Origin of the sequence: Pseudomonas alloputida, from assembly GCF_021283545.2 — a bacterium.
In the GTDB taxonomy this organism is placed as follows: Bacteria; Pseudomonadota; Gammaproteobacteria; order Pseudomonadales; family Pseudomonadaceae; genus Aquipseudomonas; species Aquipseudomonas alloputida.
The window spans coordinates 5,777,541-5,835,211 of the sequence record NZ_CP128540.1 but is presented as its reverse complement, the minus strand read 5'-3'; the positions used below and the strand labels follow the sequence as shown (position 1 = coordinate 5,835,211).

41 protein-coding genes (1 of these 41 only partly in view) are annotated in these 57,671 nt (G+C 62.0%); 26 read left to right on the top strand and 15 right to left on the bottom strand.

The features are described 5' to 3' along the window. The 5 genes from LU682_RS27030 to LU682_RS27010 form a co-directional block, all read left to right on the top strand. Positions 1 to 154: the final stretch of an MliC family protein gene (locus LU682_RS27030; RefSeq protein WP_004576614.1), read on the top strand. The gene continues 176 nt to the left of window position 1, outside the view; the window shows 154 of its 330 coding nt (coding positions 177–330); its start codon lies off the left edge, out of view; it ends in the stop codon at positions 152 to 154. A 100-nt stretch (positions 155 to 254) separates the two neighbouring features. Then, on the top strand, positions 255 to 1,319 hold the full coding sequence (gene fba / locus LU682_RS27025; RefSeq protein WP_010955535.1) for a class II fructose-bisphosphate aldolase: 1,065 nt from the start codon (positions 255 to 257) through the stop codon (positions 1,317 to 1,319). A 212-nt stretch (positions 1,320 to 1,531) separates the two neighbouring features. Continuing rightward, positions 1,532 to 3,658, top strand: coding sequence for a putative bifunctional diguanylate cyclase/phosphodiesterase (locus LU682_RS27020; RefSeq protein WP_010955534.1), 2,127 nt, complete (start codon positions 1,532 to 1,534; stop codon positions 3,656 to 3,658). Positions 3,659 to 3,697: 39 nt separating this feature from the next. After that, on the top strand, positions 3,698 to 4,198 hold the full coding sequence (locus tag LU682_RS27015) for a M48 metallopeptidase family protein (RefSeq protein WP_003249394.1): 501 nt from the start codon (positions 3,698 to 3,700) through the stop codon (positions 4,196 to 4,198). A gap of 12 nt (positions 4,199 to 4,210) precedes the next feature. After that, positions 4,211 to 4,507 carry a winged helix-turn-helix domain-containing protein gene (locus LU682_RS27010; RefSeq protein ID WP_010955532.1) on the top strand — a complete coding sequence of 99 codons (297 nt, stop codon included), beginning with the start codon at positions 4,211 to 4,213 and terminating at the stop codon, positions 4,505 to 4,507. 23 nt (positions 4,508 to 4,530) lie between these two features. On the opposite strand, the gene LU682_RS27005 is transcribed toward LU682_RS27010, so the two are convergent. Continuing rightward, positions 4,531 to 4,983 carry a GNAT family N-acetyltransferase gene (locus LU682_RS27005; RefSeq protein WP_010955531.1) on the bottom strand — a complete coding sequence of 151 codons (453 nt, stop codon included), beginning with the start codon at positions 4,981 to 4,983 and terminating at the stop codon, positions 4,531 to 4,533. 153 nt (positions 4,984 to 5,136) lie between these two features. Between LU682_RS27005 and LU682_RS27000 the strand changes: the two genes are divergently transcribed. Further along, entirely contained in the window at positions 5,137 to 5,874 is a 738-nt protein-coding gene (locus LU682_RS27000; protein WP_010955530.1) for a substrate-binding periplasmic protein, read from the top strand. 18 nt (positions 5,875 to 5,892) lie between these two features. On the opposite strand, the gene yccS is transcribed toward LU682_RS27000, so the two are convergent. The 7 genes from yccS to LU682_RS26965 all read right to left on the bottom strand — a co-directional run bounded on the left by yccS (position 5,893) and on the right by LU682_RS26965 (position 17,091). Next, positions 5,893 to 8,076 (bottom strand): YccS family putative transporter, encoded by a 2,184-nt coding sequence (gene yccS / locus LU682_RS26995; RefSeq protein WP_010955529.1) that lies wholly within the window; start codon positions 8,074 to 8,076, stop codon positions 5,893 to 5,895. A gap of 128 nt (positions 8,077 to 8,204) precedes the next feature. Further along, positions 8,205 to 9,386: a BaiN/RdsA family NAD(P)/FAD-dependent oxidoreductase gene (locus tag LU682_RS26990; protein WP_020190675.1), complete on the bottom strand. Its 1,182-nt coding sequence runs from the start codon at positions 9,384 to 9,386 to the stop codon at positions 8,205 to 8,207. 122 nt (positions 9,387 to 9,508) lie between these two features. Beyond that, on the bottom strand, positions 9,509 to 10,846 hold the full coding sequence (dbpA, locus tag LU682_RS26985) for an ATP-dependent RNA helicase DbpA (protein WP_232014161.1): 1,338 nt from the start codon (positions 10,844 to 10,846) through the stop codon (positions 9,509 to 9,511). A 112-nt stretch (positions 10,847 to 10,958) separates the two neighbouring features. Then, positions 10,959 to 12,386, bottom strand: a complete 1,428-nt coding sequence (gene mdtD / locus LU682_RS26980) for a multidrug transporter subunit MdtD (RefSeq protein WP_003249408.1) — start codon at positions 12,384 to 12,386, stop codon at positions 10,959 to 10,961. A 109-nt stretch (positions 12,387 to 12,495) separates the two neighbouring features. After that, positions 12,496 to 13,815 (bottom strand): TldD/PmbA family protein, encoded by a 1,320-nt coding sequence (locus LU682_RS26975; RefSeq protein ID WP_010955526.1) that lies wholly within the window; start codon positions 13,813 to 13,815, stop codon positions 12,496 to 12,498. Further along, positions 13,815 to 15,257, bottom strand: coding sequence for a TldD/PmbA family protein (locus LU682_RS26970; protein ID WP_049587479.1), 1,443 nt, complete (start codon positions 15,255 to 15,257; stop codon positions 13,815 to 13,817). Before LU682_RS26970 ends, LU682_RS26975 begins: the two co-directional genes overlap by 1 nt. A gap of 31 nt (positions 15,258 to 15,288) precedes the next feature. Further along, positions 15,289 to 17,091: an acyl-CoA dehydrogenase gene (locus tag LU682_RS26965; protein WP_010955524.1), complete on the bottom strand. Its 1,803-nt coding sequence runs from the start codon at positions 17,089 to 17,091 to the stop codon at positions 15,289 to 15,291. A 142-nt stretch (positions 17,092 to 17,233) separates the two neighbouring features. Here LU682_RS26965 and LU682_RS26960 point away from each other — a divergent pair, with 142 nt between their 5' ends. Beyond that, a complete protein-coding gene (locus tag LU682_RS26960; RefSeq protein WP_049587477.1) occupies positions 17,234 to 17,917 on the top strand; it encodes a hypothetical protein in 684 nt (227 codons plus the stop codon). A gap of 302 nt (positions 17,918 to 18,219) precedes the next feature. Further along, complete coding sequence (locus LU682_RS26955) at positions 18,220 to 19,467, top strand: IS256 family transposase (protein ID WP_060489951.1); 1,248 nt, start codon at positions 18,220 to 18,222, stop codon at positions 19,465 to 19,467. A 202-nt stretch (positions 19,468 to 19,669) separates the two neighbouring features. Here LU682_RS26955 and putA read toward each other — a convergent pair whose 3' ends face one another. Continuing rightward, the gene (gene putA, locus LU682_RS26950) at positions 19,670 to 23,623 is read right to left on the bottom strand and encodes a trifunctional transcriptional regulator/proline dehydrogenase/L-glutamate gamma-semialdehyde dehydrogenase (protein ID WP_060488924.1); all 3,954 of its coding nucleotides are present in this window, start codon (positions 23,621 to 23,623) and stop codon (positions 19,670 to 19,672) included. A gap of 355 nt (positions 23,624 to 23,978) precedes the next feature. On the opposite strand from putA, the gene putP reads away from it, so the two are divergent. The 9 genes from putP to LU682_RS26905 all read left to right on the top strand — a co-directional run bounded on the left by putP (position 23,979) and on the right by LU682_RS26905 (position 34,733). Next, a complete protein-coding gene (putP, locus tag LU682_RS26945) occupies positions 23,979 to 25,457 on the top strand; it encodes a sodium/proline symporter PutP (protein WP_010955522.1) in 1,479 nt (492 codons plus the stop codon). Between the two features lie 106 nt (positions 25,458 to 25,563). Next, on the top strand, positions 25,564 to 26,400 hold the full coding sequence (locus LU682_RS26940; protein WP_010955521.1) for a 23S rRNA (adenine(2030)-N(6))-methyltransferase RlmJ: 837 nt from the start codon (positions 25,564 to 25,566) through the stop codon (positions 26,398 to 26,400). A gap of 192 nt (positions 26,401 to 26,592) precedes the next feature. After that, entirely contained in the window at positions 26,593 to 28,350 is a 1,758-nt protein-coding gene (locus tag LU682_RS26935) for a carbamoyltransferase family protein (RefSeq protein ID WP_003249431.1), read from the top strand. Then, positions 28,334 to 29,464: a glycosyltransferase gene (locus LU682_RS26930; protein ID WP_010955520.1), complete on the top strand. Its 1,131-nt coding sequence runs from the start codon at positions 28,334 to 28,336 to the stop codon at positions 29,462 to 29,464. The genes LU682_RS26935 and LU682_RS26930 overlap by 17 nt, the downstream gene beginning before the upstream one ends. Beyond that, a complete protein-coding gene (locus LU682_RS26925) occupies positions 29,464 to 30,360 on the top strand; it encodes an antimicrobial resistance protein Mig-14 (RefSeq protein WP_010955519.1) in 897 nt (298 codons plus the stop codon). Before LU682_RS26930 ends, LU682_RS26925 begins: the two co-directional genes overlap by 1 nt. Further along, positions 30,357 to 31,760, top strand: coding sequence for a PIG-L deacetylase family protein (locus LU682_RS26920; RefSeq protein ID WP_010955518.1), 1,404 nt, complete (start codon positions 30,357 to 30,359; stop codon positions 31,758 to 31,760). Before LU682_RS26925 ends, LU682_RS26920 begins: the two co-directional genes overlap by 4 nt. 48 nt (positions 31,761 to 31,808) lie before the next feature. Further along, positions 31,809 to 32,765, top strand: a complete 957-nt coding sequence (locus tag LU682_RS26915; protein WP_003249439.1) for a glycosyltransferase family protein — start codon at positions 31,809 to 31,811, stop codon at positions 32,763 to 32,765. 65 nt (positions 32,766 to 32,830) lie between these two features. After that, positions 32,831 to 33,604: a glycosyltransferase family 2 protein gene (locus LU682_RS26910; RefSeq protein WP_010955517.1), complete on the top strand. Its 774-nt coding sequence runs from the start codon at positions 32,831 to 32,833 to the stop codon at positions 33,602 to 33,604. A 37-nt stretch (positions 33,605 to 33,641) separates the two neighbouring features. Next, positions 33,642 to 34,733, top strand: a complete 1,092-nt coding sequence (locus tag LU682_RS26905) for a glycosyltransferase (protein WP_020191476.1) — start codon at positions 33,642 to 33,644, stop codon at positions 34,731 to 34,733. Positions 34,734 to 34,736: 3 nt separating this feature from the next. On the opposite strand, the gene LU682_RS26900 is transcribed toward LU682_RS26905, so the two are convergent. Further along, entirely contained in the window at positions 34,737 to 35,342 is a 606-nt protein-coding gene (locus LU682_RS26900; RefSeq protein ID WP_003249444.1) for a serine/threonine-protein kinase, read from the bottom strand. Positions 35,343 to 35,442: 100 nt separating this feature from the next. Here LU682_RS26900 and LU682_RS26895 point away from each other — a divergent pair, with 100 nt between their 5' ends. The 3 genes from LU682_RS26895 to hldE all read left to right on the top strand — a co-directional run bounded on the left by LU682_RS26895 (position 35,443) and on the right by hldE (position 39,994). Next, the gene (locus tag LU682_RS26895; RefSeq protein ID WP_010955514.1) at positions 35,443 to 36,618 is read left to right on the top strand and encodes an O-antigen ligase family protein; all 1,176 of its coding nucleotides are present in this window, start codon (positions 35,443 to 35,445) and stop codon (positions 36,616 to 36,618) included. A 15-nt stretch (positions 36,619 to 36,633) separates the two neighbouring features. After that, positions 36,634 to 38,442 (top strand): lipid A export permease/ATP-binding protein MsbA, encoded by a 1,809-nt coding sequence (msbA, locus tag LU682_RS26890; RefSeq protein ID WP_010955513.1) that lies wholly within the window; start codon positions 36,634 to 36,636, stop codon positions 38,440 to 38,442. Between the two features lie 130 nt (positions 38,443 to 38,572). Further along, a complete protein-coding gene (gene hldE / locus LU682_RS26885) occupies positions 38,573 to 39,994 on the top strand; it encodes a bifunctional D-glycero-beta-D-manno-heptose-7-phosphate kinase/D-glycero-beta-D-manno-heptose 1-phosphate adenylyltransferase HldE (RefSeq protein WP_003249449.1) in 1,422 nt (473 codons plus the stop codon). Positions 39,995 to 40,075: 81 nt separating this feature from the next. On the opposite strand, the gene LU682_RS26880 is transcribed toward hldE, so the two are convergent. The 4 genes from LU682_RS26880 to LU682_RS26865 all read right to left on the bottom strand — a co-directional run bounded on the left by LU682_RS26880 (position 40,076) and on the right by LU682_RS26865 (position 43,508). Next, positions 40,076 to 41,044 (bottom strand): hypothetical protein, encoded by a 969-nt coding sequence (locus tag LU682_RS26880; protein ID WP_010955512.1) that lies wholly within the window; start codon positions 41,042 to 41,044, stop codon positions 40,076 to 40,078. 58 nt (positions 41,045 to 41,102) lie between these two features. Next, the gene (locus LU682_RS26875; RefSeq protein ID WP_010955511.1) at positions 41,103 to 41,915 is read right to left on the bottom strand and encodes an aldo/keto reductase; all 813 of its coding nucleotides are present in this window, start codon (positions 41,913 to 41,915) and stop codon (positions 41,103 to 41,105) included. Continuing rightward, on the bottom strand, positions 41,912 to 43,087 hold the full coding sequence (locus LU682_RS26870; protein ID WP_010955510.1) for an NAD(P)/FAD-dependent oxidoreductase: 1,176 nt from the start codon (positions 43,085 to 43,087) through the stop codon (positions 41,912 to 41,914). The genes LU682_RS26875 and LU682_RS26870 overlap by 4 nt, the downstream gene beginning before the upstream one ends. 88 nt (positions 43,088 to 43,175) lie before the next feature. Further along, positions 43,176 to 43,508 (bottom strand): DMT family transporter, encoded by a 333-nt coding sequence (locus tag LU682_RS26865; RefSeq protein ID WP_004577390.1) that lies wholly within the window; start codon positions 43,506 to 43,508, stop codon positions 43,176 to 43,178. Between the two features lie 86 nt (positions 43,509 to 43,594). On the opposite strand from LU682_RS26865, the gene LU682_RS26860 reads away from it, so the two are divergent. From LU682_RS26860 to LU682_RS26835, 6 genes are all read left to right on the top strand, one after another. Next, the gene (locus LU682_RS26860; protein ID WP_003249460.1) at positions 43,595 to 44,485 is read left to right on the top strand and encodes a LysR family transcriptional regulator; all 891 of its coding nucleotides are present in this window, start codon (positions 43,595 to 43,597) and stop codon (positions 44,483 to 44,485) included. 11 nt (positions 44,486 to 44,496) lie between these two features. Then, positions 44,497 to 45,768, top strand: a complete 1,272-nt coding sequence (gene waaA / locus LU682_RS26855; protein WP_010955508.1) for a lipid IV(A) 3-deoxy-D-manno-octulosonic acid transferase — start codon at positions 44,497 to 44,499, stop codon at positions 45,766 to 45,768. A 238-nt stretch (positions 45,769 to 46,006) separates the two neighbouring features. Beyond that, entirely contained in the window at positions 46,007 to 48,151 is a 2,145-nt protein-coding gene (locus LU682_RS26850) for a type I secretion system permease/ATPase (RefSeq protein ID WP_049587476.1), read from the top strand. After that, a complete protein-coding gene (locus tag LU682_RS26845; protein WP_010955506.1) occupies positions 48,148 to 49,566 on the top strand; it encodes an HlyD family type I secretion periplasmic adaptor subunit in 1,419 nt (472 codons plus the stop codon). The genes LU682_RS26850 and LU682_RS26845 overlap by 4 nt, the downstream gene beginning before the upstream one ends. Before the next feature lie 243 nt (positions 49,567 to 49,809). After that, positions 49,810 to 50,616, top strand: a complete 807-nt coding sequence (locus LU682_RS26840; RefSeq protein WP_232856800.1) for a hypothetical protein — start codon at positions 49,810 to 49,812, stop codon at positions 50,614 to 50,616. Then, positions 50,613 to 56,030 (top strand): SPM autocatalytic domain-containing protein, encoded by a 5,418-nt coding sequence (locus tag LU682_RS26835; RefSeq protein ID WP_232885712.1) that lies wholly within the window; start codon positions 50,613 to 50,615, stop codon positions 56,028 to 56,030. Before LU682_RS26840 ends, LU682_RS26835 begins: the two co-directional genes overlap by 4 nt. A 130-nt stretch (positions 56,031 to 56,160) precedes the next feature. Here LU682_RS26835 and LU682_RS26830 read toward each other — a convergent pair whose 3' ends face one another. Next, entirely contained in the window at positions 56,161 to 57,594 is a 1,434-nt protein-coding gene (locus LU682_RS26830) for a TolC family outer membrane protein (RefSeq protein ID WP_010955503.1), read from the bottom strand. Positions 57,595 to 57,671: the final 77 nt, after the last annotated feature.

Genomic DNA, 57,671 nt, shown 5'->3' with positions numbered 1-57,671 from the left:
CGGCGACCAGGTGTACCGGCTCAAGGCTGAACCGGGTGCCTCGGGTGCGCTGTACAGCGATGGCATGCTGGCCTTCCACACCAAGGGCGAAGAAGGCCTGGTGTACTGGGTGGCAACCAACGATCTGATTGGGCGGGGCTGCAAGGCACCGTGACTGGCCGGGCCGCGAGGGTGGCCCACACTACTTGAACAGCAACCGCCCCTGCGGCAGGCTTGCACGAAACAAACGACGCTTGTCGGGAGAGAGATACACAATGGCACTCATTAGCATGCGCCAGATGCTGGACCACGCCGCCGAGTTCGGCTACGGCGTACCAGCTTTCAACGTCAACAACCTCGAGCAGATGCGCGCCATCATGGAAGCGGCCGACAAGACCGACTCCCCGGTGATCGTTCAGGCTTCGGCCGGTGCCCGCAAATACGCGGGTGCGCCATTCCTGCGCCACCTGATCCTGGCTGCCATCGAAGAGTTCCCGCACATCCCGGTGTGCATGCACCAGGACCACGGTACCAGCCCTGACGTCTGCCAGCGCTCGATCCAGCTGGGCTTCAGCTCGGTCATGATGGACGGTTCGCTGGGTGAAGACGGCAAGACCCCGACCGACTACGAGTACAACGTCCGCGTTACCCAGCAGACCGTTGCCATGGCTCACGCCTGCGGCGTTTCGGTTGAAGGCGAACTGGGCTGCCTGGGCTCCCTGGAAACCGGCATGGCCGGTGAAGAAGACGGGATCGGCGCCGAAGGCGTGCTGGATCACAGCCAGATGCTGACCGACCCGGAAGAAGCCGCCGACTTCGTCAAGAAGACCCAGGTCGACGCCCTGGCGATCGCCATCGGTACCAGCCACGGTGCCTACAAGTTCACCAAGCCACCAACCGGTGACGTGCTGGCCATCGATCGTATCAAGGAAATCCACAAGCGCATCCCCAACACCCACCTGGTGATGCACGGTTCGTCCTCGGTACCGCAAGAGTGGCTGGCGATCATCAACCAGTACGGCGGCGACATCAAAGAAACCTACGGTGTACCGGTTGAAGAAATCGTTGAAGGCATCAAGCACGGCGTGCGCAAGGTCAACATCGATACCGACCTGCGTCTGGCCTCTACCGGTGCCATGCGCCGTCTGATGGCGCAGAACCCGAGCGAGTTCGACCCACGCAAGTTCTTCGGTGAAACCATCAAGGCCATGCGCGACGTGTGCATCGCGCGTTACGAAGCCTTCGGCACCGCGGGCAATGCCTCGAAGATCAAGCCGATCTCTCTGGAAGGCATGTACCAGCGCTACCTGAAAGGTGAACTGGCCGCCAAGGTCAACTGATCGACAGGTAACCCTGAAAAACCCGCAGCGATGCGGGTTTTTTTATGGGAGATGGAAACCTGTACATAATTCCGGCAGACCGACCGTTAGTCGGCTACCGTACAGTTTGATCATTGATAGCGTTCTGATTGCATTGCGTGTTGCAGCCTCAGGTCTAGAGTACTAATGGATCCAACCGTATTTTGAAGTCGGTCACATAACAGAGAAGCAGCATGGATGGCGCTTACCCTCAACAGCAGCCACTGGATGGCAGCTCAGTTCTTCTGGTGGTAGACGACTACCCCGAGAACCTCATCAGCATGCGGGCCTTGCTGGCCCGGCAGGATTGGCAAGTATTGACGGCAAGCTCTGGGATAGAAGCCTTGAGCGCGTTGCTTGAATACGAAGTCGACCTGGTGTTGATGGATGTACAGATGCCGGAAATGGACGGCTTTGAAGTCGCCCGGCTGATGCGCGGCAATCAGCGTACCCGACTGACCCCGATCATTTTCCTCACCGCCAACGAAAAGTCCGAAGCGGCCGTGCTCAAAGGCTACGCCAGCGGCGCCGTGGACTACATGTTCAAACCGTTCGACCCACAAATCCTCAAGCCCAAGGTCCAGGCGCTGCTCGACCAGCAGCGCAACCGGCGCATGCTGCAGCAGCTGAGTCGTGAGCTGGAGACGGCCAGGGCCTTCAATGCGTCCATCCTGGAAAATGCCGCCGAAGGCATTCTGGTGGTTGATGCCCATGGCATCATCCGTTTTGCCAATCCGGCCATTTCCCGTTTGCTGGCGGCACCGGTGCAACACCTGCAGGGCACCCAATTGCTCGACGTTGTGCAACTGACCAGTACCAGCCTGTGGCGCGAGTCGGACTTCTACAAGGCCTACCAGGGGCGGCAGATCTACCGCGTACACGATGCCCAACTGCGTACCCAAGGCGGTGAGCTTGTGCCGGTGGCGCTGTCCTGTGCGCCGTTGCCGGCCGATCAACAGGCCATGGTGGTGACCGTGCTGGACATGTCGGCAGTGCGTAACTTGCACCAGCAGCTGGAATACCAGGCCATTACTGACCCGCTAACCGGCCTGCTCAACCGCCGTGGTTTCTACCAGGCGGCTGAAGGTGCACTGTTGCGCAACGAGCGCTCTGACAAGGCGCAGGCGCTGATGTACATGGACCTGGATGGCTTCAAGCGCATCAACGACTCGCTCGGCCACGACGCGGGCGACCGGGTGTTGCGCTGGGTGGCCGAGCAGCTCAAGGACTGCCTGGGCAGTGAGGCCTTGCTGGCGCGTATGGGCGGTGATGAGTTCACTGCACTGTTTGACAGCTTGCCCTACCCGGAGCAGGCCGGGCGTTTTGCCGAACGGTTGCTCGAACGTGTTTCCATCAGCCATGAGGTAGACGGGCTCGATGTGTGCCTTGGGGTCAGCATCGGCATTGCCACCTACCCGGACTGTGGCGCCAATGTCGAAGGCCTGCTGCGTTCGGCCGATGCAGCAATGTACGCAGCCAAGCAAGCGGGGCGTCAGCAATACCGCTTCTACGACCAGGAACTCAACGGACGGGCGCGCTCGCGATTGATGCTCGAGGACAGCGTGCGCATGGCCATCGAGCAGCAGGACTTTACCTTGGTGTACCAGCCACAGGTCGCCTTCCACGATGGCCGCCTGCGTGGTTTCGAGGCCTTGCTGCGCTGGCAGCACCCCAGCGTTGGCGATGTGCCGCCGGGGCTGTTCATCCCGTTGCTGGAAGAAGCACGGCTGATCAACCGCCTGGCCAGCTGGATCTACCGCCAGGGGGCCGCCCAGCGGCAGGCCTGGTACGACCGGTTTCCGCCGGACCTTGTGCTCGGCATCAGCCTGAGCCGCGCGCAGTTCGTCATGCCTGGCCTGGTCGAAGAGCTGCAACGGGTCATCCAGCTTTACCAGCTTGTCCCGACGCAGTTGGAGGTGGAAGTGGCGGAAACGTCGCTGATGTATAACATCGACGCGGCCGTCAAACAGATACACCGCTTGCGTGAGCTGGGCGTGAGGGTGGCCCTGGATGACTTCGGTGCGGGTGACTGTTCGTTGCGCATGCTGCGCGACCTGCCTATCGACACCCTCAAGCTTGACCGTCATCTGGTGGCACGTCTGCCCGATTCGACGGTAGATGCTGCGTTGGTTCGCAGCGTGATCGGCCTGTGCGCCGACTACCGTATCACGGTGATCGCCGAGGGTGTGGAGACCCCGGCGCAGGCCGCCTGGCTAAAGGCCAATGGTTGCGAATACGTTCAGGGTTTCCTGGTGGCTTATCCGATGACCGCGACTGACGCTAGCGGCTTCCCGGCAATTTTCTCCTGGCCAGGGCCGTGATTGGCTAGAATCGGCATTCGTTACGCCGAATACAGCGCCATGACCGTACTACGTTACTTGCAAGCCTACCCCCCGCACCTGCAGGCGCAGGTGCGGCAGATGATCGACAGCGACCGCCTGGGTGAATACCTGCAGCGCCGTTACCCTGACCGCCATGACGTGCAAAGCGACAAGGCGCTGTATGGCTATGCCCAGGATCTGCGCCAACAGTACCTGCGAAGTGCGCCAAACCTGGACAAGGTACTGTTCGACAGCCGCCTCGATCTGACGCATCGGGCCCTGGGCTTGAACACGGCGGTGTCGCGGGTGCAGGGTGGCAAGCTCAAGGCGAAGAAGGAAATCCGCATTGCCTCGCTGTTCAAGGAGGCCGCGCCACAGTTCTTGCGCATGATTGTTGTGCACGAGTTGGCGCACCTGCGCGAGCGAGATCACAACAAAGCGTTCTACCAGCTCTGCCAGCACATGGAGCCGGACTATCACCAACTGGAATTCGACCTGCGCGTCTACCTGACCTATCGGGAGCTGCCGGGCAACCTCTAAGGAACATGCAGCATGGAAGTGAGCAAGACCAAGAGCAGCTTCTACCGCCGCCTGTACGTGGCCTGGCTGATCGATAGCCAGACCGCGACCAGCGTGCCCGCCCTGATGGAGGCCACCGGCATGCCCCGTCGCACAGCTCAGGACACTATCGTCGCGCTGGCCGACCTGGACATCGTCTGCGAGTTCGAACAGCAGGAAGGCGCACGCAACCACGCCGGGCATTATCGCATTCATGACTGGGGGGCGATCGACAAGCAGTGGATCATCCGTCACTTGCGGCAGATCCGCGAAGTGCTGGGTTACCCCTGATGTGCGGCCCGCACAGGGTGGGCTCATCCCTTGCGCATTCCAATGGACGCGATGCCGTCCTCCAAAAACTCCTCGCCCACCACCGCAAACCCATGGCGGGCATAAAACGCCTGTAAATGCGCCGGAGCCGACAGATAAACCGGCACCCCCGGCCAACAATGCTCCGCCGCTTCCAGCCCCTTGAGCAGCAAGCTTTCGTCGAGCTGCAAACCTCGCGCCTGCGGTGATGTCACCACTCGTCCGATCACCACATCCCCACCTTGTGACTGCGGATCCAGCAGGCGCAGGTAGGCCACCAGCTTGTCTTCCTGCCAGGCCATGAGGTGCAAGGTATCGCCAGTCAGGTCCTGACCATCGACTTCCTGGTAGGCGTGGCGCTGCTCCACCACGAGTACTTCAGTGCGTAGCTGCAAGATGGCATAGAGCTGCTCCTTGCCGAGGTCGGCGTGGTGCTTGCAGATCCAGTCGATTGACATGGGCACGAACTCCTTGGATGGGGCTCGATCATCGCATGCTGCATGTGCTTCGGCCAAAATAGAGGCTAAATGACACTATTGGCCGCTGCCCTCGGCAACCGCTTTGTGTAATCTCACTGGCAGTGTTGCCCTCCATTGCGAAAGGACGTGAGCATGCGGCCACTGCTTTGTGTTCTGGGATTGCTGGCAACGATGCTGGCAACACCTGCCCCGGGTCACGCCAAGCTACGCCTGGTGGCCGATAGCTGGCCACCGTTCACCGATGCCAAGATGCCGGGCGGTGGCCTTGCGACCAGCATCGTTACCACGGCACTGGCGCGTGCCGGCTACGCCAGCGGCTATGAAGAGGTGCCGTGGGCGCGTGCGTTGCTGGGGGTAGGTGAAGGGCGCTACGACGTGCTGATCAATGCCTGGTACAACGACTCGCGCGCCAATATCGGGCAATTCTCCAGCGCCTACCTGAGTAATCGTATTCGCCTGCTGCAGCGTAAGGGCGAGGCGTTTAGCTACAAGCGTCTGTCTGACCTTTATGCCTATAGCATTGCCGTAGTGCGTGATTACGCCTATTCACCGGAATTCGACGGGGATCCCCGTCTGCACAAAGTGCCGGTGCGCAACTTTTCTTCTGCGGTACGCATGTTGGCGGCAGGGCGGGTAAGCCTGGCGGTGGAAGACGAGTACGTGGCCCGCTACAACCTGCAGCGTGAGCCGCAGGACGTGCGTGATGGGGTGATGCTGGTGGATCCGCCGCTGGGGGAGAACACCCTGCATATTCTGGTCAGCCTGAAGCACCCGGAGCATGATCGGATCGTCGAGCGCTTCGAGCAGGCGATAGCGGCGATGAAGGCCGATGGCAGCTATGCCCGGCTGCTGCGTCAGTACGGCTTTTGAGCACAGGCACTAAAACGATCAGGCCGGGGCATTCTCCTTGATCAGGTGTGCCGCCAGGGTCCGCAGTGGCCCCAGCTGCCGGCATATCAACGCCAGCTGCGTCTGCACCAACCGCTGATGCTCATCCAGATCTTCCGGCATCTGCTCCAGGGCATTGGCCAACGCCTCTTCGGAATCACTGTGAATCGCCACCGGCAGCCGCGCGGCCAGGCCGTTGGCAATTTCGTCCAGGCTGCTGGCCAGGCTTTGCCCGGCGCCTTCGATCAACTGCTCCTGCACCTCGGCTGGCAACGCCGTGTCGCGGTGCGCGCCTAACCCCGAGAGGTAGCTGAGCAAGGTGTGCGACAGCACCAGGAAGCGAAAGCCAACGTCGGCCTCCTTACGGAAATGCCCCGGCTCCATCAGCATGTTGGCCAAGGTGGTGGACAACGCCGCGTCAGCGTTGTGGGCATTGCGCCGGGCCAGGCGGTAGGCCAGGTCGTCGCGCTTGCCGTGGGCATACTGCTGCATGATCTGGCGCAGGTACACGCTGGCGCAGGCCAGGGTATTGGCCAGCGCCTTGTTCAGCCGTCGGCCCTGCCAGTCAGGCAGGAACAGGAACACTGCAAGAATGGCAATCAGGCTGCCGACCAGGGTATCGAACAGGCGCGGCAGGAACAGGCCGTAGCCATCGCCGATCTGGTTGAAGCAGAACAGCACCATCAGGGTGATCGCGGCAGTGGCCAGGGTGTATCGGGTGGTGCGGTTGACGAAGAACACCACCCCGGCAACCACGGCGAACAACGACTGGATGACCGGGTTGGGGAACAGGTCGAACAAGGCCCAACCCACTGTCAGGCCAACGGCAGTGCCGAAGATTCGCTGCACCAGCTTGCGCCGCGTGGCCCCATAGTTGGGCTGGCAGACGAACAGCGTGGTGAGGATGATCCAGTAGCCTTGGGTCGGGTGAATCAGGTGCACCATGCCATAGCCGATCGACAGCGCCAGCGGCAGGCGCAAGGCATGGCGGAACAACAGCGAGGTCGGTGTGAGCTGGGTGCGCAGGCGCGTCCACACGTCCTTCAGCGAGCGCGGCGAGCGGTCGAGCAGGCTGCTGTCGCTGGCGTCGGCCAGGCTGTCCGGGTTGCTGGCGGCACTGAGCAGGCGGTCCAGTGTTGCCAGGTTGGCGGCGAGTGCCCGCAGTGAGCGCAACAGGCCGCGCCAGGCCGGGTTGCTCTGGATGCGCAGGTGCTCCAGCGAGGCGTTGAGGTCTTCGAGGGCTTCTGGATAACCGCTGGCCAGCACGAACGGTTGGCGCAGGCGGATCGAGCGGGCCAGTTCCTGGCAGGATGAACCCTGCTTACGCAACAGGCGCTGGCAGCGGAACATGACGTCGCTGTGGAAAAACGCCTCGGTCAGTGCGTTGTAGGGGTAGTGCGAGGCACTGACACGCTCGTGGATATCCTGGGCCAGGAAGTACAGCTTGAGGTAGCGGCTTACCTTCGAGTTTGGTTGGCTGTTGCCCACCCGGTGCAGGATGATCTCCTTGGCTGCGTTCAGCGCGGCCACCACCTTGCCGTTCTGCTGGGCCAGTTCCAGGCGCCGTGCCTCGACGTCGAGCGTGCGGACCGGTTCAAACAGGCTGGCCTTGAGCTTCAGGTAGCTGCCCAGCTCGAAGAACAGTCTGGCCAGGCTCTGCTGTACCGGCTGGTTGGAAAACAGCGCCTGCCACAGCACCGACAACAGCCCGTACCAGGCCGCACCTGCCACCAGCAGCAGCGGTTCGTGCCAGAAGTCGGTGACCTGGCCGCCGCGCTGGTCCACGCCGATCATGGTGTAGACCGCAGTGATCAAGGTGGCCGAAGCGATGGCGCCGTAGCGCTCGCCCAGCGCCCCGAGCATGGTCAGGCCAAAGGCAGCCAGGGCCAGGGCAACGACGAAGATCCAGGGGTAGGGGAATAGCAACTCGACTGCCAGTGCAGCGATGGCGAAGCACACCAGGGTAACGGCCAGGGCGCTGAGGCGGCCCTGCCAGCTGTCGTCGGTTTCGGCCAGGGCGCTGGCGATGATGCCGAGGAACAGCGGAATCAGCAGGGCCATCTCGTTCTGGTACCAGCACAGGGCCAGGCTGCCGGTGAGGGCAATGGTGACCCGGATGCTGTAGCTGAACTTGTCTTGGCCCCACAGGCGACGCAGTGACTGACGGAACGAGCTCGATGACATGATGGCCTGCCAGGCGGTGATCAGAAGAATACCTTTCAGGGCCGGTTATTGGGGCGCGCAGCGGCCCCAATAACGGCGCCAAGCACGGGCCAGCAAGAAGCGTTCCGTGCTGCTGAAAGGATTCTACTCTACACGAACTGCGCGGCGGCGTTCGCCGATGCCCAAGCCCACTGGAAGTTGAAGCCGCCCAGGTGGCCGGTGACATCCAGCACTTCACCGATGAAGTACAACCCCGGGCTTTTCAGCGATTCCATGGTCTTGGACGACACCTCGCGGGTATCCACGCCGCCCAGGGTCACTTCGGCGGTGCGGTAGCCTTCGGTGCCGGCCGGTACTACCTGCCAGTTCGCCAGCTTTTCGGCGATTTGCGCCAGTTCCGCCGGGGTGTACTGCTTCATTGGCTTCGACTCGAACCACTGCTCGGCCAGCAAGTTGGCCAGCTTGCGGGTGAACACCTCGCCCAGCACGGTCTTCAGTTCGGCGTTGGCGCGTTCGGCCTGCATCTGTTGCAGCCAGGAAAGCGCATCGCGGTCGGGCAACAGGTTGATCTCGACCGTGTCACCGGCTTCCCAGAACGACGAGATCTGCAAGATTGCCGGGCCGCTCAGGCCGCGGTGCGTGAACAGCAGGTTTTCGCGGAAGCTGGTGCCATTGCAGCTGGCGGTGCAGTCCAGCGAGGTGCCGGACAACTCGGTGCACATCGCCTTGAGTTGGGGCTCGGTGATGGTGAATGGCACCAGCCCAGCGCGGGTTGGCAGCAGGGTGTGGCCGAACTGGCGGGCCACCTGGTAGCCGAAACCGGTGGCGCCCAGGGTCGGGATCGACAGGCCGCCGGTGGCGATGACCAGCGACTGGCAGGCGAACTGGCCGCCGCTGGTCTGCAGCAGGTAGCCGCTTTCGGTCTTCTCGATCTGTTCGATGCTGGTGTGCATGCGGATCTCGGCACCGGCCTCGTCGCACTCGGCCAGCAGCATGTCGAGGATGTCGCTGGCCTTGTTGTCACAGAACAGCTGGCCGAGCTTCTTCTCGTGGTACGCCACGCCGTGCTTGCACACCAGCTCGATGAAGTCCCACTGGGTGTAGCGGGCCAGGGCCGACTTGCAGAAGTGCGCGTTGTGCGAAAGGAAGTTGGCCGGCTCGGTGTACAGGTTGGTGAAGTTGCAACGCCCGCCGCCGGACATGAGGATTTTCTTGCCTGGCTTGTTGGCGTGGTCGAGCAGCAGCACCCGGCGGCCGCGACGGGCACTGAGCTGGGCGCACATCAGGCCGGCGGCGCCGGCGCCAAGGATGATCACGTCGGTGGAGTGCACGGTATGAACCTTCAGATTTGAAATGCTGAACCCTGTGGGAGCGGGTTCACCCGCGAATGCGATGGTGCATTCACTGCCGCATTCGCGGGTAAACCCGCTCCTACAGGGGGCTTTGCCTGGCTTTAGATAATGCGGACTTTCAGGGCGCGACCCTTGATCTTGCCGCTGTTCAGCCGCTGCATGGCCTGCTTGGCCAGCGCCCGCTCCACGGCCACAAACGCCTGGAAGTCGAAGATGGCGATCTTGCCCACTTGCTTGCCCGGGATGCCGGCATCACCGGTCAAGGCCCCCAGGATGTCGCCAGGGCGCAGCTTGTCCTTGCGGCCAGCGGCAATGCACAGTGTGGTCATCACCGGCAGCAGGGGCTCGCCGCCCTTGTTTTTCAGGCTGTCCAGCTGGTCCCAGCGCAGCGGGCTATTCTGCAGCGCTTCGATGGCCTGGGCGCGGTGGCCTTCGGCCGGTGCCACCAGGCTGACCGCAACGCCTTTCTCGCCGGCGCGGCCGGTACGGCCCACGCGGTGCACGTGGATTTCGGCATCACGCGCCAGCTCCACGTTGATGACCATGTCCAGGCCATCGATGTCCAGGCCGCGCGCGGCCACGTCGGTAGCCACCAGCACCGAGCTGCTGCGGTTGGCGAACATGGTCAGCACCTGGTCACGGTCGCGCTGCTCCAGGTCGCCGTGCAGGGCCTGGGCGACGATGCCCTTGGCGGTCAGGTGGGCAACCACGTCCTCGCATTGCTGCTTGGTGAAGCAGAACGCTACGCACGACTGCGGGCGGTAATGGCCGAGCACGCGGGTGACGGCTTCCAGGCGTTGCTGCGGGTCAATCTCGATGAAACGCTGCTCGATCTGGTTGTCGGTGTGCAGGCTTTCGACCTTGACCTGCTGAGGGTTGCGCATGAAGTCGGCGGCCAGTTGCTTGATGCCGGCCGGGTAGGTGGCCGAGAACAGCAGGGTCTGGCGGCGCGACGGGGTCTTGCCGATGATGCTGGCGATGGCGTCGAAGAAGCCCATGTCGAGCATGCGGTCGGCTTCGTCCAGCACCAGGGTGTTCAACCCGTCCAGGACCAGGGTGCCTTTGTCCAGGTGCTGCTGGATGCGCCCTGGGGTGCCGACGATGATGTGCGCGCCGTGCTCCAGCGAAGCGATCTGTGGGCCCAGCGAAACGCCGCCGCACAGGGTCAGGATCTTGATGTTGTCCTCGGCACGGGCCAGGCGGCGCAGCTCCTTGGCCACCTGGTCGGCGAGTTCGCGGGTAGGGCAGAGCACCAACGCCTGGCAGCCGAAGTAGCGCGGGTTGATCGGGTTGAGCAGGCCGATGCCGAAGGCGGCAGTCTTGCCGCTACCGGTCTTGGCCTGGGCGATCAGGTCCTGGCCTTTGAGGATGACAGGCAGGCTCTGGGCCTGGATCGGCGTCATCGAGGCATAGCCAAGGGCCTCCAGGTTGGCCAGCATGGCAGTGGACAGCGGCAAGGTGGCAAAGGCGGTGGATTCGGTGGTCACGAGGCGGGCCTGCGGTGCGAAGCGAAAAATGCCGCATAGTCTACCAGCCTCGTGGCCATTCGCCCTACGACTCCATGTGTTGTTCCGGACGACGGGCACGCCTTCCGTCCGTCGGCGCCAGCTGCAGGAAGATCGCTGCTGCCAGCATGGCCATTACACCGATGGTGACGAAGGTCAGCTGGAACGCGCCCAGGGTGGTTTCCACGCCTTCGGCGCTGCCTGCCGCAGTAAAGCCGCCCAACAGTGCGCCGGCGCAGGCCACACCCAGGCTCAGCGACAGTTGCGCGACCACCGACAGCAGGCTGTTACCGCTGCTGGCGCTGGCGTCGTCGAGATCGATGAGCGTCACTGTGTTCATCGCAGTGAACTGCATGGAGTTCACTGCGCCCAGAAGGCCAAGTTGCACCAACAGCAGCCAATAAGGGGTCTGCTCGTCCACCAGGCCCAGGCTTGCCAGCAGGATGCCCAACAGCAAGGTATTACCGGTGAGGATGATGCGATAGCCGAACCGTTCGATCAGCGGTCGGGCAATGGATTTGGCCAGCATGGCCGCCGCCGCCAGCGGGATCATGCTCATGCCGGCCTGGGCGGGTGAGTAGCCCAGCGCAACCTGCAGCAGCAATGGCACCAGGAACGGCAGCGCGCCGCTGCCCAGGCGGGCGAACAGGTTGCCGAGGATGCCGATGGCGAAAGTACGCACGCGGAACAGGCTTGGCGAGAACAGCGGCTCCGGGTCGCGCCCGGCGCGCAGCCAGTACGCGGCCAGGCAGGCCATGCCGGCGAACAGCAGCAACATTACCCGCAAGTGCGGCAGGTGCAGCTCGCCCAGGCCTTCCATGGCAATGGTGATCAGTACCATGGCTGCGCCGAACAGCAGGAAACCAGGGCCGTCGAAGGTGGTGCGCTCGGCGCCGCGCAAGTCCGGGATGAACTTCCACACGGCAATGCAGCCAAGCAGGCCGACTGGCAGGTTGAGCAGGAAGATCCAGTGCCAGCTGAGGATTTCCACCAGCCAGCCACCGACCGTTGGGCCCAGCAATGGCCCGAGCAGGCCGGGGATGGTGATGAAACTCATGATCCGCACCAGCTCGCTGCGTGGGTAGGCGCGCAGCACCACCAGCCGCCCGACCGGCAGCATCAGCGCACCGCCCAGGCCCTGCACCACGCGGGCGAAGATCAGGAAGCCAAGGCTGTTGGCTGCAGCGCACAGCAGCGAGCCAAAGCTGAACAGCAAGATGGCGCTGAAGAAGATGCGCTTGGTGCCGAATCGGTCGGCGATCCAGCCTGAGGCAGGGATCAGCAGGGCCACGGTGAGCATGTAGGCAATGATCACACCCTGCATGCGCAAGGGGTCTTCGGCCAACGAGCGGGCCATGGCCGGCAGGGCAGTGTTGAGGATGGTGCCGTCCAGGGACTGCATGAAGAAGGCGATGGCCACCACCCAAGGGATCCAGCGGGCGGTGACGGGGTCCAGCGGGGTGCGTTCGGGCATGACGTCCTCGTTTGTCAGTGCCGGCCCTTTCGCGGCTAAAGCCGCTCCTACAGGGGTTACGCGTTCCTTGTAGGAGCGGCTTTAGCCGCGAAAGGGCCGGCAAGTCCAGTCACAATGTCAGGGTCAGGCCTTTGACCAGTGCCCCGGGCAAATGACTCGACCCGGTACTGCGCTGTCCATAAGTACTGGTCGACAGGATCATCTCGCGCTCCTGGGTCAGGTCCTCCAGCTGGCTGCCCAGCAAGCTGTACAAGCTGTCATCGAAGCGCATGGTACTCACCGGCCCCTGGATCTGCCCGTCTTCTACCCAGAAAGTGGCGAAGCGGGTCAGCCCGGTCATGCGCGCCGCTGGCAGGTCTGAGTAGTTCAGGTACCACAGGTTGCTGATGTACAGCCCGGTGCCTAGACGCTCAAGGATCTGCGCACTGGCCAGATTGCCCGGCGCCAGGCTGAGCGCACAGGGCGACTCGTAGCCGTCGGCGCCATTGGCCTGCAGCTCGAACTCGGCCGCACTGCGCGCACTGATCAACCGCTGCCGGGCCTCGCCTTGCTGGATCAGCGGCACATCCAGGCGCGGCGCACCTTCATCGGAAAATGCCGGGCTAAGCGAGCCGCTGACCTGCTCGGTAAAACTGACCAGCGGGCTAAGCCGTGCATCGCCGTTGTACAGGCGCTGCAGAGCGCTGTTGCCAGTGGCCAGGGCCTGCGCGGAAAAGCCGCCCCAGCACAACATGCCGGCGACTTCGTCCATGGCCGCAGGTGCAAGGTAGGCGCGGTAGGTGCCGGGCTTGAGGGTAACTGCCGGGCGGCCGAGGAAACCCAACTGCTCTCGTGCTTGGCGCAGGCGTGCGGTGAAGTCGTCGGCACTCCAGGCCTGGCCGGCATAGTTGGCCTTCACTGCCTGGCCATTATCGTGGAACAGGCTCCAGTCGACGTTGAAACTGTTGGCCTGGTGCCAGCCGAAGGCGCCGAACGAGCTGGCGAAGCCGCGGCATACCGGGCCGGCGGCGTAGATGCCGACCAGGTCCAGGTCACCTGCTTCACGCTCGAGCAGGGCCAGTACTTCGTTCAGTGCGGGCAGGGGGGGTTCCTGCAGGCTATGGCTGTGCCAGGCGTTTTCGTCCAGGCGCAGGTAAGGGTCGAGCGCCAGCAGCGGCAAGGTCTGGCGCAGCTGCTCGAGCGCAACGTTCAGGCGCTGGCGATCCAGTTGCACGTCGCCGCTCAAGGTCACCTGCTGTTCCGCCTGGCGCCCATCGCGCACCAGCCGCAGTTGCGCGCTGGCCTGGCTGACTTCGCCGGCCTGGCGCACCTTGGCATGGTTGAAACGCACGAACTGCGATTGCTCGGCACTGTAACCGAGGGTGAACTGCTCGCCCGCCTGAAGGGCGGCGTGCACCTCCCCGACCAGGGTTTCGAAAGCGTGCTTCATCAGGCGTCTCCTCCGAATACATCGATCTGGCGGAACACACAGGCCGGCGAGGCGTGGCCGACCCGCACCACCTGATTGGGTTCGCCCTTGCCACAGTTGGGCGTGCCCAGCACCTGGAAGGTACTGTGGTCGCCAACCGCCGACAGGTTGCGCCAGAACTGCGCGGAGATGCCGCGGTAGTTGGGGTTCTTGACGATGCCCTTGAGCTCGCCATTTTCAATCAACTGGCCCCATTCGCAGCCGAACTGGAACTTGTTGCGCGCATCGTCGATGGACCAGGAACGGTTGGTACGCATCAGGATGCCGTGCTCGATGCCTCCGATCAGTTGCTCGAAAGACTGGTCGCCCGGCTCGATGTTGAGGTTGGCCATGCGGTCGATCGGCGCGCGGTTCCAGCCGCAGGCACGGCTGTTGGCCACGCCGTCCAGGCCAGAGCGGAACTGCGACAGCGCGCCACCCAGCGGGCGCAGCAGCAGGCCGTCGCGTATCAGGAACGCTTTGCTGGCCGGGGTGCCGTCGTCGTCATGACTGTAGCTGGCCAGCTCTTCGCCAATGGTCGGGTCGAAGGTCACGTTCAGCAGGCTGGAGCCGTACTGCAGGTGGCCGAAGTCGCTGGTTTTGACGAAGCTGGTGCCGGCGTAGTTGCGCTCGTCGCCGAGAATGCGGTCCATCTCCAGCGGGTGGCCGATGGATTCGTGAATCTGCAGCATCATCTGGTCCGGCATCAACAGCAGGTCGCGCGGGCCACTGGGGGTGTTCGGTGCCAGCAGCAGTTGCAGTGCTTCTTCGGCCACCCGGCTGGCCGCGCCGACCAGGCCGCAGCGCTCGATGATCTCGAAACCACCCTGTTGGCCGAAGTTGTCGCGGCCCAGGCTGCGGCTTTGGCTGTCCTGGCCGTCGCTGGCGGTCACCCCCAGGCCCGGGAACAGGAAGCGCTGGGCATGGCGCAGTTCGGCGCCGGCCGAGTTCAGGTAGGTTTGCTCGACCAGGCTCAGCCCCAGGCTGGCCTGCCAGTCCACCAAACGGCTGTCCTTGGGCACGCTGGCCGATTCGGCGGCGAGCAGGCCAAGGCAGTCGGCGAGGCTGGGTACGGGTTGGTCGAAGTTGGGCGACACATGGTCGTGCCGTGCGCTGGTCACGGCGTGCTCGCGCAGGTCCAGCAGGCTGTGCCGGGCGATCTGCCGCGCCAGCGCCTCGGCTTGCTCAAGGGCGCGCTGCAGGCCAGCCTGGGACAGGTCGGCGGTGGCAGCGTAGGCCTCCACGCCATTGACCCGCACGGTGAGCATGGCGCCCTCATCCTGGCTGAAGAAGGGTGGTTCGGCGACGTTGCGGCGAACCGAAAGCGCCTGGTGCGACTGTTTCACATGGCGCAGGGAAAACAACTCGGCCGTACTGCGCAGCGCAGCAAAGCGCTGGCGCAGCAGGGCGCTGGAATCGAACATGCGGATGCCTCCGTGTACACGGTGGCTCCCCCTAGAACCACCCGTCTTGCATGCCGAGGCAGGTATCGTCGTGTGCCTCGAGCAATGCCAGCTCATTATGGCAGCCCGGTACTTCCCAGGTCAGGAAATAACGCGCAGCTTGCAGCTTGCCGAGGTAGAAGTCGCGATCAGCAGCCGTTCCCTTGAGCATGCCAAGCTCGGCGTGAACCGCCTGTTCCAGCCAGCGCCAGCCGATCACGCAGTGGCCGAAGGCCTTGAGGTACAAGGCAGAGTTGGCCAGGGCACCAGCGACTTTGCCTTGGGCCAGGTCGCCGAGCAGGGCCAGGGTTACGCCTTGCAGGCGGTTGGCCAGTTGCTCCAGCGGCTGACGCAGTGGGTCAAGGTTCGGGTGATGGCTGGCGCGCTCGCAGGTGGCGGCGATCAGGCGGATCAATTGCTTGAGGCCGGCACCATTGTGCTGTGCCAGCTTGCGGCCGAGCAGATCGAGCGACTGGATACCCTCCGTGCCTTCGTGGATCGGGTTCAGGCGATTGTCACGGTAGTACTGCTCCACCGGGTATTCGCGGGTGTAGCCGTGGCCGCCAAGAATCTGGATCGCCAGTTCGTTGGCTTTGAGGCAGAACGCCGAGGGCCAGGATTTGACGATCGGGGTCAGCAGGTCGAGCAGGTCCTGCGCCGGCTTGCGGGCGTTTTCGTCAGGGGCCGTATGGGTGTCGTCGAACAGGCGCGCGGCGTACAGGCCCAGATCAAAGGCGCCTTCTACGTAGGCCTTCTGCGCCAGGAGCATGCGTTTCACATCCGTGTGCTCGATGATCGGTACCGCCGGGCTGTGTGGGTCCTTGTTGTCCGGCAGTCGGCCCTGCGGCCGCTGGCGAGCGTATTCCAGGGAGTAAAGGTAGCCGGCGTAACCCAGCATCACCGCGCCCATGCCTACGCCTATCCGCGCCTCGTTCATCATCTGGAACATGCAGGCCAGGCCCTGGTGCGGCTGGCCGACCAGGTACCCGACGCACTGGCCATTGTCGCCGAAGTTCAGCGCGGTCGAGGTGGTGCCACGCCAGCCCATCTTGTGGAACAGCCCGGCCAGCAGCACATCGTTGCGCGGGCCACGGCTGCCGTTCGGGTTTACGTGGTACTTGGGCACGATGAACAGCGAAATGCCCTTGACCCCGGGCGGGGCGTCCGGAAGCTTGGCCAGCACCATGTGCACGATGTTTTCCGACAGTTCGTGGTCGCCGCCGGAAATGAAGATCTTGTTGCCTTTGAGCCGGTAGCTGCCGTCGCCTGCTGGTTCGGCGCGGGTGCGTATGTCGGCCAGCGACGAGCCAGCGTGGGGTTCGGTCAGCGCCATTGTGCCGAAGTAGCGGCCGTCGATCATCGGTTGCAGGAACAGGCGCTTCTGTTCATCGGAGCCGAAGCTCTCGATCAGGTTGGCCGCGCCCATGGTCAGGAACGGGTAGGCCGTGGTGCCGGCGTTGGCGGCCTGGAAGTGGGCGATGCAGGCTTGCGAGACCAGGCTGGGCAGCTGCATGCCGCCGACCTCGAAGTCCCGGTTGGCGTTGAGGAAGCCGGCTTCGAGGAAGGCATCGACGGCGGGCTTAACTTCGGGGATCAGCTCGGCGCGGCCGTCCACGTAGCGTGGTTCGTTTTCGTCGGCCTTGCGGTTGTGCGGGGCGAAATACTTTTCGGCGATGGTGCGGGCGGTGGTCAGTGCCGCATCGAAGGTTTCACGGCTGTGCTCGGCGAAGCGCGGGCGCAGGGTCAGGGCTTCAGCGTCGAGGACTTCGTAGAGCTCGAAGGCGAGGTTGCGGGGGCTGAGCAAGGTCTCGGGCATGGTGGCGGTCCTGAGGCGGGATGCTGCGAGTGTAGGAGCGTGGTGAGACTGGGGACAGGTTAATAGGTTTGCGTGATATGGGTTGAGAACGCCGGGAAGCCTGCCGGTTATTGGTGAAACCAACGCAAGGTCAGGTCCTGTAATGCCTGCTCGGAACAATATAGAGACGTTTCCCATAATCCCGATCGGAAATGGACTGCTGCGGATCGAATGTCAGTTGGCCTTGAATGTGCTTTTTGGTGTTCACAAGGAAACGTTTCAGATGAGTGATGCCCACCCCGCTGACTTGGCTGAGGCCAACGGCAATCAGGTTCCCTTCTTCGTAGTCTCACCCATGAAATTTGGCGTAATGACTTTCTTTACCTTGGGCTTCTACTGGGTTTACTGCTTCTATCAAAGTTGGAGTCTGCATAGAGAGAAAACGGGAGAGCGCGTAAGTCCGCTCTGGCGAAGCGCTTTTGCAGTGTTCTTCATCTATCCATTATTGAGAAGGGCAAATGACCATATTCGCGACTCAGGTAAAACCTATCCGTGGTCCATCCTAGGGCTCACGCTGGGCTATTACGGTTTTTGCGTTGTCTGGGTGGCTGCCGGCGTCGTGTTGGAAGGCCAGCTGTGGCCGGCCTATTTTGCGGGTTTAGCCATTCAGGCAGCTTGGCTGATCATTCTGGTGTTCATGCAGAAGGGCATCAATTTCAGTGCGGGTGACAAAGAAGGGAAGGCCAACAGCCGGTTCACGCTGGCAAATTGGCTTTGGATGCTGTTGGGTATTGGGCTTATGGCAGCACAGCTGTCTGCTTTGATTGCGCTTTCACCAATGGTTTGAGCAACTTTTGGCCGGAGCTCTGTCTGAGGGGAGCTCCGGATAGTCCCCGATCCAACCCGCGCTTCCACTTGCCTTAATACGGTGGTGGCGGCAACAGTGAACGGCGGGTAGAAATTGGCCAGCAGGTCCGGCCTCTTCGCGGGTGAACCCGCTCCTACACGACGGCCTGTGCATGTGTATAGGGGCGGGTTTACCCGCGAAAGGACCGGCCCAGGCAGCCGAGAATTTCCAGGGGATAAACGGTAACAACGAGGGTGTCAGAAATTTTGTGTTCGGGCATAACATGAGTAAGAGGTGCATGTATGCCAACCAAAAAGAAACCCTTGCGTGACCTGCCCAAAATCCCCAAAGAGCTGCTGGAGCAGTTCGGTGAGGGCCTGATGACCGCAGAGGCTATCGAGGATGCCTCTGCGGCGTTCAAGAAGGCCTTGATCGAACGCGCTCTGCACGCCGAACTTGGCCACCACCTGGGTTATCCGCCGGGCGCGCAGCGCCCAGAGGATGAAACCAACCAGCGTAACGGCAAGAGTGGCAAGACGGTTTTGACCGGCGATGGCCCGCTGCGGCTGGAAATTCCTCGTGACCGAGACGGCAGTTTTGCGCCCATTCTCATCCCCAAGCATGAGCGGCGGTACACCGGTTTCGATGACAAGATCATCGCCATGTACGCCCGTGGCATGACGGTCAGAGAGATCCGAGCCTTTCTGTCCGAGCAGTATGGAACAGAGGTCTCACCCGACTTCATCAGCTCTGTGACAGACGAGGTCATGGAAGAAATTGGCGCGTGGCAGCAGCGGCCACTAGAGCCCATGTACCCGGTCATTTTCTTCGATGCACTGCGGGTGAAGATCCGCGAAGAAGGCTTGGTGCGCAACAAGGCCATTTACTTGGCGCTGGGCGTTCTACCCGACGGGACGCGCGATATCTTGGGCATCTGGATCGAGAACACCGAGGGTGCGAAGTTCTGGATGAAGGTCTTTAACGATCTCAAGACACGTGGTGTCGAGGATGTGCTGATTGCCGTGACCGATGGCCTCAAAGGCATGCCAGAGGCTCTCAGCGCCGTGTTTCCAGAGACGACTCTGCAGACGTGCATCGTGCACCTGATCCGCAACAGCCTGGACTTTGCAGCCTGGGACAAGCGGCGGGCACTGGCCAAGGCGCTCAAGCCGATCTACCAGGCCATCAACGCCGAAGCGGCTGAGCAGGCACTCGATGAGTTTGAAAACGGGCCCTGGGGCAAGCAGTATCCAACGGTCGTTGCGGCCTGGAGACGCGCCTGGGATCGAGTGATTCCCTTCTTTGTCTTCCCACCAGCCATCCGGAAAGTGATCTACACCACCAACGCCATCGAGAGTATCAATGCCCAGCTGCGCAAGATCATCAAGACCCGAGGCCATTTCCCGAACGATGACGCAGCTACCAAGCTGATCTGGCTGGGGCTGCGAAACATCACGGCAAACTGGGGCTCAGCGGCGCATGATTGGAAAAGTGCGATGAATCAATTCGCGATTTTGTACGGAGATCGGTTCATCAGGCCGACCTGGTGAAAGTCAGGGCCTGCCTGACGGCAGGCCGTTACCGGCCCGCACACAAAAAATCTGACACTTCCGTAACAACAGAAGACACCCAAGTCACCGTTGGCATGACCACGTTCTGGTGAGCACCTGTTAGTCCAGCCCCTGCTTCAGGACATGCACGCATAAAAAAGGAGAGCCGAGGCTCTCCTTCTTCTTCAACAACCCTCAGCCATTAGCCAATGGTCATCAGGCTGGCGTTACCACCCGCCGCTGCAGTGTTCACGCTCACCGCGCGCTCGATGACCAGGCGCTCCAGCGCAATCTGGTGATCCCCGCTGGACAGCCCGTGCACCCCAACGATCGCCCCGGCACGCTTGGCCACCTGCTGGCATACGCCGCGCAGCTGGTCCGAGTCGCCATGGTGGATCACGGCGTCGAACGCCACTTCATCCTTGTTCCAGTCCGCGACCAGCTTCACCTTGGCCTGCAGCTCACGCGGCAGGCGGGCGCGCAGGGCCTTGCCCGGTTCACCGTCAACCCACACCGCCGAGCTGCCAACGGCCAGTACCGCGGCGAACTGCGCCAGCAGGTCGGTTTCGTTGTCGGCCAGGCACAGCACGTGCTCACGCGGCAGAATGGTGTAGCTGTTGCGCTCGCCGGTCGGGCCTGGCAGCAGGCGGGCGATGCCGCTCTGCGACTGGCTGGCGAACTGGCTGCACAGCGCGGCCAGGTCGGCCAGCTGGTTGTTCTCGGCCCAGGCCTTCAGGCCGTGCAGCGGCTTTACCAGCTGTTCGTGCAGGGTGCGGTCCGGCGTGCCTTCGCCGTCCTGCTGCTGGAAGTGGCGGCCAATGGCGTCGGCCGGGCGGGTCGACAGCAGGCGGTAGAGGTACAGCGGGCCGCCGGCTTTCGGGCCGGTGCCAGACAGGCCTTCACCACCGAACGGCTGCACGCCCACCACTGCACCCACAATGTTGCGGTTGACGTACATGTTGCCGGCGTTGGCGGTTTCCACCACTTTGGCGATGGTCTCGTCGATACGGGTGTGCACGCCGAGGGTCAGGCCGTAGCCGGAGTTGTTGATCTGCTCGATCAGCTGGTCCAGATTGCGGCGGTTGTAGCGCACCACGTGCAGCACGGGGCCGAAGATTTCGCGCTTCAGCTCGTCGAAGCTGTCCAGCTCGATCAGGGTTGGCATGACGAAGGTGCCGCGCTTGATCTCGGCAGCATCGGCAATGGCGACTTGGTAGACCGGGCGGCCTTTCTCGCGCATGCCCTGGATGTGCTTCTCGATGCCGGCTTTGGCTTCGGCATCGATCACCGGGCCGATGTCCACGGCCAGGCGGTCCGGGCAGCCCAGGCGGCTTTCAGCCATGGCGCCCTTGAGCATCTCGATTACGCGGTCGGCGGAGTCTTCCTGCAAGCACAGTACGCGCAGGGCCGAGCAACGCTGGCCGGCACTGTCGAAGGCCGAGGACACCACGTCGATCACGACCTGTTCGGTCAGTGCCGAGGAGTCGACGATCATCGCGTTCTGGCCGCCGGTTTCGGCGATCAGCGGGATCGGGCGGCCCTGGTTGTCCAGACGGCCAGCGACGTTGCGCTGCAGCAGGCGGGCCACTTCAGTGGAGCCGGTGAACATCACGCCTTTGACGCGCTCGTCTCCGACCAGGCCGGCACCGACAGTTTCACCGCGGCCCGGCAGCAGCTGCAGCACGCCTTCTGGGATGCCAGCTTCCAGCAGCAGGCGCACGGCCTGGGCGGCGATCAGTGGGGTTTGCTCGGCAGGCTTGGCCAGTACCGGGTTGCCGGCAGCCAGGGCTGCGGCCACCTGGCCGGTGAAGATCGCCAGCGGGAAGTTCCATGGGCTGATGCACACCACAGGACCCAGTGGGCGGTGGGCGTCGTTGCTGAAGTCGTTACGTGCCTGCACCGCGTAGTAGCGCAGGAAGTCCACGGCTTCACGCACTTCGGCAATGGCGTTGGCGAAGGTCTTGCCGGCCTCGCGGATGAGCAGGCCCATCAGCGGCTGGATCTCGGCCTCCATCAGGTCGGCGGTGCGCTCCAGAATGGCAGCACGCTCGGCTGGTGGGGTGGCCTGCCAGATCGGCGCGGCGTTCAGTGCGCACTGGATGGCGTTGTCAACGTCGGCAACGGTGGCCTCCTGCACATGGCCGACGACGTCGCGGTGGTCAGCCGGGTTCAGCACCGGTGCGGCAGCGCTCTCGCTGGCGGCGCAGGCCAGCAGCGGGGCAGCCTTCCAGTCGTTGTGAGCGGTGGCCAGCATGGCGCAGGACAGCGACGCCAGGCGGTGTTCATTGGCCATGTCGATGCCGGCCGAGTTGGCCCGTTCGGTGCCATACAGGTCGCGCGGCAGGGGAATGCGTGGGTGCGGCAGGCCGATACTGCCTTCCTGGGTACCCATGCGCTCGATGCTGGCCACCGGGTCGGCGACCAGTTCCTGGATGGAAATCGAGTGGTCGGCAATGCGGTTGACGAACGAGGTGTTCGCGCCGTTTTCCAGCAGGCGGCGCACCAGGTAGGCCAGCAGCGTTTCATGGGTGCCGACCGGTGCATACACGCGGCACGGGCGGTTCAGCTTGCCATCGGCAATCTTGCCGACCACTTGCTCGTACAGCGGTTCGCCCATGCCGTGCAGGCACTGGAACTCGTACTGGCCCGGGTAATAGTTCTGCCCGGCAATGTGGTAGATGGCCGACAGGGTGTGGGCGTTGTGGGTGGCGAACTGCGGGTAGATGGCTTCTGGCACGGCCAGCAGCTTGCGGGCGCAGGCGACGTAGGACACGTCGGTGTACACCTTGCGGGTATAGACCGGGTAGCCTTCCAGGCCTTCGACCTGGGCACGCTTGATCTCGCTGTCCCAGTAGGCGCCTTTTACCAGGCGGATCATCAGGCGGTGGCGGCTGCGCTTGGCCAGATCGATGACGTAGTCGATCACGTACGGGCAGCGCTTCTGGTAGGCCTGGATAACGAAGCCGATGCCGTTCCAGCCAGCCAGGGATGGCTCGAAGCACAGGCGTTCGAGCAGGTCCAGCGAAAGCTCCAGGCGGTCGGCTTCTTCGGCGTCGATGTTAAGGCCGATGTCGTACTGCTTGGCCAGCAGGGTCAGCGACAGCAGGCGCGGGTACAGCTCTTCCATCACGCGCTCGTACTGGGCCCGGCTGTAGCGCGGGTGCAGTGCCGACAGCTTGATCGAGATGCCTGGGCCTTCATAGATGCCACGGCCATGCGAGGCCTTGCCGATCGAGTGGATGGCCTGCTCGTAGGACGCCAGGTACTTCTGCGCGTCGTGCTCGGTCAGTGCGGCTTCGCCAAGCATGTCGTAGGAGTAACGGAAGCCTTTGGCCTCGAAACGGCTGGCGTTGGCCAGGGCTTCGGCAATGGTCTCGCCGGTGACGAACTGCTCACCCATCAGGCGCATGGCCATGTCGACGCCCTTGCGGATCATCGGCTCGCCGCTCTTGCCGATGATGCGGGTGAGCGAGGAGGTGAGGCCGGTTTCGTTATGGGTGCTGACCAGCTTGCCGGTCAGCAGCAGCCCCCAGGTGGCGGCGTTGACGAACAGTGACGGGCTGTTGCCCAGGTGCGGCTGCCAGTTGCCGGTACTGATCTTGTCGCGGATCAGCGCATCACGGGTACCTTTGTCGGGGATACGCAGCAGGGCTTCGGCCAGGCACATCAGCGCCACGCCTTCCTGAGACGACAGCGAGAATTCCTGCAGCAGGCCCTGGACGATACCGGCACGGCCGCCGGCGCTTTTCTGGTTGCGCAGTTTTTCGGCAATGCTTGCGGCCAGCTTGTTGGTGGCGTCGGCCAGCGGCGCGCTCAGGCGCGCCTGCTCCAGCAGCATCGGCACCACTTCCTGCTCGGGGCGGCGGTAGGCGGCGGTGATCGCCGAGCGCAGTACCGACTGCGGCAAGATGCTCTCGGCAAATTCGAGGAAGCACTGGTGGCTGTGGTCGGCCTGGACTTCACCGGCATCGTCGGCCGGGTTGCTGGCATGACCGTTGAGTTCGGTCAGGGTGGCACCACCCTCGAGCTTCTCCAGGTAATTGAAGATCGCTTGCTTGATCAACCAGTGAGGCGTGCGGTCGATGGACTGCGCAGCTGCTTTGAGTCGCTCACGGGTCGGGTCGTCGAGTTTGACCCCAAGGGTGGTAGTCGCCATTTCTTATCCTCGTTATTGCCACGGTTGTGGCCTAAGCTGGCGTCAAGAGTATCTGTAGGACAATTCGGGTGCAACCAGGTGCAACCCGATTTTTTCGTGTGAAAGGTGCAACTCGTCCGACAGCTATTCCCATACCCTGAAAAGGGGCGCTTTCGGTGCGATTTATTCTGAAAAAGCGGTTTTTTGCTCCCGAAAGGAGCAAGAAGTGGGCTTTGTCGGAAAATGCACGGGCAGGTGCAACTTGCAAAAGAAAAATGGTTGCACCTTCTTTGCGTTGTTGCATAGCATTCGCCGCCTGGGTGCAACCACCAACGGTGTGGTTGCGCATGATAAAAACAAACGCCAGGGCACACGCATGGGCAATCCACTAACGATCACCTTCGTGATCTACATCGCAGCAATGGTGCTGATCGGCTTCGCCGCCTATCGCGCTACCAACAACCTTTCCGATTACATTCTGGGTGGTCGCAGCCTGGGTAGCGTGGTTACCGCGCTGTCTGCCGGTGCCTCCGACATGAGTGGCTGGCTGCTGATGGGCCTGCCCGGTGCCATCTACTTCGCGGGCCTGTCCGAGGCCTGGATCGCCATCGGCCTGACAGTGGGTGCCTACCTGAACTGGCTGTTCGTGGCAGGCCGGCTGCGCGTGCAGACCGAACACAATGGTGACGCGCTGACCCTGCCGGACTACTTCTCCAGCCGTTTCGAAGACAATAGCGGGCTGCTGCGTATCATTTCCGCCATCGTCATCCTGGTGTTCTTCACCATCTACTGTGCCTCCGGCATCGTGGCCGGTGCCCGTCTGTTCGAGAGCACCTTCGGCATGTCGTACGAAACCGCTTTGTGGGCTGGTGCGGCGGCGACCATCGCCTACACCTTCGTTGGTGGCTTCCTGGCGGTGAGCTGGACCGATACCGTACAGGCTTCGCTGATGATCTTCGCGCTGATCCTGACCCCGGTAATCGTGCTGATCTCCACCGGTGGCTTCGACCAGACCTTCGCCGCTATCGAGGCGGTGAACCCGGCGAACTTCGACATGCTCAAGGGTGCCACCTTCATCGGCATCATCTCGCTGATGGGCTGGGGCCTGGGTTACTTCGGCCAGCCGCATATCCTGGCGCGCTTCATGGCCGCTGATTCGGTGAAGTCCATCGCCAAGGCGCGCCGCATTTCCATGACCTGGATGATCCTGTGCCTGGCGGGTACCTGTGCCGTTGGCTTCTTCGGCATTGCCTACTTCTCGGCCCATCCTGAGCTGGCAGGCCCGGTTAGCGAGAACCACGAACGTGTGTTCATCGAGCTGGCCAAGATCCTGTTCAACCCATGGGTTGCGGGTGTCCTGCTGTCGGCCATCCTGGCCGCAGTCATGAGTACCCTGAGCTGCCAGCTGCTGGTGTGCTCCAGTGCCCTGACCGAAGACTTCTACAAAGCCTTCCTGCGCAAGAATGCTTCGCAGGTCGAACTGGTGTGGGTCGGCCGTCTGATGGTGCTGGCCGTGGCCCTGATCGCCATCGCCATGGCCGCCAACCCGGAAAACCGCGTGCTGGGCCTGGTGGCCTATGCCTGGGCTGGCTTCGGTGCCGCCTTTGGCCCGGTGGTGCTGATTTCGGTGCTGTGGAAAGGCATGACCCGTAACGGTGCGCTGGCCGGTATCGTGGTGGGTGCGCTGACGGTGATCCTGTGGAAGAACTTCGACACCCTCGGGTTGTACGAAATCATCCCGGGCTTCCTGTTCGCCAGCATCGCCATTGTTCTGGTGAGCAAGCTGGGCAGCCCTTCGCAGACGATGGTCAAGCGCTTCGAAGCGGCTGATGCGGCGTATCACGCCGACAAGTAACACCCGTTGAATTGGCGGCGCCTGCTTTGCGGGTGCCGCCAATCAGCAGCCAGGCCTGACTCCGCCTGCAAGGCAAGGTAAACTTGCCGCCTTCGCAGGAGTTGCCATGAACTATCGTCACGCCTTCCACGCCGGCAACCACGCCGACGTCCTCAAACACATCGTGCTGACCCGCCTCATCGCCCTGATGTCGCGCAAGGAGCAGCCGTTCGCCTATATCGATACCCACGCAGGGCTCGGCCTGTACGACCTGCAAGGCGACCAGGCAAGCCGTACCGGCGAGTACCTGGAAGGCGTAGCCCGCCTGTGGAATCGCGATGACCTGCCGGCCATGGCCGACGACTACCTGCGCATCATCAAGCGCCTGAATGCCGATGGCGAGCTGCGCTACTACCCGGGGTCGCCCGAACTGGCCCGTCGCCTGATGCGCCAGCAGGACCGCGCCCTGCTTAACGAAAAGCACCCCGAAGACGGGCCGCTCCTCAAGGAAAACATGAAAAAAGACCCGCGCGTGACCGTGCACCTGGGTGAAGGCTGGCATGTGCCGCGGGCCTTGCTGCCGGTGCAGGAAAAGCGCGCGATCATGCTGATCGACCCGCCGTTCGAGCAGGCCGATGAGCTCAAACGCTGCACCACGGCCATGAAAGAGGCGATCGGCCGCATGCGCCAGACCGTTGCGGCCATCTGGTACCCGATCAAGGACCAGCGCTCGCTGACCCGCTACTACCAGGACCTGACAAGCACTGGCGCGCCAAAGCTGCTGCGGGTCGAGCTGTATGTGCATCACCAGGACAGCCCGCAGGGCCTGAATGGTTCGGGCTTGGCCATTGCCAACCCACCATGGGGGCTGGAGGATGAACTCAAGGAGCTGCTGCCATGGCTGGCCAAAGAGCTGGCACAGACCGCCGGTAGTTACCGCATGGACTGGCTGATCGCCGAGTAAGCCTGTAGGCGCGGGTTTGCCCGCGAACACCGGCTACGCCGGTGCCATCCACCGCGTTGCCTGCTTCGCGGGTGAACCCGCCCCTACAAGGGGGCGGTGTGCCTCCAATGTTTGCGTTATAATCCCGCCCTTTAGCCGCCATCCGCCCAAGAGGCCGCTGGCGCATTTTTACCGAATGAAGAGGCTAATCCCTTGGCATTGACGATTCTTGGCCTGTCCGGCGCCCTTAGCCATGACCCTTCCGCGGCCCTGTACATTGACGGCAAGCTGATTGCCGCCGCCGAAGAAGAGCGCTTCGTGCGTGACAAGCATGCGAAGAACCGCATGCCCTACGAGTCGGCGAAGTTCTGCCTGGAACAGGCAGGCATCAAGCCGTCCGACGTCGACGTGGTAGCCATCCCGTTCGCCCCGATCAGCCTGTTCGGCAAGGCGCGGTGGCACTATGCCAAGCGCTATTGGTACGCCCCGGATCGTGCACTCGATGCCATCCTAATGGGCAACCGTCGCTACAAGCGCTATCGCAAGAAGATCGTCTGGTGCCTGGAGCAACTGGGCTTCGACCCGAAAAAGGTCAAGATCGAGCCGGTCGAGCACCACCTGGCCCACGCTTCCAGTGCTTATCATTGCTCGGGTTTCAAGGAAAAAACCGCAATCCTTGGCATTGACGGCAAGGGCGAGTACGCCACCACCTTCTTTGGTTACGGCGAAAACGGCAAGATCCACAAGATCAAGGAGTTCTTCGACCCGGACTCGCTGGGTGGCCTTTACGGTGCCATTACCGAGTTCCTGGGCTTCGAAATGCTCGATGGCGAGTTCAAGGTCATGGGCATGGCGCCGTATGGCGACGCCAGCAAGTATGATTTCTCGCGTCTGGCCAGCTTCGAAAACGGCGAGTTGGTCATCAACACCGAGTACGCCAACGTTATCGGCCTGCGCCGCTATAAAGAGAAGGGCAAGGGCTTCTACTTCTCGCCAAAGCTGATCGAATGGCTGGGCCCCAAGCGCGAAGGCGACATCGCCGACGAGCCGTACATCCATTACGCCGCCAGCATGCAGGCGCTGTTCGAGAAACTGGCGCTGCAGATGATCGACCATTACCTGGGCGACACCCTGCGCGAAACCGGCAAGCTGGCCTTCGCCGGCGGCTGTGCGCTGAACGTCAAGCTCAACCAGAAGATCATCGCCCGTCCGGATGTGAAAGAGCTGTTCGTCCAGCCGGCCTCCGGCGACGCCGGGACTGCCGTTGGCGCCGCTGCCTATGTTTCCCACGCCCGTGGCGTTCCGGTCGAGAAGATGGAGCACGTCTACCTCGGCCCGTCGTACTCCAACGAAGACGTGATCGCCGCCTGCGCCCGTCACCCGAACCAGCCGAAGTGGCGCAAACTCGAGAACATGCCGCAGCAGATCGCCCAGATCATGGTCGATGGCAACCCGGTAGCCTGGTTCCAGGGCCGCATGGAGTTCGGGCCGCGTGCCCTGGGTGGCCGATCGATCATCGGTTGCCCAAGCGTGGAAGGCGTGGCTGACCGCATCAACCACCAGATCAAGTTCCGTGAACGCTGGAGACCTTTCTGCCCGTCGATGCTCGACACTGTCGCCCCGCAGATGATCAAGGTCGACCATCCCGCGCCGTTCATGACCTTCACCTTCGAAGTCGCTGAAGAGTGGAAAACCCGCGTGCCGGAAGTGGTGCACGAGGACGGCACTTCGCGTGCCCAGGTGCTCAAGCGCGAGTACAACCCGCGCTACTACGACATGATGAAGGCACTGGAAGACCTGACTGGCAACGGTGTGTCGCTGAACACCTCGCTGAACCGTCGTGGTGAACCGATGATCTGCTCGCCGACCGATGCCCTGAACATGTTCTTCGGCTCGGACCTGCAGTACCTGATCATGGAAGACATCCTGGTTGTGAAGGACGGCGCGGCCCCGTATGACCAGCCGCTCTGAACCGCGCATCCTGCAGTTCTGCCATGGCTATGACGGGCCGTTCCTGGACTGCGCCCGTCAGTACGCCAGCCTGTTTCAGGGGCGTGGGTACCAGGTGACCACGGTATTCCTCACCGGCGCCGCCGATGCGCAGGTGGCGGCTGGCTGTGCGTCGGACGAGGTGCTGTTCCTTGAGTTCAGTTCCAAGGCCGTGCGTGGCCTGAAACTCGGCGCCATCCGCGCATTGCGGCGCATTGCGGCCGAGCGCAATTTCGCTTTCTGCATCGCCCACCGCTTCAAGCCGATCTACGTTGCCCTGCTGGGGACCGGCCTGCCGGTGATTGGTGTGCACCATGCCTTTGGCGACTACCAGCGCAAAGGCCGCCGCCTGTTCGCGAACCTGTTCAGCAAGCGTCTGAGCCTGTTGGGTGTTTCGGACGCGGTACGTGACGATATGCGCCGTTGCTTGCCGCAGTGGCCGGCCGAACGCATCCAGACTCTGTACAACCGCATCGACATCGACGCCCTGCAAGCAGCCCTGGTGCCGCGCGCTGACGCACGCCAGGCCTTGGGCCTGGATGCTCAGGCGTGGATCGTCGGCAATGTTGGGCGCCTGCACCCGGACAAGGATCAGGCCACCCTGTTGCGCGGTTTTGCCCAGGCACTGCCGGGGCTGCCGGCTGGCGCCCGCCTGGCAATCCTCGGCAAGGGGCGTCTGGAGGCCAGGCTCAAGGCGTTGGCCGCCGAACTTGGCATTGCCGGGCAAGTCGACTTTCTTGGCCAGGTACCGGATGCGCGCCGTTATTTCCAGGCGTTCGACGTGTTCGCTTTGAGTTCCGATCACGAGCCGTTCGGCATGGTCCTGCTCGAAGCGATGGTTGCCGGTGTGCCGGTGTTGGCCACGGCCTGTGGCGGTGCCCGCGAAGTGGTCGAGGGCGTTGGCGTGCTGTTCCCGCTGGGCGACGCCGCGCAGCTGGCCCAGGGCCTGCAGCACATGGCCGTACTGGACGCTGGGCAGCGCCAGGCCTGTGCCAGGCACATGCTGCAGCGCCTGGGTGAGCGTTTCTCTGATCAGGCGGTGCGCGAGGCCTTCTGGCAACTCCCACAGGTGCGCGCGTTGGTGGGGCAGGCCTGATGCTCAATCGTATCCAGGCCTTCCGCGAACGCGGTTGGCAAGCTATCGATGCCAAGGCTTATGCCCAGGCGTGGGCGCGCTTTGGCGGCAGTGTTGCCACCCATCCGCTGGTGGTCGAGCAACTGGCGGACCTGGCACAGATCCCGGTGCGTTACCTGGGCTGGCACCAGGCTGGCGAGCTGCAAGCCGCCATCCCGGCCTGGGGGCGTCACCTGGCGCTGTCCAAGGACGTGCTGAAGCGTGCTGGCAAGAAGGCCCTGTTCGACCTCGGTAATGCCGAGATCATTCTGCCGGCGGCGTCTGATGCCGCTGCGCCGTTGCGCCATACAATGCGTTACCTGTCCGAACTGAACCAGGGCCGCTTCAGCGGTCTCAAGGCGCAGAAGGAGCAGTTGGCCATGGCCCGGGCGCCTGAAGACCTGTCGAAGAAGTTCCGCTACAACCAGCGCCGTGAACTGCGCCTGCTGGAAGAGGCGGGTGGTGTGGTACGCCCGATCAGCGACTTCAGTGCCCAGGAAATCGCCAGCATGTATTGCGACCTGTTCCTGCGCCGCTGGGGGTTCCCGGCCACCGGTGCCGAGCGTATGGCCGATGTGTTGGAGCGCCTGCGTGAGCTGCTGATCGGCTCGGTGTTGCTGCTGGACGGTAAGCCGATTGCCATCCAGCTGGTGTACCGCGTCGAAGCGCCGGAGTGGATCAGCGTCGAGTACATCAATGGCGGCGTCGACCCTGAAACCAAGGCCTTCAGCCCAGGCAGCGTGCTGAGCTTCCTCAATACCCAGGCCGCCTGGGAAGACGCCCGGTCACGCAACAAGCCGCTGCGGTTCTCGTTCGGCCGTGCTGACCGTGAGTATAAGGACCGCTGGTGCAACCCTGTGCCGGTGTATCAAGCGTGAGCCGCAAGCAGCAGTTGCTCAAGCGCCACCGGCGCAACAAACGCCTGGGGCTGCTGGCGGGCCTGGTTGCGCTGGTCGCCCTCGGTGTTTTCAGCTGGTGGTGGCTGCCACTGCTGCTGTTGCCGCTGCTCTGGGCTGCCCATGAGGCCTGGTTTGCCGACCACCTGTTCTATGCACCGGGTGAGGACTATGCCTACGACTTCGGCGATCAGGTGCAGCAGGTTCCTGCCAGCCTGCACGATGGCTGGCTCAAGGCTGATTGCACGTTGCAAGGCGACGAAACCCTGGTGCTTGAACTGCGGCTAAAAAGCAGCTGGTTGGGGCGCTTTCTCGACCCTCGGGTCGAGCTGCTGGCTGGCGAACAGGCCGATCGGCAAGCGTTCGAGCGTGGCGTCGATGGCGTGCGCTTCCTTAACCTGACGGGTCTTGCTGCGCCACTGCAGGCCGGTACGTTGCGACTGCGCGGCCGGCATTGCCGGCTGCAGGGTCAGTTGCGCCTGTGGATAACCCCCTCGGTCGAGCTGCAGCGGCGCCGGGTGATGGTGATCGCGCCACATGCCGATGACGCCGAGTTGGCCGCGTATGGTTTGTACAGCCGGGCCGACGAAAGCTGGGTGGTGACCCTGACCGCCGGTGAGATAGAGGCCGAGCACTACCAGCAGATGGGCCTGGCAAAGGCCGAGGCCGCGCGCCTGAAGGGGCGCCTGCGTGCCTGGGACAGCATCGTCGTGCCGCGTTGGGCCGGCGTGCCGGAGTCGCGTTGCATACAGCTGGGCTACTTTTGCCTGCAGCTGCCTGCCATGCAGGCAGCACCCGACCAGCCGGCCGCCTCACGTGAAGCCGACCTGGCCGATATCCGCGTGTTCCGCCAGTTCAACCCGTTCCCGTTACCGGGCGACCGCGATGGCGCACCCACCTGGCACAACCTGCTGGCCGACCTGCGAGCCTTGCTGGAGCTGGCCAAACCAGAGGTGCTGGTGATGCCGCACCCGCAGCTAGACCCCCATCCGGACCATATCTGCGCTCAGGCGGCGGTATTGGAAGCCTTGCAAGGCATGGCATGGCAGCCACAAACCTTGCTGTGCTACGCCAACCACCTGCACGATAACGACCGCTGGCCGATGGGCGACAGTGGCGATGGCGTGGCTTTACCGCCGCAATTGAGCGCTGCCCAGGCTTGGGCACCCTGCAGCCTGGTGCTGGACTGCGCGATCCAGCGCGACAAGGCGATGGCCCTGGGCATGATGCACGACCTGCAGCCGCCGGCACCGTTCAAGCGCCGCCTGCGCCGCCTGCTGCAACGCTGGCTTGCCGGGCGACAGCCATCGCCTTATGGGGAGAACGAATTCTTCCGCAAGGCCGTGCGCCGACACGAACTGTTCTGGCGGCGTGAGCTGTAAGCACGCCCCATGGTTGACCGCGAAGGCGCAGAGCGCCCAAGGAAAGCAATGAAAGTCCTATTTCTGGTGCAGAAGGAACAGCGGGCGATTCTTGACCGCCTGTACGATGGCGTCGCGGCCAACTGCGAGTGCGACCTGCGCTGGCTGACCAGCCAGGATCAGCGCAACCTGCGCCGTTACTTCAAGCGTGAGGTGCAAGTCGAGCGCTATGACCGCATCGTGTTCTTCCTGCGTTTCAAGCAGGAGATCCGCCAGGTGGCCTTCATCCGCACTGTGCCGAACCTGGTGATTCTCGAGCACGACGCCTACCAGAACTACATCCCGTGCAAGTACACCGGCAAGTTCAGCGCTCATTACCGCCAGTTGCCATGGGCGCGGGTGATCAGCTCCGGCTACATGGTCAGCGAGCGCTTGCGCCAGGAAGGTTTCGACGCGGTGTTCGTGCCCAAGGGCTATGACGAGCAGTTGCTGGCCGACCAAGGGCGTGAGCGTGATATCGAACTGGCCTTTGTCGGCAGCGTCAACAGTGTGGCCTACAGCGGCCGCAAGGCACTGCTGGACGAGTTGGGGCAGGTCGAGAACCTGTTGGTAACCCGTACCAAGTCGGGCGAGGACTACTGCAACACGCTTAACCGTATTCGTTTCTTCGTCAGTGCCGATGTCGGCATGGGCGAATACATGATCAAGAACTTCGAAGCCATGGCCTGTGGCTGTGTGTTGCTGGCATACGACCAAGGCGAGGAAGAGAACCGTGCGCTGGGTCTGCAAGACATGCACAACGTGGTGTTCTATGACAACATCCCGACCCTTCAGGAAAAGCTCCGTCGTTTGCGCGCGAACCCCGAGCTAGCCCGGCAGATTGCAGAAAATGGCCGCCATCTGGCGGTTTCCCGTTTTAGTTTCGGCGCAGTTGGACGTAGCATCGTCGACCACATGCGCCCGGCGCTCAGGCCCCACCCGCCATTGTCTGCATGGCAGCGGCTGCGTCTGAAGCTGGGCATCTAAACAAGAGCTTTCACGCCCAGGAGCGGGTTGTTGAAGGCCGATAGTCGTAATGCGGAGGGAATCCGGTGCGCTTTTCAAATGAGAGTGACGTCACGCTCGTCGTGACCAGTTGTGGGCGGTTCGATCTGCTCAAAGACACCCTTGAGAGTTTCGATCGCTACAACACCGCGCCCATTCGCGAGGTATTCATCACCGAAGACTCTGGCGACGATGCTGTGCATGCCGCTGTGCCGGCGCACTGGAAGCCGCACTGCAAGGTGTTCGTCAACCGGCCCAAACTTGGCCAGTTGCCGTCTATCGACCTGGCCTACAGCCAGGTCAAGACGCCGTACATTTTTCACTGCGAAGACGACTGGCAATTCTATCGCCAAGGCTTTGTCGAAGACTCGCAGGCCATCCTGGATGTCAGTCCCAACATCTTGCAGGTCTGGTTGCGCAGCCATGCCCACGACCTGGCCATCCACAGCCCGTACATCCACTTGGGCGATCGCCAGGTGATCGCTGGGGTGCCGTGCTATCCGCTGCTGTCCGACAAGGCCGAGTGGCAGGCGTTCTCGCTCAACCCTGGGCTGCGCCGATTGAGCGATTACCAGCGCTGTGCGCCATTTGCCGCCTATGCTGGAGAAAAGGCGCTTTCCCGCCGCTACGCTGAGTTAAATCTGACAGCGGTCACCTTGGAGGGTGACGCAGTATTGCACACTGGATTCGGCAATCACGTGACCTTGCCCATTGAAGTGGAGCGTAAGGCCAAGCGTCGTCAGCGTGATCGGTTGAAGCTGGCATTGACGCTGGTTGCGGGGGCCTTGATCGGCATGGGAATCACCATTTTTGTTCAATGAAGTCGCTGTCCCACCTGACTTGAGCGGGAGAGGGCCCATGAACATCGTCAATATGATGTGGGCGGGTGGAACGCCGTACATGTCCATCCACAAGGTGCACCGGCAGGTCTTGTCGAACGCGGGTGCCGATGCCCGGATCAGTAACTGGCTGCTGCTGGGGAGCGGGCTCTGCTGTGGGCTCGGTTCGACCCGGGAATGGCATATGCCCTCACGTGCGCTCAAAGGGCGGCACTTGTGGCGCTTGCTGCGCCCGTGGCTGCGCATGCGCTTGCGCAAGGCATTGGCCGAGGCCGGGGCGGAAGTGGTGCTGCTCGATGGTATTGGCGTTGCCCGGTTGGTGCTGCCGTTGTTGCAACGCATCGGGCACGTACGTGCCAAGGTCCTGTTCCATGGCAAGACGCGTCTGCATGCCAGCGATATCCGCTTGTTGCAGAGTTTTCCGTCCGAGCGTCTGAGTATCGCGGCGGTATCACAGACGTTGGCCGAGTCGCTGGAGCGTGACCTGGGCAGGCCGGTGCAGACGCTGCGCATGGCGCTCGACCCGCTTGCATTCGTCGAGCCTTTGCTGAACCGGGATCAGGCCAGGCAGGCGCTGAAGTTGCCTCAGGACGCCGAGGTGATGCTGGGTGCGGTAGGGCGATTGGTAGAGAGCAAAGGCTTCGAAATGCTGATCGAGGCATTCGCCAGGGCCAGTGCACGGCAACCGGGCTTGCAGCTGGCGATCATTGGCGAGGGGCCGCAGCATGCCGTGCTGCAGCAGCGTATCGACGCGTTGGGCCTGGCCGAGCGCGTTCATCTGCGCGGTCACCGCGAAGACCTGCAGCAGCTGTATCGAGCATTCGACTGGCTATTGGTACCTTCGCGTTCCGAAGGCCTGGGGCTGGTGGTGCAAGAGGCGGTGATGGCCGATGTACCGGTGGTGTGCAGCGACCTGGAAGTGTTTCGCGAGCAGTTGCGCGACACGGGTGGCTACCTGCCGGTTGCCGACGAAAGCGCCTGGGCTGAGGCGATCGAGCGCTGTACGGCGCTCAGTGCATCGACAATCGCCGCTAAGCAGCGCCAGGCACTGGCACCGGAGCAGGCCTGGCAGGCGTTCTGCAGCGGCTCGCAGAGCCTGTTGCGCAGCTGACCTTCAGCGTGTCAGCAAGGCTGCCTCGAAGGCGGCAAGGGGGAACCGGTCGCCCAGGTTCTCCCGCTCGATATAGCGCACCATGTGCTGCACATTGCGTCGAATCATGCGGGCCGACAGTGGCGGGCGCAAAAAGCGCATGTCGGCCACGTCGATCAAGCCCAGACGCTGATCGGGGGTGACCACCACGTTGCCCAGGTGCAGCGAGCGGAAATAAACACCGCTGCGGTGCAGCTGACGGATCAGTTCGATCAGGCGTGGCAGGTAAGTGTCCCAGCTGAAGCCGTCATCGCGCGACATCTGCAGCAGCGTTCGCCCGGGTAGCGGGCGATACAGCACCGCAGTGCGGCCCGGCAGGTCGAGCTTGTGCTGGCTGATCACTTCGAGGGTAGGGATGCCCAGTTGCGCCAGGCGCGCGGCGTTATCGACGAAGCGCTGCGAGTAAGGACGTAGCAGTGCAGATGAAATCAGACGCTTCCTACGAAAAACCTTGAGGAAATTTCCATCTGTGAGCAGGTAGACTTTGGCGCCATGGCTGTCTGCCTCAAGCACCTGTGCGCCGAGTGTCAGCTGATCGAAGTCGACCTGGGTGAGCCGGGAGCATTGCATGAATAGAGCCTTGTCGTCTGGCGAGCAAAATGACCGGCAATAATGCCGAAAATAATGCTGTAGCACCATGGATGGTGTTTCTGATTCATCGGGGGAAAGGATGTTGTATCAAAAAAACTGGGCACAAGCGTGGTTAGGTTTGGGCCTGGTCTGGTTCCTGGCGGCGATTGCCCTGGCACCCAGCAACAAGGTTTATCAGCAAGGTCTGGTGTTGTTCTTGTGGCTGCCAACGCTGGTATTGGCCTGGTCGGCCCGAGGTGTGCTGGTGCAAGCCTGGAGGCGGCAACCGGCGCTGTGGGGGAGTGTGCTGCTGCTGTTGGCCTGGAGCGGGCTGAGCCTGGCATGGTCGCCCGCCGAGGAGCCCATGCGCGAGCTCAAGCGCTTGCTCTACATCCTGGTGTTCCTGCTGGCGTTTCCGCTGTTGGCCCAGCTTGGCCAAGCCCGCATTCGTCAGTTATTGCTGCTTGGCAGCGCGCTGCTGGCCATCGCTGCGTTGGTCTCCATCATCAAGTTCTATGGGGTGCAGCGTGCGCCTTTGCTGTTCAGGCTGGCGGGTATCGGCGAGATATCCCACCCCATCCTGGGGGCTTATGTCATTGGTTCGGCCTTGCTCTTGATGCTCTACGAGCCACCTCGGCGACGTGGCTTGCAGTTGTTGTGGCTGGCGGCACTGGCTTGCCTGGGGGCCTTCGCCATGCTCAGCCAGAGCCGTGGTGCGGTTCTGGCACTGGTGATTACCGTGGTGATGGCGCCGTTGTGGTTCCGTGACCGCCACAGCCGGGTGTTCTCTGTTCTGGCTCTGCTTGCCACCGGCCTGGCCTTTTTGGCCGTGTACGACGTTATCGCCCAACGGGGCTCGTCCTACCGGCCGGAAATTTTCCATGCCGTGGTTCAGATGATTGCCGCGCACCCTTGGACTGGTCTTGGCCTGGGGGCTGATTACGAGGTGAGCGCCGTCGGCATGCACTTCGATCACACCCACAACATGTTCACCCATGTTGCCGTTGAGATGGGCTTGCCCGGCATGTTGCTGTGGGTAATGGTGTGGCTGTTCACGCTGGGCGAAATCGTGCGCGCCCGCGGCACCCTGTTCGGCAAGGTCCTGCTGGGCTTCTGGGTCTACTCGACCCTGGCCATGCAGTTCGATGCCGCCAGCCTCACCGGTACGCCACGTGCCGAATGGTTCATCAGCTGGCTGCCGGTGGGCCTTGCCATGTTGCTGCCATGGGGGCGTGCCGAAAATGACGCCTGTGGTAAAATTGCCGGTTCAACCTGAACAGCGAGCTCGATAATGGCCGAAACACCGCGACCAGCGGAGCACACCTCCAGCCTGAAGATCTACTTCCGGCTGTTGAGCTATGTGAAACCCTATGTCGGCATTTTCCTGCTGAGCATTGTCGGTTTCGTGATCTTTGCCTCGACCCAGCCAATGCTGGCCGGCATCCTCAAGTACTTCGTCGATGGGCTGAGCAACCCCGAAGCGGTATTGTTCCCCAACGTCCCCTACCTGCGCGACCTGCAACTGCTGCAGGCGGTGCCGCTGCTGATCATCCTGATCGCTGCGTGGCAGGGCCTGGGCTCGTTCCTCGGCAACTACTTCCTGGCCAAGGTCTCTCTGAGCCTGGTGCATGACCTGCGGGTGGCATTGTTCAACAAGCTGCTGGTGTTGCCCAACCGCTACTTCGACAACCACAACTCCGGGCACCTGATTTCGCGCATCACCTTCAATGTGACCATGGTCACCGGCGCCGCTACCGACGCCATCAAGGTGGTGATCCGCGAAGGCCTGACCGTGGTGTTCCTGTTTGCCTACCTGCTTTGGATGAACTGGCACCTGACCCTGGTGATGGTCGCCATCTTGCCGGTGATTGCGGTTATGGTCAGCATCGCCAGCAAGAAATTCCGCAAGCAGAGCAAGAAAATCCAGGTAGCCATGGGCGACGTCACCCACGTTGCCTCGGAAACCATCCAGGGTTACCGCGTGGTCCGTAGCTTCGGTGGCGAGGCCTACGAACAGCAGCGATTCGGCCAGGCCAGCCAGAGCAACACCGACAAGCAACTGCGCATGACCAAGACCGGCTCGCTGTACACGCCGATGCTTCAGCTGGTGATCTACAGCGCCATGGCTGCGCTGATGTTCCTGGTGTTGTTCCTGCGCGGGGACTCTACTGCTGGTGACCTGGTGGCGTATATCACCGCTGCCGGCCTGCTGCCCAAGCCGATTCGCCAGTTGTCGGAAGTCAGCTCGACCATCCAGAAGGGCCTGGCAGGTGCCGAGAGCATCTTCGAGCAACTGGACGAAGCGCCTGAAGTGGACACTGGTACGGTCGAGAAGGAACGCGTGGAAGGGCGCCTGGAAGTGCGTAACCTGAGCTTTACCTACCCGGGTACCGAGCGTGAAGTGCTGAGCGATATCAGTTTTGTCGCCGAGCCCGGGCAGATGATCGCCCTGGTCGGCCGCTCCGGCAGTGGCAAGTCCACCCTGGCGGCGCTGATCCCGCGCTTCTATCACCACGACAAGGGGCAGATCCTGCTCGATGGCGTGGAGATCGAGCACTATCGCCTGCGTAACCTGCGTCGCCATGTTTCGCAAGTCACCCAGCATGTCACCCTGTTCAACGACACCGTGGCCAACAACATCGCTTATGGCGATCTGGCCGGCGCGCCGCGCGCAGACATCGAAGCCGCCGCGGCCGATGCCTATGCCAAGGAATTCGTCGACCGGCTGCCAAAGGGCTTCGATACCGAAGTGGGTGAGAACGGTGTACTGCTTTCCGGTGGCCAGCGCCAGCGCCTGGCAATTGCCCGTGCGCTGCTTAAAAACGCGCCGTTGCTGATCCTCGACGAAGCGACTTCGGCGTTGGATACCGAGTCCGAGCGGCATATCCAGGCCGCCCTGGACCACGTGATGCAAGGCCGTACCACGCTGGTGATTGCCCATCGCCTGTCGACCATCGAGAAGGCTGACCAGATCCTTGTCATGGACCAGGGCCGCCTGGTCGAGCGCGGTACTCACACCGAGCTGCTTGCGGCTAATGGCCATTATGCCCGTTTGCATGCCATGGGGCTGGATGAGCCGGCCAAGGCCGATATCACCTGAACCCTCCTTGATCGGGGCCGTCATGGCCTCGATTGTCACGGGAATTTTCCAGGGATGATCTGGCCATAAAGCCATTGACTACCCTGTGCTAATATCCTGCCCCTGTTCATTATTTCCATATGGGTTGCCCATGAAGTTGTCCATGCCGCGTTTCGATCAAGCCCCGGTACTGGTGGTCGGCGATGTCATGCTCGACCGCTACTGGCATGGCGGTACTTCGCGTATTTCGCCTGAAGCGCCAGTCCCGGTGGTCAAGGTCGATCAGATCGAGGATCGCCCCGGCGGCGCGGCCAACGTTGCCTTGAACATTGCTGCGCTGGGCGCGCCGGCTTCGCTGATCGGCGTCACCGGCCAGGATGAGGCTGCTGACAGCCTGGCCAACAGCCTGCAGGCTGCCGGTGTCCGTTCGGTGTTCCAGCGCATCGCGCACCAGCCGACTATCGTCAAGCTGCGGGTCATGAGCCGTCACCAGCAGCTGCTGCGTATCGATTTCGAAGAGCCGTTCGCCACCGACCCACTGTCGCTGGGCGCGGAGGTCGACAGCCTGCTCGAAGGCGTCAAGGTGCTGGTCCTGTCCGACTACGGCAAAGGCGCACTGAAAAATCACCAAAACCTGATCCAGGCGGCGCGGGCCAAGGGCATTCCGGTGCTGGCCGACCCCAAGGGCAAGGACTTTTCCATCTACCGTGGCGCTAGCCTGATTACCCCGAACCTCAGCGAGTTCGAGACCATCGTCGGCCGTTGCGTCGATGAGGCCGAACTGGTCGCCAAGGGCTTGCAGTTGCTGCAGGACCTGGACCTGGGCGCCTTGCTGGTCACCCGCGGTGAGCATGGCATGACCCTGTTGCGTGTTGGTCAGCCGGCGTTGCACCTGCCTGCGCGGGCACGCGAAGTGTTCGATGTGACCGGTGCCGGCGATACTGTCATTTCCACCCTTGCCGCGGCCATTGCCGCGGGTGAGGACCTGCCCCATGCGGTGGCCCTGGCTAACCTGGCAGCGGGCATTGTGGTCGGCAAGCTGGGTACGGCTGCCATCAGCGCCCCTGAGCTGCGCCGGGCCATCCAGCGTGAGGAAGGCTCCGAACGCGGCGTGCTGGGCCTTGAGCAACTGCTGCTGGCCATTGATGACGCGCGGGCGCACAACGAGAAGATCGTCTTTACCAATGGCTGCTTCGACATCCTGCATGCCGGGCATGTCACTTACCTGGAGCAGGCGCGGGCCCAGGGTGATCGCCTGATCGTTGCGGTAAACGACGATGCCTCGGTAAGCCGCCTGAAAGGGCCGGGCCGGCCGATCAACAGCGTTGACCGGCGTATGGCCGTGCTGGCCGGTCTGGGCGCGGTGGACTGGGTGATCAGTTTCCCGGAAGGCACCCCGGAAAACCTGCTGAGCCAGGTCAAGCCGGATGTGTTGGTGAAGGGGGGCGACTATGGCATCGACCAGGTGGTGGGTGCTGATATCGTCAAGGGCTATGGCGGCACCGTGAAGGTGCTGGGGCTGGTCGAGAACAGCTCGACCACGGCGATTGTCGAGAAAATTCGCAAGAACTGATCTGACCTTGGGGTCGCTTCGGCGGCCCTCTGCTGGGGCGGGTTTACCCGCTCCAGCAAGCAGGTGAAAGCTTTCGGGATGTCACTTGTTCAGCGAGGACCGCGCCCGCTCCAGCAGCGCTCGCGCCTTGTCGCCAAAGCGTTGCAAGTGCGACGCCCGTGCGGGCTTGCTTTCCACCAACCCCTGCTGCTTCACCCAATCCTTCCAGCGTACCCGTTCATCTGCCACCACCCAGCCTTCCTGCCGGGCAAAACTTTCTGCCAGGTACAGCCCACGCGTACTCGCCGGCACCAGTTCATCCTTTTTCAGCGTGTACAGCTCTGCCAGTGGCTGGCCGTCCTTCAACGGCATCAGGTACAGGTCGGGCCGTTTGCGGTTGAGCCGCGCCACCAGATGGTCGCCCTCCAGCCGCTCGTCAACGTGGAACAAGCTGAGTTTCTTGGCGTCCCGGGGCACTTGCAGGCGCATGTCATAGATCAGCTGTAGCGAAGCGGTGGGCAGGTGCACATAGGCCCGTGGGCGCTCCAGTAGCATCAGTTTGCCGCAATGCACCGGGCGTGCGGCACCGGACTCCGGAGCCAGCACGAAGTGGGGTGTTTCGCGGTAGTGCAGGGCGGCGGCGTAGGGGATGGGCAGCCAGGTGTCGTTGAAGCGCCCGCCCAGCCAACCTTCCGGGGTTTCCAGCAGGCACTCCTCGGCCACTTCCTGTACGGCCGTGTGCAGTGGCAGGTTCAGCTCCTGCGCCGGTACATAACCGGAAATCAGTTTCAGTACCACATCGCCACGGTCTTGGCGGCGCTGACGCACCAGTACCCAGTAATCGCGGTTCTGCCAATGCAGCGTGAGGCGCACTGACACGCCCAGGTTGGCCAGTTCGACCACGAAGTGTTGTGTATCGGGTAACTGGATGGCCTTGCGCCGTTGCTGGGTCTGGGCAAAGTTCAGCGGCATGCCGATGCTTTGGTAAATCAAGCCTTCGGGCGTGGCCTCGACATGCAGTGGTAGTGTCTTGAAGTTGCTCGGGTTCTTGCGGATCAGCGTTCGCGCCACGAGGCTCCTCCTTGCGTCGGGTCAGTCTTCAGTCCCTGAGTCGGGAGCCTGAGGTAACTCAATGCTGGCCCAGGATACGGGCGACGGTGGCCACGTTGTGGGCCAGGTGCAACGGGTTGATGGTGCCGACAATAGCACTGCTGACGCCCGGGTGGGCGAACAGCAGCTCGAAGCTGGCCTGCACCGGGTCGACGCCCGGGGCCAGGCAGATATGCCCGCTCGCCAAGGCCTTTTTTACCAGGATGGCCTTGCCGTGTTCGGCAGCGTAGTCCAGCACCGGGCGTTCTGCCTGTTCGTTGAGGTTGTAGGTGACCATGGCGCAGTCGCCTTGCTCCAGTGCCTTCAGGCCGCCGGCGACGGTCTTGCCGGACAGCCCGAAACCGAGGATCTTGCCCTCCTGCTTGAGTTCGGCCAGGGTCTGGTAGACCTCCTGCTGTTCGAGGATGGCCAGGTCGTTGCCGTCGGAATGCACCAGCACCAGTTCGATGCGGTCGGTTTCGAGCCGGCGCAGGCTGCGCTCCACCGAGCGGCGGGTGTGGGCAGCGCTGAAGTCGAAATGCGACAGGCCTTCCTCGAACTCTTCACCGACCTTGCTGACGATTACCCATTCATCACGTTGGCCGCGCAGCAGCGGGCCCAGGCGTTCTTCGCTGTGGCCGTAGGCCGGGGCGGTGTCGATCAGGTTGATGCCAAGCTCGCGGGCCTGAGCCAGTAACAGGCGGGCGTCTTCATCGCCGGGGATAGTGAAGCCCGTGGGGTACTTCACGCCCTGATCGCGACCCAGCTTGACCGTGCCGAGGCCCAGTGGCGAGACCTTGAGGCCGGTGCTGCCCAGCGGGCGATGGAATGCGTGCAGGGTTGGCAGGCTCATGGCAGCAGTTGCTCCCAGGCCGGTACGCCCAGCGGAGGGCGTGGCAGGTCGGTCAGGTCGGCCTGTGCTTGTGGACGAATGCCGTCGCGCTCCAGGTGGCTGATTACCCGGTCGCTGAAGTCCGGTGCCAGTGCCAGTTTGGTCGGCCAGCCCACCAGCAGGCGCTGCTGGTCGGCAAGGAAGGCGTTGTCCGGGCGTGCCAGGCCGGATTGTGCAGGCTCAGCGCGGTCGACGCGCAGTGTGGCCCAGCGCACCAGGCTCTGATCGACCCATGGCAGCAGGTTGTCGATTTCCTTCTGCGCTGCGGCAATCTGCGCTGCAGGCTCGCGCGCCACGCCATCGGCTTCGGCCAGGTCCCCACCGAGGTACCAGACCCACTGGCCATCGGCTGCCGGATGGGTGGTCACCGTTACCCGCGGCTTGGGCCCGCCGCCGAGGCAGTGGGCGTACAAAGGTTTGAGGTTCGGGCCCTTGGCCATGACCATGTGCAGCGGGCGGGTTTGCATGGCCGGCTGATCCAGGCCCAGCGCCTGCAGCAAGCCTTCGGTGCCGGCTCCGGCGCTCAATACGATGCGTTGGGCACGGATTTCCCGGTCGTCCACGCGCAGGCCGACCAACGCATTACCTTCACGCAAGGGTTCGATGCGTTCACCTGCCAGCAAGGACTCGCCGGCCAGCTCGGCCAGGTTGGCCAGCAGGCTCGGGACATCGACCACCAGTTCCGCCAGGCGGTACACCTTGCCCTTGAACGCGCGGTCCTGCAGTGCCGGTGGCAACTGGTCACCCTTGACCTGGTCGACCCGGCCGCGCACGGCCTTGCTGGCGAAGAAGCTTGTGAGGTTGCCGGCCAAGGTGCCCGGCGACCACAGGTAGTGGGCATCGGAGAGCAGGCGGGTACGACTGAGGTCGAGTTCGCCGTTGCCGGCCAAGGCCTCGCGCCAGCGGCGCGGCATGTCGGCGATGGCTTCCGAGGCGCCGGTCAGGGCGCCGTGCAGGGCGTATTTGGTGCCGCCGTGGATGATGCCCTGCGACTTGATGGTCTGCTCGCCGCCAAGGCTGGCGCGCTCCACCAGCACTGTCGAGTAGCCCAGGCGGCGCAGGCGGGCATTGAGCCAAAGGCCTGCGACCCCGGCGCCGACGATCAGCACGTCAGTGGAAATGGCAGATGGCATGGCGGTACCTCGAAGACTGGGACAGCTGGCAAGTATACAGGCTATACCTGAGATGGCCCTATCGTCGGCGAGCCCCGCACAAGGGCTCTCAATGCCCAGCGGTCTTCGAGAACAGCTGAATCACCACCACGCCACCCACGATCATGGCCATGCCAAGCATCGCCGGCATATCCAGCTTCTGCCCATAGATCACCAGCGCCGCCACACTGATCAGCACAATCCCCAGCCCCGACCAGATGGCGTAGGCAATCCCCACCGGAATGCTGCGGACCACCAGCGTCAGCATCCAGAACGCAATGCCATAGCCAACCACCATCAGCAGCAGTGGCAACGGCGTGCTCAGGCCTTTCACCGCCTTCATCGAGGCGGTGGCGATGACTTCGGCGCAGATGGCAATGGCGAGGTAGGTATAGGCATTCATGGCAGGATCCTCCGTTACTGAGCGGGCATTCTAGACGTTGCCTGGATGGGGTAAAGTCATTACCTATCGATATGGGAGATAGGTTGATGGCCGAGCAGTGGAACCTTGAACAATTGCGTACCTTTCTGCGCGTTGCAGAACTGCGCTCGTTCTCCGCGGTGGCACGTGAGCAGCACAAAGCCCAGTCGGCGATCAGCAGTGCCATCGCGCTGCTCGAAACCGACCTGGGGGTCACTCTGTTCGAGCGCAGCAGCGGCCGGCAACCGAAATTGACTGAAAACGGCAGCGCCTTGCTGGAGGACGCCCGCGAATTGTTACGCCAGTGCGAACGCCTGGATGGCCGCGCCCTGGCCCTGATGCGCGGGCAGGAGGCCTTGCTGCGGGTCGCGCAGGACGAAGCCATGCCGTATCAGCCGGTGATCGACAGCCTCGACGAACTGGCGAGCCGCTACCCGTTCCTGGAGGTGCAACTGGCCAGCGGAGCCCAGGGCGATGTGGCGCGCAAGCTGGTGGAGCGGCGCGCCGATCTGGGCCTGTTCTTCCTCCACGAAAGCATCCCGGCTTCCTTGGAGCGCCGTGCGTTGGGCAGCGTGGAGATGGTCACGGTGTGCGCGGTCGGCCACCCGCTGGCGGGCGAAGGCCGGGTCACCCGCCAACAATTGGCCCGCCACCGGCAGTTGCTGATCACGCCACAACAAAGCGGTTACCCCGGCGGCGAGGCGATCAGCCCGCAGGTATGGCGTGCCGACAGTTTCTACGCCATGGCCGAACTGCTGATGCGCGGCCTTGGCTGGGCCTGGTTACCCCGGCATGTGGTGCAGTACCCGACCTACCAGGCGCACATGGTCGAACTGGACAGCGACTGGCGGCCGCCGGCCTTGGTGGCAGAGCTGGCCTGGCGCCGCGATGAACCTCTGGGCCCGGCCGCGCAGTGGCTGGCCGAGCGCTTTGCAGTGCACCTTCGCGCGATCGGGTAGACTTAGCCGCCATGAACAGAACTCTCTATACCTTGCTGTTTCACCTGGGCCTGCCGCTGGTTGCGCTGCGCCTGTATCTGCGCGCGCGCAAGGCACCGGCCTACGGCCAGCGTATCGGCGAGCGCTTTGCTTTCAAGCTGCCGGCCATGCGCCAGGGTGGTATCTGGGTACACGCGGTATCGGTGGGCGAGAGCATTGCGGCCGCACCCATGGTGCGTGCCTTGCTAAAGGCTTACCCAGAGCTGCCGATCACACTGACCTGCATGACCCCTACTGGCTCTGAACGCATTCGCGCCCTGTTCGCCAACGAACCACGCGTGCAGCATTGCTACCTGCCCTATGACTTGCCTTGGGCGGCGGGGCGTTTTCTCGATCATGTGCAGCCTAAGCTGGGCATCATCATGGAAACCGAGCTTTGGCCCAACCACATTCACCAGTGTGCCAGGCGCGGCATTCCGGTGGCGCTGGCCAATGCGCGCTTGTCTGAGCGCTCGGCCCGTGGCTATGGGCGCTTTGCCAGGCTGACCCGGCCGATGCTGGCCGAGATGAGCCTGATCGCCGTGCAGACCGAAACCGAGGCCCAGCGCTTCCGTGACCTGGGTGCACGCCCTGAGCGCGTGCAAGTCACCGGCTCGATCAAGTTCGACCTGACCATCGACGAACAGCTGCTGCCACGCGCGAGGGCATTGCGTGAACAGTTGGGGGGCGGCCAGCGCCCTGTGTGGATTGCCGCCAGCACCCACGACGGTGAAGATGCCTTGATCCTGCAGGCGCATCGGCAGTTGTTGCAGGTGCATGGCGATGCCTTGCTGATCCTGGTGCCGCGCCATCCCGAGCGCTTCAATGCAGTGCATGCGCTGTGCAGCGAGCAGTTCACCACCGTGCGCCGCTCTGCCGGCACGCTGGTCGATGCGCAAACGCGGGTATTGCTGGGCGACACCATGGGCGAACTGCTGTTCCTGTATGCCCTGGCCGACATTGCCTTCGTCGGTGGCAGCCTGGTGCCGACCGGTGGGCACAATCCGTTGGAGCCTGCGGCGCTGGCCTTGCCGGTGCTCATGGGGCCGCATGTGTTCAACTTCCTCGAAATCAGCGCGATGCTGCGCGAGGCGGGGGCGTTGCAGCAGGTGGATGATGCTGACGGGCTGGCCGGCGCGGTGCGCCGCCTGGTGGAACTGCCGCAGGACGCCCAGCGCATGGGTGAGGCGGGCAGGGCGGTGATGCGGGCCAATCAGGGGGCTTTGCAGCGATTGCTCGAGGGTCTGGGGGCCTTGATCCGCTGATAACCGACATATCCACTCAAAGACCCGGTCTAGAGTGGATATGTCTGATTCTGGTTATTTATTCCTACGGCGTAAGTTGTAACTTCCTACACTGGATTTCTCGCCGTTAGGAAACTTCCTACGAATAGACTTTAAAAGTCAGAAGTGTCACACGCTTGCGTCGGAAGCTTGTGGGACGTTTGTCCTATTGCTTCGGGCTAGTATCGCCTCATGTCCGGTTTTCATAAGAGGTGGCGTGATGGCTGATTTATCTGATGGCAATGCCAACACTATTGAAAGTGGGCTGGTGTGTCTTATCACGCTGGCGCGTTACCATGGTGTTGCCGTCTCTGCCGAGCAGTTGCAGCACGATCATGCAGCAGCGGGTGAGCGTTTCTCCACCGGCCCACTACTTCGGGCATTTCAGCAACTTGGCCTCAAGGCCAAACACCGCAGCGTCGATCCGGCCCGGCTGCAGCAGACGCCCTTGCCCGCTATTGCAGTGGATACGCGTGGTGAGTACTTCATCATCGCGCGCGTGGAGGGCGAGCAGGTTCTGGTGCAGGACCCCCATTCCCGCGCGCCGCAAGCGCTGACCCTCGCGGAACTGTTGGTGCGCTGGTCGGGAGAACTCATTCTGGTTCGCTCCGATGCCCAGTTGCCCCTAGGGCTGTCGCGCTTCGACTTTACCTGGTTCATTCCTGCTCTGGTGAAGTACAGGCGGCTATTTGGCGAAGTGCTCGTGGTTTCCCTGGTCATTCAGATACTGGCTTTGCTGACGCCTTTGTTCTTTCAGGTGGTAATGGACAAAGTCCTGGTGCATCGCGGTTTGACCACGCTGGATGTTATCGCCTTGGGTTTATTGGTCGTCGTTCTGTTTGAAACATTGCTGAGTGGGTTGCGTACCTATGTGGCAGCTCATACAGCGTCAAGAATCGATGTCGAACTGGGTGCAAAACTGTTCAGGCATTTGATCGATCTTCCAACCGCCTATTTTCACGCCAGGCGAGTCGGTGACTCGGTTGCCCGAGTGCGAGAACTGGAGAACATCAGAAGTTTCCTGACCAACAACAGCATCACGCTAGTGCTGGATGTGCTGTTCTCGGTGGTCTTCATCGCTGTCATGTTCCTCTATAGCGGATGGTTGACGCTGGTCGTCGTTGGCTCGCTGCCTTTCTATTTTCTCGTATCCCTGGTCGTTACTCCGCTACTGCGGGCGTTGATTGATCAAAGCTTCCAACGCGGCGCCGAGAACCAGGCTTTCTTGGTCGAGGCGGTCAACGGCATCGACACACTGAAGTCGATGGCCGTGGAACCTCAGGTGACCCGGCGCTGGAATGATCAGTTGGCCGCTTATGTATCTGCCAGTTTCAAGACCCAGAACCTTTCCAGTCTCGCCAATGAAAGCGTCGGCCTGATCGGCAAGCTTGTCACGGTAGCCACCTTGTGGCTGGGGGCCCGGCTGGTCATCGAAGGCGCACTCACGGTGGGCGAGCTGATCGCCTTCAACATGCTCGCAGGGCGCGTGTCGCAGCCCATCATCCGCCTGGCCCAACTCTGGACCAGCTTCCAGCAGACAGGGGTATCGATTCAACGCCTGGGCGACATTCTCAACACCCGTACCGAGGTCAACCAAGGCAAGGGCACGGTGCTGCCCACACTTGTCGGGCAGATCGAGCTCGATCGTGTGTGTTTTCGCTATCGGCCGGACGGGGGCGAAGTGGTGCGCGATGTCAGCCTGAAGATCGCCGCCGGAGAAGTGATAGGCGTTGTAGGTCGCTCGGGGTCAGGCAAGAGCACGCTGACACGCTTGATTCAGCGGCTGTACTCACCTGAGCGGGGGCGGGTATTGCCCGACGGTGCTGACCTGGCGGTAGCCGATGTGGCGTCACTGCGTCGGCAGATCGGCGTGGTGTTGCAGGACAACGTGCTTTTTCGGCGCACCGTGCGCGAGAACATTGCCCTCGGCAACCCAGCAGCACCGCTTGAAGAAGTAATCGCCGCAGCGACGCTGGCGGGTGCGCACGAGTTCATCCTCGAATTACCGGATGGCTACGAAACCCTGATTGGTGAGCACGGCGCCAGCCTGTCGGGTGGGCAGCGACAGCGCATAGCCATCGCCCGAGCGCTGTTCGGCAACCCACGCATCCTCATTTTCGACGAAGCCACCAGTGCGCTGGACTATGAGTCCGAACGGATCATCCAGCAGAACATGGCGCGGATTTGCGCGCAGCGCACGGTCATCATCATTGCCCATCGGCTTTCGGCAGTACGCCATGCCGACCGCATCGTGGTCATGGAGCGTGGGCAGATCATCGAGCAAGGGACTCATGATGAGCTGCTGGGTTATCCACAGGGCACCTATGCCTACCTGCATCAACTGCAGCTCGGGGCCGCCGTATGAGTGTGGCGTTCAAGGACCTTGCCGAGCGCTACCGGGATGCGTGGAGGACGGCATGGCGAAAGCGCCGGAGCATGGACGGCCCCGTACGTGACCCCGACGAACTGGCCTTTTTACCTGCGGCACTGTCCTTGCAGGAAACGCCAGTGCATCCCTTGCCGCGCTACCTGCAGTGGAGCCTGCTGATGTTCATCGGGCTGGCGCTTGCCTGGGCTTGCATCGGTGAGATCGATGTCATCGCCAGTGCCGAAGGCAAGATCGTGCCCAGTGGCAGGAGCAAGTTGATACAGGCCAGCGAGGTCGCGGTGGTGCAGTCGATCCACGTCGTCGATGGCCAGCCGGTGCGCAAAGGTGATGTGCTGGTCGAGCTGGAAGGGCAGTTGACCGAGGCTGACATCAAGCGCCTGGGCAGCGAACTGCTGGCTGCACAGATCGACCAGGCCCGCGCCAGCACACTGCTGAGTGCGCTGGACGGCGATGTGGCACCTGCCTCCCTGGCACCATTGATACCGCAGGCCACGGCCGCGCAGCAGGCAGGCGCGCAGCGCTGGCTGGAGGGGCAATACCTGGAGTTGCAGGCCACGCTGGAACAGGCCGATGCCGAAATCGGTCAACGCGCTGCCGAAATCCGTTCCGCCCAGGGCCGGGCTGACGCGCTCCGGCAACTGTTGGTGATCACCCGCCAACTGACGGCGGATTACAAGCTGTTGTTCAGTGAATCGGCGGTGGCCAAGCACACCTACCTGGAAAAGGAGCAGGCCCGCCTGGAGCAGGAGCGTGAACTGGCACTTCAGCGCTCGCGCATCGACGAACTGAACGCTGCACGGCTTGCTGCTCAGCACCGCCGTAGCGGTGCCATTGCCCAACTGCGCAGAGCCATGCTCGACCTTCACGGTGAGGCGCAACGGCGCATTGCAACCCTTGAGCAGGAGTTGAACAAGGCCGAGCAGCGGCATCGCCTCAAGGTACTGACATCCCCCGTTGACGGCACCGTCCAGCAGTTGGCGATCCATACACAGGGCGGGGTGGTTACACCCGCGCAGACACTGATGGTCATTGTGCCGACGGGCGAGCCGGTGGAAGTGGAAGTGAAAGTCGAGAACAAAGATATCGGCTTTGTTTTTCCGGGGCAGCACGTGGAAGTGAAGATCGAGACATTCACCTTTACCAGGTATGGCGTTGTACCGGGGGTGGTGGAGAGTATTTCCGATGATGCCATTGAGGATGATAGGCACGGTCTTTTGTATAGCGCTCGAATCAAGTTGGCCAAGGAAGCTTTGCGCGTAGGGGATAACGACTTGCCGTTGACGGCGGGCATGGCTGTGCGTGCAGAAGTGATTGTGGATAGGCGCAGGGTTATCAGTTTCTTCTTGAGTCCCCTGCAGCGGCATGCAAAGGAAAGTCTGAAGGAGCGATAAATGAAATATAAAAATGCGTGCATTGTATATAGAGCGGCTTGGAGCTTACTGCGGATCTGTAGTGCAATAATATTGGCTGGTATGGCGAGTTGCTGTGCTGTCGGTCTCGGTGGTTCAGATGCGTTTGGGGCTGGGAGCAGCATTTCCGTGTTGTACGAAAGAAATTTTGGAAAAGTTCATGCATTGTCTGAAGCGAAGTTTGCTTAGTGGCTGATATGGGCAGGCTGGCTCTAGGGAGGGGTGATGATTAGTTATAGGTATATCTTTCTCTTTGGGAAGGTGCTGTTCGGAAAGCTAATTGCGCTGTGTAGAAGATTTGGTTTGGTGCTGTGGGGTTTTAGCAAGTTGTTGTTGTTGCTAAGTGTGGTGTGGTTATTGGTCGCCATTGTTATTACTCCGACTTGGGCGCCGAAGAAGCTGAAGACCCCTAATCCAATGGTGTGTGGAAAGATCTCGGGTGTTGTTTATGAGCTCCCTAGGAAGTATGTGATCTATTGGCCTGAGTATGAGGGTAAGAGTTCTTGGGAGCCGGGATTTACAAATAACAAAAAAGGCTGTGGTGCAAACTTGTTGTCACTCTATATGGCAATGAGTTGGCCGGAGATGCAGCCCGTCTCTTACGGTGAGGCGACGTCTTTTAGTTTTGATGGAATATCGGTCGCAATTGAGCCTTGGCCGCATGGGGAAGCGGGGTTGAGAAAACAGCTCCAGCATTACCTTCGTGAAACACCTGCGCCTCTAGTTCAGGCTAGCAAGCTGAACGAAGATCTCGGTCTAAATTTTCTCGAGGGAGTTGATAGTGCATTTCCTAATCAGCGCAAGGGCTTTTTCTGGCTGGAGGCCAAGGGGCGCATGCAATATATCGGTTATTGCAACTGGGTCGAGCATAAGGCCAATTACTCGCGTTGCTATTTGGAGTTTTTGATGCCCGGAGACAACGCAATTGTAAATGTGGAGTTTTTATGGGGGCGGCTAGGGGAGTGGCATAACATTGTTTTGACGGTGGGTGAGTTTTTCATGAATGCTGTAAAATATGGAGTCGATAAATGATTAGGATAGAGCTGTCCGATGTGGATGAGGCACGTCAGGCTTTGCGTGATAAGGGGCCGGATGCAATGTATGATGTCCTGGCAAAAAAAGGAGACAAATACGCTGTCCTTGCAAATGGCGTTGCGCGCGGGGACTCTTTGTCAGGTGTTGCGGCAATAAATTATATGAAGTCGGTAGCGGCAGGTGTCGGTCGTCCGATGCAAGAAATCGATGTGGATAAGGTGAGGGTTGAAATGGCAAATAAATATATGGAGGTGTTGCTAAAGAAGATTAGTAAAGGTCCTATTGTCGGTCAGGTAAGCCAAAAAGAGGTCGCGGCATTTCATAAGGAAACTTTCGAAAGCCTTGAATATCCTGAGAGGGCATGGACGTTGAGTCCGGTGTTTGATGTGATTGCTGTCGAAAATCGAGAGGACTACTGGCGGCATGTGCTTTCCTCAGCGGGGAATCTAACGGATGAATTTACACTTTCCTTTCACACTCACCGCATGATGGCAATGGCATCAGTAGTTTCTTCCGCCGAAAACCGTTTAATTGCTAAGGAGTGGATATCCAGGGTCGAGTCACCCACTGGTGTTCCTGACCTTATCAGTGCTGCCGCAGCTTCGCTTTTCAATTCCATCAATAATGCCTTTAAAGCCGCTAGTCACTTTGATAATGCAACTGATCAAACACTGCAGATCGAAATCTCCCCCACAACCGAATCCCGCCGCGACCTCCAAGGCCAGGACGATATCCGCAATGACGTCTCCAACGGCTACGTCGATCGTCGCCTGACCCACAGTATCGCATTCACCGACAGCACCCTCGACAACACCGACTTCACCTCCGCTCAGTTGGGCAGTTTGGCCACCGGTGGTGTTCGCCCTGGCGAGCTCCAGATCGACCCCAACGTGCGACCCAATCAGCATCTGGCTCAGTTCTATCGTGATGGCAATGAACAACCGGATTTCAGCCTGCGCAATGCCGTGGTACTCAACGGGTTGGCAGCAATGACCACGGTGAACACGTTTGTCGACCCGCTCTTGCTCGACCTCAGCGGCAAGGGCGTTGGTCTGACGGGTATCGAGGAAGGCGTACTGTTCGATATCGATAACAGTGGTTCACTGCGCCGCACCGGCTGGGCAGACCGGCTGACCGGCATGCTGGTGCATGACAACGGTACCGGCCAGGTGAGCAACGTCAGCCAGCTGTTCTCCGAATACTACGGCGGCAAGGCAGGCAGTGATGGCAGCTCTGGTGAAACGCCGTTCAAGGATGGCTTCGCCGCCCTGGCAAGTGTTGACGCCAACGCCGATGGCGTCATCAACGTTGAAGACGCCGTCTGGGCGCAATTGAAGGTGTGGGTCGATGGCAACCACGACGGGCGTGCCGATGCCGGTGAGCTAAGGGCATTGCAGGAGCATGGCATTAGCCAGATCAAGCTCGGCCAGGTCGAGCCGGTAGGAGAGGTGCGTCAGGGTAACGAGGTCATTTCCCGAGGCGCTTTCACTGTTAATGGTGAGGACCGGGAAGTACTGGCGGTGAGGTTTCTCGCCGATACCGTCGGTAATCGGATCGAGGCCCAGGAGGGTGGCACTCTACTGACTTCGTCAAGCGGGCCCACTTCCCGAAGGGCCTACATCAGCCAGAGTGCTCAAGGCAGCACGCTGGACGCCGCAGCGCTCGGCGTACAGACGCTTTACGGCAGCGCGGGCGATGATGTCTTGACCGCGGCCCCAGAGGGCAGTTGGCTGGTTGGTGGCGGTGGCAGCAACACCTATCACGGCGGGGCGGGCGACGATGTATTCGTGATCAGTGCCAGCGACGATTGGGCGAACATGCAGGGCAATGGTGGGCGCGACACGGCACTGATCGTGGGGGAGCATGGCGTTGGGCTGAACATGGCCAAGGCCGGGCTGACCATCGCGCAAGGCGGGCGGGGTAAGGACATCATCGCCAGCGGCGGTCAACGCGGAGTTTTCATCAAGGGCGGCTCGGGCGACAGCTTGCTGATTGGCGGTGGCGGCAACGATGTGCTTGTGGGGGGTACAGGCCGTAACGACATCATTGGCGGTACCGGCAAGTCGGTGATCTATGCGGGCCCCAAGGGGGATCGCATTCAGGCCTCGGCGGGCGGAAGTATCATTTACGCCGGTGGTGGCGCTGATCGGATTACGGGCGGTGCTGCCGATGACGTGATCGAGGCCGGACGCGGCGATGCCACGATCGACGGAGGCGCGGGCACCAACCTGGTCAGTTTGCATGGTGCTCACGACGAGTACCTGATCACACGTACCGAATCGGGCCACCTGATCACCGACACCGTGGCAGGACGAGATGGCCGTCTGAGCTTGAGCAACATCCAGAAACTCAGCTTCGCCGACATCGCTGCCATCGATCTTCTCGGCGGGGGCGCCATGCCAATCGGCGACAGGCTCTCGCCTGAGCAACTGGCTACATTCGCCACCACTGACACGGCGCTGATAGTCCCTGCAACGGCGCTGCTGGGCAATGACCAGCCACTTGGCAGCAGCGGGCCATTGCGCATCGCCTCAGTCAGCGCTGGCAAGGGTGCAACAGTGCGGCTGAATGAGCAGGGTGATGTGGAGGTCACGCCGTTGCCAGGCCATGACGGTGATGTCAGTTTCCGCTACGACTTGGTCGATGCTGCCGGCAACGCGTCCATGAGTGTGACCGAAGTGGGCAGTGCTGCATCAGCACCCTTGCGGGCAACGGTAACGTTGCGCCATGAACAATCCCCCGCTGACCCGCTGTCGGGGCGGCAGTGGTATCTGGACGAGATCAATGTCGCGCCGGTATGGCATGACTTCACGGGCAAGGGGGTGAGGATAGGGCAGTTCGAGCCGGGAGGGGAGTTTGCCGTGGCGCCGGAAATCTTCGACATTGGGCACCCCGATCTCAAGCCGAATATCGATCCCATCTGGCTGCAAACCCAACGCACCAATGGCACGCTGCCCGCTCTGGCGTCCAATCATGCCACTCAAGTGGCTGGGGTCATGGTTGGCGCGCGCAATGATCAAGGAGGGATCGGCATCGCATATGAGGCGAAGATCGGCGGGCACTACCTGGCCAACAAAGGCGATGACCTGACCAATCTGGGGCAAATGGTCAACTACGACATAGCCAACAACAGTTGGGGTTTCAAAACGGACTTCGGACTTACAAATGTTCCAGAAGGAAAAGTCGATACTGCTCTGGCGCTGGCATTCAGCACTACGCTTGCCGCCACCAACGGCCGTGGTGGGCTAGGCACCATCGTCGTCGCCTCTGGTGGCAACCAGCGCCATAAAGGCGGTAATGCACAGGGCTCGCTGACCAACAACAACCGCCACGCCATTGAAGTGGCGGCCATCAACGCAAAGGCAGACCTCTCGGTACTGCAAGCTGCCACGGCACCCTTTTCCAATCCAGGCTCCAGCTTGCTGGTCGCTGCACCGGGGAGCCATGTTTTATCCAGTGGCGTCAGCCTTGAAGCGGAGCGCGGTGCGTCGGTCGGCAGCGCCTACAGCACGACTCAGGGCACCAGCTTCGCCGCGCCGATCGTCTCAGGCGTGGTGGCGTTGATGTTGCAAGCCAACCCGGGGTTGGGTTACCGGGATGTTCAGCAGATCCTCGCACTGTCTGCGCGCAAAGTGGATGACGCATCAACCCAATGGGCTTACAACGCAGGGCGCAATTGGAATGGCGGTGGCATGCACGCCAGCCACGACTATGGCTTTGGCATGATCGACGCCCGTGCCGCAGTGCGCCTTGCCGAGTCCTGGGGGAGCCGGGCGACCAAGGCCAATGAACGGCTGCTGACAGCCAGCAGTGAACCAGTGGCTCAACAGGTTGCGGCGGGGCAGGTTGCGACTTTGTCTTTGACCCTGCCGGCTGATTTGCTGGTGGAGCATGTGGAGGTTGATGTCCACTCGATGGTCGGCCGCCTTGGCGACATGACGCTCACGCTGGTGTCGCCTGGCGGCACGCGCAGCGTACTGCTCGATCGCACAGGCAAGGCGCCGGGCTCTGGTGATGACGATCTGGGCGATTCGCGTTCAGGGGCGTTCAAATATGGGTTCATGTCGACCCATCATCGCGCAGAGCGCTCGGCTGGGGAGTGGAAGCTTGAGGTGCGTAATGCTGTTGCTGGCTTACCGCTAACGCTTGATCGCTGGACGCTGCGCCTCGTCGGCAGCCCCGGCACCACCGATGATGTCTATTACTTTACCGACGACTACGCGAACCTGGTGGCAGAAAACCCAGGGCGCGCGAAGCTTGACGATGCCATCAGCGGAACCGCTGGCGGGCGCAATACGTTGAATGCGGCTGCAGTAAGTCGCAGTATCTCGGTGGATCTGGCCAGCGGCAGCGCCAGTATTGCCGGTGCGGCGCTCACCATAGCCCCTGGTTCGGTGCAAAACCTTATCAGTGGTGATGGCGACGATACCTTGATCGCCGGGCCCGCCGGGGCATTACTGGATGGTGGCCGTGGGTACAATCTCCTCAAGGGGGGTGAGGGTACCGACCGCTTTGTCATCCACAGGCGTGCAGGCGGTAACGATGTACTCAAGCAGTTCGAGACTTCGCGTGAGGTGATCGACCTGGTCGGCTTTGGTGGTTCAGGGTTTGCTGACTTGCAGATGCAACAGGACGGCAATTCGACTGTGCTCGACCTTGGCAGTGGGCAGAAGCTGACGCTTGCGGACACTACGATTGCTGAACTGCGGTCAGCGAACTTCCGTTTCCTTGACGCTTTCACCGCTGCGCCAGGTTATTTCGAGGGCAGCCCTGAAGAGCAGACGACCCCGCCTGTCAGCGCGAATGTTCTGCTTACCGGTGGTGCAGGTGGCGTGTCGCTTGCCAGTGACGCATCCGGGCAGTTGGTGGCTTCTTTGGCAGGCACGATATATTCCCCGCCGACGGTTGCGCCCAGCGTGTTTCTGGTGACAAAACAAGAAGGTGTGAGCGATTACAAGAACACCCTTCGGGGGTTCCGACACGGTATCGACAAGATTGACCTGACCCAGGTAGGCATCAGTCGCTTCGAGGATCTGCACGTCAGCAAGGTCCAGCGCTTCAAACTCAATGACTTTGCGCAGATTCACGGTGTAGCCGTTGATACCCAGGCAGTGCCGGGGCAGGAAGGTATAGTGAAGATGCTGTACCTGGATGCGCTCGAAGTTGCGCAGGTGACAGCGGAGGACTTTATCTTTGCGCAGCCGGCAATGGTCACATCTGAAGCGGTTGCCGTGCCAGAAATTTCCGCCCTTTCAGCAGGGTCATCGCTGTTTGCTGTCGAGCACTCGCTACCGAGCCTGGGGAATCTTGTTGACGCAATGGCTGCGTTCGCCCCTGAACCTGCGGGGCCTGTGCTTATCGGTGATATGTCGGCTCAACGCATCGACTCGACGATTGCCGTAGCCGCCTAGGCGTTGTCGTTCAGGGCTGGAGTGATATTGAAGGCCTATCGCCAGCAAGCCAGCTCTCACAGGTGCATCATGCCTTCAGGCCTGGCACCGTGTGGGAGCGGGCAAGCCCGCGAAGAGTCCAGCCCCTATCTCAAGGCCTGCGCTCGAAGTTCTTGGCCGCTGCTGCCGCCAGGTCCGGCGGCAGGAAGTCCTTGTCCGGGTTGTAGTCAGGTTTCAGGTAGCGCTTCAGGTCCTGCAGGTCTTGCGGGCTCAGGGTGCCGGCTGCCTGCTTCAGGCTCAGGTTGTCGAGAATGTAGTCGTAACGGCTATTGTTGTAGTCGCGCACCGAGGTGTACAGCTGGCGCTGGGCATCAAGCACGTCGACGATGTTGCGGGTACCGACCTGGTAGCCGATTTCGGTGGCTTCCAGCGCGCTCTGGTTGGAAATGATCGACTGTTTGCGCGCCTGTACCTGTTCCACATCGGTGTTCACTGCGCGGTGCAGGTTGCGGGTGTTTTCCACGACCTGGCGGCGCAGGCTTTCACGCTGCTGCTCGCTCTGGCTCAGGCGCTGGTAAGCCTCGCGTACCTGCGAGCTGGTCAGGCCGCCGCTGTAGATCGGTATGTTCAGTTGCAGGCCAACGCTGGTCTGCTCGACGTCGCCGCTGTAGCGCACCCCCAGTTGCGATGGGTTGGTGAAGCCAAGGCTGTCGTTGTCACCCTTCTGGTACTTGGCCACGGCGTCCAGGGTCGGTGCATGCCCGGCCTTGCGCTGACGCAGGGTCTCTTCTGCGGCAGAAACCGCGTAGTTGGTGGCCAGCAGGTTGAGGTTCTGGCGCCCGGCGGTTTCGACCCAGGCTTTGGCATCGTTGGGCGTTGGCACTTGTACCGGCAGGCTATGTACCACGCCCTGGATAGAGGTGTACTCACGGTTGGTCAGGGTCACCAGGGCCTCGAAGGCATCCTGCACCTGGCGTTCGGCGATGATCCGGTTGGCCCGTGCAGTGTCATAACTGGCTTGGGATTGCAGCACGTCGGTCTTGTCCGAAAGGCCCACGTCGAAACGCTCGTTGGACTGATCCAGCTGGCGCTTGAAGGCGGCTTCTTCTGCCTTGGTGGCGGCCAGGTTGTCCTGGGCGCGGAGGACGGCGAAGTAGTTTTGCGCGGTTTGCAGGATCAGGTTTTGCTCGGTCGCCGACAGCTCCAGGGCTGCCTGTTCGTTGACTGCTTCGGCGGCTTGCAACTGGAACCAGCGATCAGCGCGGAAGATCGGCTGAGCCAGGGTCGCGCTCCAGGAGTTGCCGCTGCGATTGGACGTGATGGATGGCTCGTCCAGCTTGGTGCGGGTGTTCATCATCTCGGCACCGGCCGACAGGTTTGGCAGCAACCCGGCGCGGGCCTGCGGCACCACTTCGCGGCGCGCCCCGTAATCGGCGCGGGCTGCAGCCAGGTCGGCGTTGTTGTCCACTGCTTCCTGGTAGACGCTGACCAGATCGGTTTTGACTGTCGAGGGCACGTCCGCTGCCCAGACCACTCCGTTGGACGCACAAGACACGGCTATCGCCAGTGAGAGTTTGCGCAGCATAGAGGCAATCCTTGTACGAAATTTAATTACTGAACTGTTGAGTATCGAGCGATGGGCCAGTGTAGTGCCATGCGCAC

Excerpts from the sequence above, each read along its gene's own strand:
- fba (WP_010955535.1), top strand. The coding sequence starts at position 255 with ATGGCACTCATTAGCATGCGCCAGATGCTGGACCACGCCGCCGAGTTC.
- LU682_RS27020 (WP_010955534.1), top strand. The coding sequence starts at position 1,532 with ATGGATGGCGCTTACCCTCAACAGCAGCCACTGGATGGCAGCTCAGTT.
- LU682_RS27015 (WP_003249394.1), top strand. The coding sequence starts at position 3,698 with ATGACCGTACTACGTTACTTGCAAGCCTACCCCCCGCACCTGCAGGCG.
- LU682_RS27010 (WP_010955532.1), top strand. The coding sequence starts at position 4,211 with ATGGAAGTGAGCAAGACCAAGAGCAGCTTCTACCGCCGCCTGTACGTG.
- LU682_RS27005 (WP_010955531.1), bottom strand. The coding sequence starts at position 4,983 with ATGTCAATCGACTGGATCTGCAAGCACCACGCCGACCTCGGCAAGGAG.
- LU682_RS27000 (WP_010955530.1), top strand. The coding sequence starts at position 5,137 with ATGCGGCCACTGCTTTGTGTTCTGGGATTGCTGGCAACGATGCTGGCA.
- yccS (WP_010955529.1), bottom strand. The coding sequence starts at position 8,076 with ATGTCATCGAGCTCGTTCCGTCAGTCACTGCGTCGCCTGTGGGGCCAA.
- dbpA (WP_232014161.1), bottom strand. The coding sequence starts at position 10,846 with ATGCTGGCCAACCTGGAGGCCCTTGGCTATGCCTCGATGACGCCGATC.
- mdtD (WP_003249408.1), bottom strand. The coding sequence starts at position 12,386 with ATGCCCGAACGCACCCCGCTGGACCCCGTCACCGCCCGCTGGATCCCT.
- LU682_RS26975 (WP_010955526.1), bottom strand. The coding sequence starts at position 13,815 with ATGAAGCACGCTTTCGAAACCCTGGTCGGGGAGGTGCACGCCGCCCTT.
- LU682_RS26970 (WP_049587479.1), bottom strand. The coding sequence starts at position 15,257 with ATGTTCGATTCCAGCGCCCTGCTGCGCCAGCGCTTTGCTGCGCTGCGC.
- LU682_RS26965 (WP_010955524.1), bottom strand. The coding sequence starts at position 17,091 with ATGCCCGAGACCTTGCTCAGCCCCCGCAACCTCGCCTTCGAGCTCTAC.
- LU682_RS26960 (WP_049587477.1), top strand. The coding sequence starts at position 17,234 with ATGCCTGCTCGGAACAATATAGAGACGTTTCCCATAATCCCGATCGGA.
- LU682_RS26955 (WP_060489951.1), top strand. The coding sequence starts at position 18,220 with ATGCCAACCAAAAAGAAACCCTTGCGTGACCTGCCCAAAATCCCCAAA.
- putA (WP_060488924.1), bottom strand. The coding sequence starts at position 23,623 with ATGGCGACTACCACCCTTGGGGTCAAACTCGACGACCCGACCCGTGAG.
- putP (WP_010955522.1), top strand. The coding sequence starts at position 23,979 with ATGGGCAATCCACTAACGATCACCTTCGTGATCTACATCGCAGCAATG.
- LU682_RS26940 (WP_010955521.1), top strand. The coding sequence starts at position 25,564 with ATGAACTATCGTCACGCCTTCCACGCCGGCAACCACGCCGACGTCCTC.
- LU682_RS26930 (WP_010955520.1), top strand. The coding sequence starts at position 28,334 with ATGACCAGCCGCTCTGAACCGCGCATCCTGCAGTTCTGCCATGGCTAT.
- LU682_RS26925 (WP_010955519.1), top strand. The coding sequence starts at position 29,464 with ATGCTCAATCGTATCCAGGCCTTCCGCGAACGCGGTTGGCAAGCTATC.
- LU682_RS26915 (WP_003249439.1), top strand. The coding sequence starts at position 31,809 with ATGAAAGTCCTATTTCTGGTGCAGAAGGAACAGCGGGCGATTCTTGAC.
- LU682_RS26905 (WP_020191476.1), top strand. The coding sequence starts at position 33,642 with ATGAACATCGTCAATATGATGTGGGCGGGTGGAACGCCGTACATGTCC.
- LU682_RS26900 (WP_003249444.1), bottom strand. The coding sequence starts at position 35,342 with ATGCAATGCTCCCGGCTCACCCAGGTCGACTTCGATCAGCTGACACTC.
- LU682_RS26895 (WP_010955514.1), top strand. The coding sequence starts at position 35,443 with ATGTTGTATCAAAAAAACTGGGCACAAGCGTGGTTAGGTTTGGGCCTG.
- msbA (WP_010955513.1), top strand. The coding sequence starts at position 36,634 with ATGGCCGAAACACCGCGACCAGCGGAGCACACCTCCAGCCTGAAGATC.
- hldE (WP_003249449.1), top strand. The coding sequence starts at position 38,573 with ATGAAGTTGTCCATGCCGCGTTTCGATCAAGCCCCGGTACTGGTGGTC.
- LU682_RS26875 (WP_010955511.1), bottom strand. The coding sequence starts at position 41,915 with ATGAGCCTGCCAACCCTGCACGCATTCCATCGCCCGCTGGGCAGCACC.
- LU682_RS26870 (WP_010955510.1), bottom strand. The coding sequence starts at position 43,087 with ATGCCATCTGCCATTTCCACTGACGTGCTGATCGTCGGCGCCGGGGTC.
- LU682_RS26865 (WP_004577390.1), bottom strand. The coding sequence starts at position 43,508 with ATGAATGCCTATACCTACCTCGCCATTGCCATCTGCGCCGAAGTCATC.
- LU682_RS26860 (WP_003249460.1), top strand. The coding sequence starts at position 43,595 with ATGGCCGAGCAGTGGAACCTTGAACAATTGCGTACCTTTCTGCGCGTT.
- waaA (WP_010955508.1), top strand. The coding sequence starts at position 44,497 with ATGAACAGAACTCTCTATACCTTGCTGTTTCACCTGGGCCTGCCGCTG.
- LU682_RS26850 (WP_049587476.1), top strand. The coding sequence starts at position 46,007 with ATGGCTGATTTATCTGATGGCAATGCCAACACTATTGAAAGTGGGCTG.
- LU682_RS26845 (WP_010955506.1), top strand. The coding sequence starts at position 48,148 with ATGAGTGTGGCGTTCAAGGACCTTGCCGAGCGCTACCGGGATGCGTGG.
- LU682_RS26840 (WP_232856800.1), top strand. The coding sequence starts at position 49,810 with ATGATTAGTTATAGGTATATCTTTCTCTTTGGGAAGGTGCTGTTCGGA.
- LU682_RS26835 (WP_232885712.1), top strand. The coding sequence starts at position 50,613 with ATGATTAGGATAGAGCTGTCCGATGTGGATGAGGCACGTCAGGCTTTG.
- LU682_RS26830 (WP_010955503.1), bottom strand. The coding sequence starts at position 57,594 with ATGCTGCGCAAACTCTCACTGGCGATAGCCGTGTCTTGTGCGTCCAAC.